The organism is Variovorax sp. 10N432, assembly GCF_056394465.1.
The window spans coordinates 276735-332266 of record NZ_JBFTHX010000003.1 but is presented as its reverse complement, the minus strand read 5'-3'; the positions used below and the strand labels follow the sequence as shown (position 1 = coordinate 332266).

At 68.9% G+C, this 55532-nt stretch carries 54 protein-coding genes and 1 pseudogene (2 of these 55 cut by a window edge); 30 read left to right on the top strand and 25 right to left on the bottom strand.

Annotated elements, in window-relative coordinates; genetic code table 11:
• Both AC1DF3_RS05915 and AC1DF3_RS05910 read right to left on the bottom strand, forming a co-directional pair.
• Window positions 1-739, bottom strand: the 5' portion of a protein-coding gene (locus AC1DF3_RS05915; RefSeq protein ID WP_478139125.1) for a hypothetical protein. 503 nt of this gene lie to the left of the window's left edge; the window shows 739 of its 1242 coding nt (coding positions 1-739); it begins with the start codon at window positions 737-739; the stop codon falls past the left edge of the window.
• A gap of 144 nt (window positions 740-883) precedes the next feature.
• Window positions 884-1366, bottom strand: a pseudogene (locus AC1DF3_RS05910) (hypothetical protein); the annotation flags it as partial.
• Between the two features lie 275 nt (window positions 1367-1641).
• On the opposite strand from AC1DF3_RS05910, the gene AC1DF3_RS05905 reads away from it, so the two are divergent.
• Window positions 1642-2688, top strand: a complete 1047-nt coding sequence (locus AC1DF3_RS05905; protein ID WP_478139123.1) for a Rieske 2Fe-2S domain-containing protein — start codon at window positions 1642-1644, stop codon at window positions 2686-2688.
• On the opposite strand, the gene AC1DF3_RS05900 is transcribed toward AC1DF3_RS05905, so the two are convergent.
• On the bottom strand, window positions 2651-3577 hold the full coding sequence (locus AC1DF3_RS05900) for a LysR family transcriptional regulator (RefSeq protein ID WP_478139101.1): 927 nt from the start codon (window positions 3575-3577) through the stop codon (window positions 2651-2653). The genes AC1DF3_RS05905 and AC1DF3_RS05900 overlap by 38 nt on opposite strands.
• A gap of 87 nt (window positions 3578-3664) precedes the next feature.
• On the opposite strand from AC1DF3_RS05900, the gene AC1DF3_RS05895 reads away from it, so the two are divergent.
• Genes AC1DF3_RS05895 through AC1DF3_RS05875 form a run of 5 tightly spaced genes read left to right on the top strand, consistent with a single transcriptional unit; the run spans window position 3665 to window position 9026 of the window.
• Window positions 3665-4693 carry an amidohydrolase family protein gene (locus tag AC1DF3_RS05895; RefSeq protein ID WP_478139100.1) on the top strand — a complete coding sequence of 343 codons (1029 nt, stop codon included), beginning with the start codon at window positions 3665-3667 and terminating at the stop codon, window positions 4691-4693.
• A complete protein-coding gene (locus tag AC1DF3_RS05890; RefSeq protein WP_478139099.1) occupies window positions 4690-5589 on the top strand; it encodes a VOC family protein in 900 nt (299 codons plus the stop codon). Before AC1DF3_RS05895 ends, AC1DF3_RS05890 begins: the two co-directional genes overlap by 4 nt.
• 20 nt (window positions 5590-5609) lie before the next feature.
• Window positions 5610-6473 carry a fumarylacetoacetate hydrolase family protein gene (locus AC1DF3_RS05885; RefSeq protein ID WP_478139098.1) on the top strand — a complete coding sequence of 288 codons (864 nt, stop codon included), beginning with the start codon at window positions 5610-5612 and terminating at the stop codon, window positions 6471-6473.
• Window positions 6470-8023: a bifunctional 3-(3-hydroxy-phenyl)propionate/3-hydroxycinnamic acid hydroxylase gene (locus AC1DF3_RS05880; protein WP_478139097.1), complete on the top strand. Its 1554-nt coding sequence runs from the start codon at window positions 6470-6472 to the stop codon at window positions 8021-8023. The genes AC1DF3_RS05885 and AC1DF3_RS05880 overlap by 4 nt, the downstream gene beginning before the upstream one ends.
• A 28-nt stretch (window positions 8024-8051) precedes the next feature.
• Window positions 8052-9026 (top strand): Bug family tripartite tricarboxylate transporter substrate binding protein, encoded by a 975-nt coding sequence (locus AC1DF3_RS05875; RefSeq protein ID WP_286530177.1) that lies wholly within the window; start codon window positions 8052-8054, stop codon window positions 9024-9026.
• Between the two features lie 12 nt (window positions 9027-9038).
• On the opposite strand, the gene AC1DF3_RS05870 is transcribed toward AC1DF3_RS05875, so the two are convergent.
• The 9 genes from AC1DF3_RS05870 to AC1DF3_RS05830 all read right to left on the bottom strand — a co-directional run bounded on the left by AC1DF3_RS05870 (window position 9039) and on the right by AC1DF3_RS05830 (window position 19315).
• The gene (locus AC1DF3_RS05870) at window positions 9039-9806 is read right to left on the bottom strand and encodes an ABC transporter permease (protein ID WP_286530179.1); all 768 of its coding nucleotides are present in this window, start codon (window positions 9804-9806) and stop codon (window positions 9039-9041) included.
• A complete protein-coding gene (locus tag AC1DF3_RS05865) occupies window positions 9806-10609 on the bottom strand; it encodes an ABC transporter ATP-binding protein (RefSeq protein WP_286530181.1) in 804 nt (267 codons plus the stop codon). The genes AC1DF3_RS05870 and AC1DF3_RS05865 overlap by 1 nt, the downstream gene beginning before the upstream one ends.
• Entirely contained in the window at window positions 10606-11571 is a 966-nt protein-coding gene (locus AC1DF3_RS05860) for an ABC transporter substrate-binding protein (protein WP_478139122.1), read from the bottom strand. Before AC1DF3_RS05860 ends, AC1DF3_RS05865 begins: the two co-directional genes overlap by 4 nt.
• A 171-nt stretch (window positions 11572-11742) precedes the next feature.
• The gene (locus AC1DF3_RS05855; RefSeq protein WP_478139096.1) at window positions 11743-12951 is read right to left on the bottom strand and encodes a xanthine dehydrogenase family Fe-S subunit; all 1209 of its coding nucleotides are present in this window, start codon (window positions 12949-12951) and stop codon (window positions 11743-11745) included.
• On the bottom strand, window positions 12948-13787 hold the full coding sequence (locus AC1DF3_RS05850) for an FAD binding domain-containing protein (RefSeq protein ID WP_478139095.1): 840 nt from the start codon (window positions 13785-13787) through the stop codon (window positions 12948-12950). Before AC1DF3_RS05850 ends, AC1DF3_RS05855 begins: the two co-directional genes overlap by 4 nt.
• A gap of 10 nt (window positions 13788-13797) precedes the next feature.
• Entirely contained in the window at window positions 13798-16182 is a 2385-nt protein-coding gene (locus AC1DF3_RS05845; protein WP_478139094.1) for a xanthine dehydrogenase family protein molybdopterin-binding subunit, read from the bottom strand.
• Window positions 16183-16184: 2 nt separating this feature from the next.
• Window positions 16185-17633 carry a TRAP transporter large permease gene (locus AC1DF3_RS05840; protein WP_478139093.1) on the bottom strand — a complete coding sequence of 483 codons (1449 nt, stop codon included), beginning with the start codon at window positions 17631-17633 and terminating at the stop codon, window positions 16185-16187.
• Between the two features lie 36 nt (window positions 17634-17669).
• Window positions 17670-18197 carry a TRAP transporter small permease subunit gene (locus AC1DF3_RS05835; RefSeq protein WP_286530189.1) on the bottom strand — a complete coding sequence of 176 codons (528 nt, stop codon included), beginning with the start codon at window positions 18195-18197 and terminating at the stop codon, window positions 17670-17672.
• 23 nt (window positions 18198-18220) lie between these two features.
• Window positions 18221-19315, bottom strand: coding sequence for a TRAP transporter substrate-binding protein (locus AC1DF3_RS05830; protein ID WP_286530191.1), 1095 nt, complete (start codon window positions 19313-19315; stop codon window positions 18221-18223).
• A 261-nt stretch (window positions 19316-19576) separates the two neighbouring features.
• Between AC1DF3_RS05830 and AC1DF3_RS05825 the strand changes: the two genes are divergently transcribed.
• Genes AC1DF3_RS05825 through AC1DF3_RS05810 form a run of 4 tightly spaced genes read left to right on the top strand, consistent with a single transcriptional unit; the run spans window position 19577 to window position 23018 of the window.
• On the top strand, window positions 19577-19894 hold the full coding sequence (locus AC1DF3_RS05825; protein WP_478139092.1) for a non-heme iron oxygenase ferredoxin subunit: 318 nt from the start codon (window positions 19577-19579) through the stop codon (window positions 19892-19894).
• 10 nt (window positions 19895-19904) lie between these two features.
• On the top strand, window positions 19905-21185 hold the full coding sequence (locus AC1DF3_RS05820) for an NAD(P)/FAD-dependent oxidoreductase (protein ID WP_286530195.1): 1281 nt from the start codon (window positions 19905-19907) through the stop codon (window positions 21183-21185).
• A 13-nt stretch (window positions 21186-21198) separates the two neighbouring features.
• Window positions 21199-22488, top strand: a complete 1290-nt coding sequence (locus tag AC1DF3_RS05815) for an SRPBCC family protein (protein ID WP_478139091.1) — start codon at window positions 21199-21201, stop codon at window positions 22486-22488.
• A 5-nt stretch (window positions 22489-22493) separates the two neighbouring features.
• Complete coding sequence (locus tag AC1DF3_RS05810; protein WP_478139090.1) at window positions 22494-23018, top strand: aromatic-ring-hydroxylating dioxygenase subunit beta; 525 nt, start codon at window positions 22494-22496, stop codon at window positions 23016-23018.
• A gap of 20 nt (window positions 23019-23038) precedes the next feature.
• Here the strand turns inward: AC1DF3_RS05810 and AC1DF3_RS05805 are convergent, their stop codons facing one another.
• Window positions 23039-23512 (bottom strand): MarR family winged helix-turn-helix transcriptional regulator, encoded by a 474-nt coding sequence (locus AC1DF3_RS05805; protein WP_286519512.1) that lies wholly within the window; start codon window positions 23510-23512, stop codon window positions 23039-23041.
• A 137-nt stretch (window positions 23513-23649) separates the two neighbouring features.
• Here AC1DF3_RS05805 and AC1DF3_RS05800 point away from each other — a divergent pair, with 137 nt between their 5' ends.
• From AC1DF3_RS05800 to AC1DF3_RS05775, 6 genes are read left to right on the top strand one after another with little or no spacing between them, the layout of a single operon-like run.
• Window positions 23650-24357 (top strand): pirin family protein, encoded by a 708-nt coding sequence (locus AC1DF3_RS05800; RefSeq protein WP_478139089.1) that lies wholly within the window; start codon window positions 23650-23652, stop codon window positions 24355-24357.
• Between the two features lie 41 nt (window positions 24358-24398).
• Window positions 24399-25370 carry an amidohydrolase family protein gene (locus tag AC1DF3_RS05795; protein ID WP_286530199.1) on the top strand — a complete coding sequence of 324 codons (972 nt, stop codon included), beginning with the start codon at window positions 24399-24401 and terminating at the stop codon, window positions 25368-25370.
• 31 nt (window positions 25371-25401) lie between these two features.
• Window positions 25402-26154 (top strand): maleate cis-trans isomerase family protein, encoded by a 753-nt coding sequence (locus AC1DF3_RS05790; RefSeq protein WP_478139088.1) that lies wholly within the window; start codon window positions 25402-25404, stop codon window positions 26152-26154.
• 14 nt (window positions 26155-26168) lie between these two features.
• Window positions 26169-26990: an alpha/beta fold hydrolase gene (locus tag AC1DF3_RS05785; RefSeq protein ID WP_286530201.1), complete on the top strand. Its 822-nt coding sequence runs from the start codon at window positions 26169-26171 to the stop codon at window positions 26988-26990.
• Window positions 26991-27015: 25 nt separating this feature from the next.
• Complete coding sequence (locus AC1DF3_RS05780; protein ID WP_478139087.1) at window positions 27016-28071, top strand: 2,5-dihydroxypyridine 5,6-dioxygenase NicX family protein; 1056 nt, start codon at window positions 27016-27018, stop codon at window positions 28069-28071.
• Entirely contained in the window at window positions 28061-28684 is a 624-nt protein-coding gene (locus AC1DF3_RS05775; protein WP_478139086.1) for an N-carbamoylsarcosine amidohydrolase, read from the top strand. Before AC1DF3_RS05780 ends, AC1DF3_RS05775 begins: the two co-directional genes overlap by 11 nt.
• Here AC1DF3_RS05775 and AC1DF3_RS05770 read toward each other — a convergent pair.
• The gene (locus tag AC1DF3_RS05770; RefSeq protein ID WP_286530205.1) at window positions 28681-29583 is read right to left on the bottom strand and encodes a LysR substrate-binding domain-containing protein; all 903 of its coding nucleotides are present in this window, start codon (window positions 29581-29583) and stop codon (window positions 28681-28683) included. The two genes, AC1DF3_RS05775 and AC1DF3_RS05770, sit on opposite strands and share 4 nt — an antisense overlap.
• 129 nt (window positions 29584-29712) lie before the next feature.
• Between AC1DF3_RS05770 and AC1DF3_RS05765 the strand changes: the two genes are divergently transcribed.
• From AC1DF3_RS05765 to AC1DF3_RS05745, 5 genes are read left to right on the top strand one after another with little or no spacing between them, the layout of a single operon-like run.
• Window positions 29713-30663: a tripartite tricarboxylate transporter substrate binding protein gene (locus AC1DF3_RS05765; RefSeq protein ID WP_478139121.1), complete on the top strand. Its 951-nt coding sequence runs from the start codon at window positions 29713-29715 to the stop codon at window positions 30661-30663.
• A gap of 8 nt (window positions 30664-30671) precedes the next feature.
• Window positions 30672-32798 carry an acetate--CoA ligase family protein gene (locus tag AC1DF3_RS05760; protein ID WP_478139085.1) on the top strand — a complete coding sequence of 709 codons (2127 nt, stop codon included), beginning with the start codon at window positions 30672-30674 and terminating at the stop codon, window positions 32796-32798.
• A complete protein-coding gene (locus AC1DF3_RS05755) occupies window positions 32785-33579 on the top strand; it encodes an enoyl-CoA hydratase/isomerase family protein (protein WP_301814175.1) in 795 nt (264 codons plus the stop codon). The genes AC1DF3_RS05760 and AC1DF3_RS05755 overlap by 14 nt, the downstream gene beginning before the upstream one ends.
• Window positions 33580-33585: 6 nt before the next feature.
• Entirely contained in the window at window positions 33586-35022 is a 1437-nt protein-coding gene (locus AC1DF3_RS05750; protein WP_478139084.1) for an aldehyde dehydrogenase family protein, read from the top strand.
• A 10-nt stretch (window positions 35023-35032) separates the two neighbouring features.
• Window positions 35033-35845, top strand: coding sequence for an enoyl-CoA hydratase (locus tag AC1DF3_RS05745; RefSeq protein WP_286530212.1), 813 nt, complete (start codon window positions 35033-35035; stop codon window positions 35843-35845).
• Window positions 35846-35863: 18 nt separating this feature from the next.
• On the opposite strand, the gene mnmH is transcribed toward AC1DF3_RS05745, so the two are convergent.
• The 5 genes from mnmH to AC1DF3_RS05720 are packed head-to-tail and all read right to left on the bottom strand — an operon-like array spanning window position 35864 to window position 40180.
• The gene (gene mnmH / locus AC1DF3_RS05740) at window positions 35864-36943 is read right to left on the bottom strand and encodes a tRNA 2-selenouridine(34) synthase MnmH (RefSeq protein WP_286530214.1); all 1080 of its coding nucleotides are present in this window, start codon (window positions 36941-36943) and stop codon (window positions 35864-35866) included.
• Window positions 36936-37736, bottom strand: a complete 801-nt coding sequence (gene phnE / locus AC1DF3_RS05735; RefSeq protein ID WP_301814172.1) for a phosphonate ABC transporter, permease protein PhnE — start codon at window positions 37734-37736, stop codon at window positions 36936-36938. Before phnE ends, mnmH begins: the two co-directional genes overlap by 8 nt.
• Entirely contained in the window at window positions 37733-38560 is an 828-nt protein-coding gene (locus tag AC1DF3_RS05730) for a PhnE/PtxC family ABC transporter permease (RefSeq protein ID WP_478139082.1), read from the bottom strand. The genes phnE and AC1DF3_RS05730 overlap by 4 nt, the downstream gene beginning before the upstream one ends.
• On the bottom strand, window positions 38557-39291 hold the full coding sequence (locus AC1DF3_RS05725; RefSeq protein WP_286530218.1) for a phosphonate ABC transporter ATP-binding protein: 735 nt from the start codon (window positions 39289-39291) through the stop codon (window positions 38557-38559). Before AC1DF3_RS05725 ends, AC1DF3_RS05730 begins: the two co-directional genes overlap by 4 nt.
• Window positions 39292-39322: 31 nt before the next feature.
• Window positions 39323-40180, bottom strand: coding sequence for a putative selenate ABC transporter substrate-binding protein (locus tag AC1DF3_RS05720; RefSeq protein WP_478139081.1), 858 nt, complete (start codon window positions 40178-40180; stop codon window positions 39323-39325).
• 83 nt (window positions 40181-40263) lie between these two features.
• Here AC1DF3_RS05720 and selD point away from each other — a divergent pair, with 83 nt between their 5' ends.
• Window positions 40264-41343 carry a selenide, water dikinase SelD gene (selD, locus tag AC1DF3_RS05715; protein ID WP_478139080.1) on the top strand — a complete coding sequence of 360 codons (1080 nt, stop codon included), beginning with the start codon at window positions 40264-40266 and terminating at the stop codon, window positions 41341-41343.
• A gap of 4 nt (window positions 41344-41347) precedes the next feature.
• Here selD and norR read toward each other — a convergent pair whose 3' ends face one another.
• Entirely contained in the window at window positions 41348-42931 is a 1584-nt protein-coding gene (gene norR / locus AC1DF3_RS05710; protein WP_478139120.1) for a nitric oxide reductase transcriptional regulator NorR, read from the bottom strand.
• Between the two features lie 148 nt (window positions 42932-43079).
• Between norR and hmpA the strand changes: the two genes are divergently transcribed.
• The 5 genes from hmpA (at window position 43080) to AC1DF3_RS05685 (ending at window position 47003) form a co-directional block, all read left to right on the top strand.
• The gene (gene hmpA, locus AC1DF3_RS05705; protein ID WP_478139079.1) at window positions 43080-44270 is read left to right on the top strand and encodes an NO-inducible flavohemoprotein; all 1191 of its coding nucleotides are present in this window, start codon (window positions 43080-43082) and stop codon (window positions 44268-44270) included.
• Window positions 44271-44330: 60 nt separating this feature from the next.
• Window positions 44331-44540, top strand: a complete 210-nt coding sequence (locus tag AC1DF3_RS05700; protein ID WP_286530228.1) for a type II toxin-antitoxin system VapB family antitoxin — start codon at window positions 44331-44333, stop codon at window positions 44538-44540.
• A complete protein-coding gene (locus tag AC1DF3_RS05695; RefSeq protein ID WP_286530230.1) occupies window positions 44527-44898 on the top strand; it encodes a type II toxin-antitoxin system VapC family toxin in 372 nt (123 codons plus the stop codon). Before AC1DF3_RS05700 ends, AC1DF3_RS05695 begins: the two co-directional genes overlap by 14 nt.
• 136 nt (window positions 44899-45034) lie before the next feature.
• Complete coding sequence (locus AC1DF3_RS05690) at window positions 45035-45658, top strand: TetR/AcrR family transcriptional regulator (RefSeq protein ID WP_478139078.1); 624 nt, start codon at window positions 45035-45037, stop codon at window positions 45656-45658.
• Window positions 45659-45749: 91 nt separating this feature from the next.
• Window positions 45750-47003 (top strand): MFS transporter, encoded by a 1254-nt coding sequence (locus AC1DF3_RS05685; protein WP_478139077.1) that lies wholly within the window; start codon window positions 45750-45752, stop codon window positions 47001-47003.
• Here AC1DF3_RS05685 and AC1DF3_RS05680 read toward each other — a convergent pair.
• A complete protein-coding gene (locus AC1DF3_RS05680) occupies window positions 46982-47917 on the bottom strand; it encodes a LysR family transcriptional regulator (protein ID WP_478139076.1) in 936 nt (311 codons plus the stop codon). The genes AC1DF3_RS05685 and AC1DF3_RS05680 overlap by 22 nt on opposite strands.
• A 115-nt stretch (window positions 47918-48032) precedes the next feature.
• Between AC1DF3_RS05680 and AC1DF3_RS05675 the strand changes: the two genes are divergently transcribed.
• Both AC1DF3_RS05675 and AC1DF3_RS05670 read left to right on the top strand, forming a co-directional pair.
• Window positions 48033-48938: a sterol desaturase family protein gene (locus AC1DF3_RS05675; protein WP_286530235.1), complete on the top strand. Its 906-nt coding sequence runs from the start codon at window positions 48033-48035 to the stop codon at window positions 48936-48938.
• Window positions 48935-50380: a coniferyl aldehyde dehydrogenase gene (locus tag AC1DF3_RS05670; protein WP_478139075.1), complete on the top strand. Its 1446-nt coding sequence runs from the start codon at window positions 48935-48937 to the stop codon at window positions 50378-50380. The genes AC1DF3_RS05675 and AC1DF3_RS05670 overlap by 4 nt, the downstream gene beginning before the upstream one ends.
• Window positions 50381-50420: 40 nt before the next feature.
• Here the strand turns inward: AC1DF3_RS05670 and AC1DF3_RS05665 are convergent, their stop codons facing one another.
• Window positions 50421-50873, bottom strand: a complete 453-nt coding sequence (locus AC1DF3_RS05665) for a hypothetical protein (protein WP_478139074.1) — start codon at window positions 50871-50873, stop codon at window positions 50421-50423.
• Between the two features lie 138 nt (window positions 50874-51011).
• Window positions 51012-52676 (bottom strand): alpha-amylase family protein, encoded by a 1665-nt coding sequence (locus AC1DF3_RS05660; protein ID WP_478139073.1) that lies wholly within the window; start codon window positions 52674-52676, stop codon window positions 51012-51014.
• A gap of 54 nt (window positions 52677-52730) precedes the next feature.
• On the opposite strand from AC1DF3_RS05660, the gene AC1DF3_RS05655 reads away from it, so the two are divergent.
• Complete coding sequence (locus AC1DF3_RS05655; protein ID WP_478139072.1) at window positions 52731-54344, top strand: alpha-amylase family glycosyl hydrolase; 1614 nt, start codon at window positions 52731-52733, stop codon at window positions 54342-54344.
• A 3-nt stretch (window positions 54345-54347) separates the two neighbouring features.
• Here AC1DF3_RS05655 and AC1DF3_RS05650 read toward each other — a convergent pair whose 3' ends face one another.
• Together AC1DF3_RS05650 and AC1DF3_RS05645 are read right to left on the bottom strand one after the other, a co-directional pair.
• Window positions 54348-54575, bottom strand: coding sequence for a hypothetical protein (locus AC1DF3_RS05650; RefSeq protein WP_478139071.1), 228 nt, complete (start codon window positions 54573-54575; stop codon window positions 54348-54350).
• Window positions 54576-54624: 49 nt separating this feature from the next.
• Window positions 54625-55532 carry the 3' portion of an ABC transporter substrate-binding protein gene (locus AC1DF3_RS05645; RefSeq protein WP_478139070.1) on the bottom strand. The gene runs 55 nt beyond the window's last position, so the window shows 908 of its 963 coding nt (coding positions 56-963); the start codon falls outside the window, past its right edge; it ends in the stop codon at window positions 54625-54627.

The following is a 55532-nucleotide window of genomic DNA, read 5'->3' as shown; positions in this document are numbered from 1 at the left end:
CGTTTTTGCAAAGCCAACCTACCAAAGTGCCAGCAATGACTCTACATTCTGCCCTCGTGATTGTTGGTTCATTTTCGATAATTTTCATCAGCGCCTCTCGTCGTATGGTTAGTGGGTCCGACTCGATAAATCCTGTGCGATCTCGCATTCCAAGTTTTGCCGCGCGCGCTCTGGCTATAAATATAGAAAGATCTTTTGGCAGCCCCTTAAAGAAGGTACATAACCGCGTGTACTTCACACCAAGTGACGCGCGAGAAACCGTCTGGAAGCTCTCCCCCTTAAGAAGTAAGGTGATGACTCCCGTCGGAATGTTGACGGCTAAGGCGACGCGGTAGAGTTCCTCTTGATCACCTTCTACAGCTTGGGGTTGCACACTCAACTCACAAAGAGAGTTGCCGAACGTGCATCGGACCGCATCAAAAATCAGGATGCGGAGACAGGGTCTACTTACGGTCATGAGGTCGATTTCCAATTCAAGTGCTTGCAGACCAAAGGAATAACCTCTGTTTTGGAAAATTTGATCAATTGACCCAACTTTCCAACGACTTCGAAGTGAATTATCAATAAGCTTTATAGCCGGATCTCGCCCACCGCTGGTCCGCACAAGACCTCTGATCAAATTATTCCAATTCACCGGACGGAAGATCTCCAGAGAAGATATGAGTAGCTCGTTGCTGATAATGCCGATTGAAATTTCAGGAGCCGGAATGTATTTTTGGGCCGCGTATGCCGGTAGCATCCCGCACGATCTACACGGTTGACCAGGAACCCGAAAATCCGCTCCCCGGTCGAATACTTCATTGCAGCCATTGCATCTCGAAATTAGAACCCTCTCGTGAAGATGGCAACACATCAAGAACGGCAATTGATGGAGTAACTTCCATTCCGGCAACCTGCCCTCAGAGATATCGGCAACGACACATTGAGGACAAAATCGAAGCTCATTCCAACATGTCAGTGGGCCGGCATACAGATAAAAATGGTTTGCTAGGCTAACTGGAGCCCCTCCCCCAAGGGCTAGTTCTTCGGCCCAGTTTTGCTCCTCAGCTTCGTTGAGAGTGCCACCGTAGACTCCAAAGAGCGTATGTCTCTTCAAGAGCTCGATGGGTTTGACGAGATCGCTGAAAAGCCTTCTGCTTATCTCGGCAGCGCCGATGCCAAAGAGGTTGAGCGGAGCACGAACGCGTGCGCCATAGATGTCTGCGACAGCTCTCTCTTTAGCGCATCCACTACTGACCTGGTAGGCGACTACCGCGGAGTACAGGCACGCGCCGGTGCCAAGGTAAGGCAGCCACGCAGCTTCGACTGGCGCGTCGGGTAGATCGACGGTATCTCGCCCTCGCCTCTGGGCAAACAACTTGTACATGGGACTTTACGCTGGCGCGAAGGGGGCGCAACGGTATCGCCGGAGCCACGACAACACAAGCCTACATTTCGACGGCGTTGTCTTTGCAATTTCTAATGGCCGCTTGGGCCTTTGCGCTAGGGGTCGTCGGTCCGTGTTTCCCAACTATCGGCAGGCATACGAAGGGATTACGGAAGCTCACTTCCCTATGAAAGGACCTTGCACCGCGTTCCGCTCTCTATTGGAGCTCACCAACACCCCCAAATTCATTCGAATCGCCTGGCCGAGCCTTTCTCATCAACGCGTGGTACGCGGCGGCATGGGCCGACGAACTCACCGACCAGATGCTTCCCCGCCGCCTGCTGGACATTCCCGTCGTGTTTTTCCGCACCTCGGACGGTCGGCCGAATGCACTGCACGACCGCTGTCCGCACCGGTTCGCGCCGCTGCACCTCGGCAAGCGGGTCGACGACCGGATCGAGTGCGCCTATCACGGCCTGCGCTTCGACTGCAGCGGCGCTTGCGTGCACAACCCGCATGGCAACGGCATGATCCCGAAGCGCGCCGTGGTGCGCAGCTTCCCGGTGGTGGAGCGCTACCACCTGATCTGGGTCTGGATGGGCGACGCCGAGCGGGCGGATCCGTCGGCCATCCCCGAATTCGAGTTCCTGACCGATCCCGACTTCCAGAACGTCAAGGGCTACACGCTGGCCGAAGGCCACTACGAACTGATGACCGACAACATCATGGACCTCGGCCACATCGAGTTCCTGCATCCGGGACTGCTCGGCAGCGAGGCGGTCCGGCGCGCGCAGTCGGGCGTGGTCCAGGAAGGCCACACCGTGCTCTCGAAGCGCCGCACCAGCCATGAGATTCTTCCGCCCTTCCTGCAGCGCTGGTACGAAGCCGGGGATCGCTTCGTCGAGCGCTGGCTCGACGTGCGCTGGGACCCGCCCGCCCTGATGAAGCTGAGCGTGGGCGTGCTGCCGGAGGGCGAGCCCGCGCAGAGCGCGAACGAAAGCCAGGGCTGCCATCTGATGACGCCGGCCTCGGCCACCGCGACCCACTATTTCTGGGCCCAGGGGCGCAACTGGGGGGCCCGCGATCCCGAGATGGACAGCGGGCGCCTGGCCTCCCTGCGCAAGGCCTTCGACACGCAGGACAAGCCGATGATCGAGGCGGTCCACCAGAACATGGGCGGCCTCGCGCTGGACGAATTGAACCCTGTCATGCTGTCCGTCGACGCCGGGCCGGTGCGCGCCCGACGCGTGCTGGCGCAACTGATCGCGGCGGAGCAGACGGCCCTCAGCCCGGCATCTGCGCCCCGGCCTCCCGGCGATTGACGTCATAGAACAGCCCCCGCAGCCAGCGGTTGGCGGGATCGTTCTGCATGCGCCGGTGCCAGTACTGCTGCAGTTGCAGCTGCGGCGGCCGGAACGGCAGCGCGATCTCCTTGATCGCGACATGCCGGCCGACCACGGTGGCGATGTCCTGCGGCACCGTGGCGATCAGGTCGCTGCCTGGCAGCAGCACCACCAGGCTCATGAAATGCGACAGCTCCAGCGTGACATGGCGCTGCCAGCCCTTGTCGTCGAGGAAGCGGTCCAGCAGATGTTCCCGGCCATCGGGCCGCACGACGATGTGGCGCGCCGACAGGTACTGCTTCAGCGTCATGCGCGACCCCGCTGCCGTGTGGCGGGAACAGGCGATGCAGGTGTAGGTGCTTATGAAGAGCGCCTGCTGGAAATAGCCGGCGCGCTGCAGGTCCGGAAAAAAGCCGACGGCGAGCTCGGCCTCGCCCTGCTCCAGCGCGTCCGCCGCCGCCGCGCGCGGCCTCGACACCGCATGCAGCCGCACATGCGGCGCCTCTTCGCGCAGCCGCCTGAGCACGCCCGGCAGGAAGGCGACCTCGCCGATGTCGGGCGTGAGGATCGTGAAGCTGCGCTCCGCGCGCGCCGGATCGAAGGCTGATTGCTGGAGGATCTCGGACTGGATCGTCTGCACCACCCGATGCACCACCGGCGCCAGTTCGAGCGCGCGCGGCGTCGGTTCCATCTGCGAGGCCGTGCGCACGAACAGCTGGTCGTCGAACACCGCGCGCAGCCGCGCCAGCGCCCCGCTGGTGGCCGACTGGCTCAGCGCCAGGGCCTCCGCCGCCTTGTTGACGCTGCGCAGGCGCGCCATCGTGTCGAACAGGACCAGCAGGTTGAGATCGACCGAACGAATATCCATGAAACCGATTTTATCTATCGGCCAAATCGTCTGTACATGGGCTGGTCGACTTCCTACGATCGCGGCCGGAGACACACATTGAGCACGTTGAAACACCCATCCGGCTGCGCCTGCGGCATCGACACGCACGCGCACGTGGTGCCGGAGAACTTCCCGGCCTACGTCGGCAGCCGCCTGCCGGCCGACTGGCCGTCGATGGCCGCGGCCCAGCCCTGCCACCGCAGCGTCATGATCTCGGGCAAGGTGTACCGCACCGTCTCCGACAAATGCTGGGACACGGGCAAGCGGCTGCAGGACCTGCCGGGCATGGGGCTGGCCCTGCAGGTGGTCTCGCCGATGCCGGAGCTGCTCTCCTACTGGATGGAGGCCGAGCCCGCGCAGCAGCTGCTGCGCTTCCTGAACGAGCAGATCGCCGGCATGGTGGCCGAAAGCGGCGGCGCACTCGCAGGCCTGGGCGCCGTGCCGCTGCAGGACATGGACCTTGCCATCCGGGAACTCGAGCATGTGATCCAGGTGCTCGGCTTCCCCGGCGTCGAGATCGGCAGCAACATCAATGGCGTGGCGATCGGCGCGCCGGCCTTCGACCCCTTCTTCGAGGCCTGCGAACGGCTCGGCGCCGCGGTGTTCGTGCATGCGATCCGGCCCGCGGGCATGGACCGGCTGGTGGGGCCGCCAGCGCTGCAGCAGGTGCTGGCCTACCCCGGCGACGTCGGCCTCGCCGCCGCTTCGGCCATCACCAGCAACCTGCTCGTGCGGCGGCCGAAGCTGCGGATCGCCTTCAGCCACGGCGGCGGCACGCTGGCCTCGCTGCTGCCGCGCCTGCAGCAGGGCGCGGGCGTGTTCCCCGCCCTGCAGGACACCCTGCTGCAATCGCCGGTGGAACAGGCGCGCCGCTTCTTCTACGACACGCTGGTGTTCGACACCCCGACCCTGCGCCACCTGGTCGGCAGCTTCGGCGGCAGCCAGCTGATGCTGGGCACCGACTACCCCTTCAACTTCCACGACCGCACGCCGGTGGAGCGGGTCGAGGCCGCGGGCTTCGATGCCGACACCGCGGCCGCGCTGGTCCACCGCAACGCCGAGCGCTTCCTCGGCCTTTCGAAAGGCATCGCATGAGTTCACCCTGGATCGAGGGGCTGCGCAGCGTGGCACTCGAAGTGCCCGACCTGGCGCAGGCCGAGAGCTTCTACACCGAGACCTGGCGGCTGGAGGTCGCTGCACGCGGCAACGGCGCGCTCTGTCTGCGGGGCAGCGGCAGCGATGCCTTCCTGCTCGCGCTGCACCAGGGCGGCGGCGTGCCGCGGATCCGCCATGTCACGCTGCGCGCGCGCAGCGCCGAGGCGCTGGCTGCCGTGGCCGCGCAGGTCGAGCCGAGCGGCGGACGGATCCTCAGCCCGGTCCAGCCGCTGGACGAAGAAGCGGGCGGCACCGGCTTCAGCTTCCGCGACCCGCACGGCCGCATCTTCCAGGTGGTGCACGGCGATGCCCGCCGCGAGCCGTCGGCGTCGACGCGCGACCGGCCGCTGCGGCTGACCCACGTCGTGCTCAACAGCCACGCCGTCGACGAGACGCAGGCTTTCCTGTCGAAGGTGCTCGGCTTCACCTTGGCCGACCGCACCGTGGCGATTGCCTTCATGAACTGCAACAGCGACCACCACACGCTGGCCGTCGGCGTCTCGGACAACGACGCGCTCAACCACATCGCCTTCCTGATGCCCGACGGCGATGCCGTGATGCGCGGCGGCGGCCGGATGAAGGATGCAGGCTTCCCGATCCAGTGGGGGCCGGGGCGCCATGGTCCCGGCAACAACCTCTTCAACTACTTCATCGATCCCTTCGGCGTCGTCATCGAATACACGGCCGAGGTCGAGCAGGTCGACGAGCGCTACCGGCCTCGCGGCCCCGAGGACTGGAAGTGGCCGCCCGGCCGCGTCGACCAGTGGGGCATCTCGCCACCGCCCGGCCCCACCCTCAAGGAGGCGCAGCGGCGCGTCCTGTTCGTTCCCTCCTGATTCCCCTGAAAGAGAAAGCCATGAACTTCACCACCTACCTGCGCAACGGCGCGCCTCGCCTGGCCGTGGTCGACAACGACCAGCTGATCGACCTGAACGATGCCCAGCCGCAGGTGCCCGACGATCTTCGCCGCGCACTCCAGGCCGGCGTCGACCTGAACGAGGCGGCACGGCAGGCGCTGGCCCATGGCGCCCGCCAGCCGCTCGCCGCCGCGGCCCTCGCACCGCTGGTGCCCGAGCCGGGCAAGATCGTCTGTCTCGGCCTCAACTACTACGACCATGCCAAGGAAGGCGGGCGCGAGAAGCCCGACTACCCCTGGTTCTTCTTCCGCGGCGCCTCCTCGCTGATCGCCCACGGCGAGGCCGGCGTCGTGCCCTCGGTGTCCTCGAAGTTCGACTACGAGGCCGAGCTGGCGGTGGTGATCGGCCGCCGCGTGCCGCGCCACACCCAGGAGGCCGACGCGCTGCAATACGTCTTCGGCTACAGCTGCTTCAACGACATGAGCGTGCGCGACTACCAGAAGCGCACACCGCAATGGACCATCGGCAAGAACTTCGACGGCACCGGCGGTTTCGGGCCGCTGCTGGTGAGCGCCGACGCGCTGCCGCCCGGCGCGGTCGGCCTCAAGATCCAGGGCCGCCTCAACGGCGAGGTGATGCAGGACGCGAACACCAGCGACATGATCTTCAGCGTCGCCGAGACCATTGCCCTGCTGGCCGACGTGCTGACCCTGGAGCCCGGCGACGTGATCGTCATGGGCACGCCGGCCGGCGTCGGCCAGGCGCGCACGCCGCCGGTGTGGATGAAGGCCGGCGACCGCTACGAGGTCGAGATCGAGCGCGTCGGCGTGCTGTCGAACCCGATCGTGAACGAAGCGCGATGAGCGAACTTGTCTACGACGTCGCGATCGTCGGCTACGGTCCGGCGGGCCAGGTCGCAGCCGGGCTGCTGGGGCAGAAGGGCCTGCGGGTCCATGTCTGCGAGCGGCTGCAGGACGTCTACCAGATCCCGCGCGCGATCGCCCTCGACCACGAGATCATGCGGGTGTTCCAGCAGCTCGGCGTGGCGGAAGCGGTGCAGCCCTATTGCGAGCCCTTCACCAACTCCGAATACTTCGGCGTCGACGGCCAGCTGATCCGCCGCATGACCATGGTCGCGCCGCCCTACCCGCAGGGCTACACGCCCTCGATGGTCTTCACGCAGCCGGCGGTCGAGCGCGTGCTGCGCGCTCGGGTCGCCGAGCTGCCCAACGTGACGGTGGAGCTCGGCGCGACGCTGCAAGGCATCGAGCAGGACGCGAACGGCGTGTCGCTCGCCATCGACACCGCGAACGGCGAACGCAAGGCGGTGCGCGCCCGGTATGCGATCGCCTGCGACGGCGGCTCAAGCACGGTGCGCACGCAACTCGACATGCCGCTGGAGGACCTCGACTTCGACGAGCCCTGGCTGGTGGTCGACGTGCTGGTCAACGACCAGGGCCTCGCCAAGCTGCCGCCGGTGAGCGTGCAGTACTGCGAGCCGGAGCGTCCGTGCACCCTGGTGATCGGGCCGAAGAACCATCGCCGCTGGGAGATCGCGCTGAAGCCGGGCGAAGATCCCGGCGCGGTCGCGACCGACGCCGAGACCTGGAAGCTGCTCTCGCGCTGGCTCACGCCCGCGGACGGAACGCTGTGGCGCCAGGCCAGCTATCGCTTCCACGCGCTGGTGGCCGCCCAGTGGCGCAAGGGCCGCGTGTTCCTGGCCGGCGATGCCGCGCACATGCAGCCGCCCTTCCTCGGGCAGGGCATGTGCCAGGGCATCCGCGACGCGGCCAACCTGAGCTGGAAGCTCGCGGCGGTGCTGCAGGGCGAGGTCGGCGGCACGGCCGCCGAAGCCCTGCTGGACAGCTACGGCACCGAGCGCAAGGCGCATGTGCGCGAGCTGACGAGCCGCATCAAGGGCGTCGGCGCGGTGATCTGCGAACGCGACCCGGACAAGGCCCGGGCGCGCGATGCGCAGCTGCTGGCGGATTGCGCCGGGGTGGTCAGGGACACGCCGCGCCAGGACATCCTGCCCCGGCTCGAACACGGCCTGCTGTCCGGGCGCGAGAGCGCGGCACGCGGCGGCCTGTTTCCTCAGCCCTGGCTGCAGCAGGGCGGGAAGAGAAGCCGCATGGACGAGGTCGCCGGCCACGGCTGGCGGCTGGTGCTCTCCGCCGACGCTGCAGCGGACGCGGAAGTCGGCGCATGGAGCGGGCTCGCGCGGGTCTCGCTGCAGGCCCTGGCGGAAACCGAAGGCGTCGCCGCCGACTGGTTCCAGCGCCATGCCTGCGTGGCGGCACTGGTGCGGCCCGACAACTACGTCTATGGCGTCGCAGCCACGGCGCAAGACACCACGGCGCTGCTCGAAGAGGCGGCCATCGCCCTCGGCGTCACGGCGGCCTGCGAGGCCTGAACCCAACAATCAACAGGAGACATCGACAATGAATCGCAGGACCTTCACCCTGACCACCGGCGCCGCGCTGCTCGCCACCTGGATGCCGACCAGCTGGGCCCAAGGATGGCCCGACAAGCCCATCAAGCTGATCCTGTCGCAGCCCGCCGGATCGGGCGCCGACTCGATGGCACGCATGATCGGCGACCAGCTCTCGCGCCGGCTCAACCAGCCGATCGTGGTGGAGAACCGTCCAGGCGGTCAGAACGCGATCGGCGCCCAGGCGGCGGCCCGTTCGGCCGCCGACGGCTACACCTTCTATTTCGCGACCGCCGCGGCGCTGGTCATGAACTCCTACCTGTTCAAGAACCTGCCCTACGACCCGCGGAAGGACTTCGTTCCGGTCGGCATGGTCGGCACTGTGCCCTTCACCATCTCGGTCAATGCGGGGTCGAAGTTCCAGTCGCTGGGCGACCTGGTCGCATACGCCAAGGCCAATCCCGGCAAGCTGGCCATCGCCAACGAAGGGCCGAAGACCTTCAGCGGCATGATCACCCGGCTGCTGGCCGCCCAACTGGGCATCGAGGTGAACTCGGTGCCCTATGCCTCCGTCAGTGCCGGCGTGACCGACACGGTCGGCGGCCAGATCGAAGTGCTGGTGAGCGACGTCCCGTCGGTCTCGCAGATGGTCACGGCCGGCAAGCTCCGCCCGCTGGCCGTCACCACCGCCAAGCGCATCGCCGGCTGGGACCAGGTGCCCCCTGTGGCCGACACGCTGCCCGGCTTCAACTATGCCGGCTGGATCGGAATCGTCGCCCCCGCCGGCACGCCGAGCGCCGTCGTCCAGCGCTTCAACCGCGAGCTCGACGTCGTGCTGAGCGACAAGGACATGGCGGCGCGCCTGCTGGCCATCGGCCCGATGACGGACGGCGCCGGCACGGTGACGCAGATGGGCGGCATGCTGGACGCGGAGCATTCACGCTGGGCCAAGCTCACGAAAGACCTGAGCATTGCGCCGGAGTGATGCCAGGCGACGCTAGCCCTCGACCCGGCGCCACGGCGTCGCCCGCCGCTCGGCCCAGGCCAGTGCGCCATAGAGCACGATGCCGAGCAGCGCCAGCATGAACACCGCCGCGAACACCCGCGCCGTGTCGAAGGTTCCCTGCGCGCTCAGGATCACGTAGCCGAGGCCGCGCTGCGAGGCGACGAACTCGCCCACGATGGCGCCCACCAGCGACAGCGAGATCGCCACCTTCATGCCGGTCAGGATCGACGGCAGCGCGCAGGGCAGCCGGACCTTGAAGAAGAAGTCGATGGTCGAGCCCTTCAGCACGGTGCCCAGATCGAGCACGTCCTGCGGCACCGAGCGCAGCCCGTGCACCGCGTCGACGATCACCGCGAAGACCGCGATCAGGAAGGCGATCGCGATCTTGGGTTCGGAGCCGGTGCCGAGCCAGATCACGAACAGCGGCGCGATCGCCACCTTGGGCACGCTGTTCAGCGCCACGATCAGCGGATAGACCGCGTGCTCGAACCAGCGCGACCCCACCAGCAGCATCGCCAGCGCGACGCCGACGACCACCGACAGCGCGAAGCCACCGAGCGTGGTGAGCAGGGTGTAGAGCGTGTGGTCGAGATACCAGTGCCATTCGCCGGCGAGCTCGCCCAGGATGGCCGTCGGTGGCGGCAGCGTCACCGGCCGCACGTGCAGCACCCGCACCAGCACTTCCCAGACCACGAGAAAGGCGACGATCGACATCGCGCCGAGCAGCCATTGCCTGGCCTTGGCGATCCATGGGTTCATCAGGCGGCCTCCTCGATGGCCTGGGCGGGCTCTTCGTTGATGAGCCCCATCTCGTGGAACAGGTCGCGGATGCGCCCGGTGTAGGCGCCGAACTGCGCCGTCTCGCGCACCGCCAGCCGGCGCGGACGCGGCAGGTCGACCTCGATGATGTCGGCGATGCGCCCGGGCCGCGGCGAGAAGACCACCACCCTGTCGGCCAGAAATACCGCTTCCGAGATCCCGTGCGTCACGAACATCACGGTGTTGCGGGTCTCGAGCCAGATCCGCTGCAGCTCGACGTTCATCTGGTCGCGCGTCAGGGCGTCGAGGGCACCGAAGGGCTCGTCCATCAGCAACAGGCCCGGCTGGTCGATCAGCGCACGGCAGATCGCCGCCCGCTGCCGCATGCCGCCCGAGAGTTCGCGCGGATAGCGGTCGCCGAAGTCGGACAGGCCGGTGAGCCTCAGCAACTGCGCCATCGCGGCGCGGTAGGCCTGGGTCGGCTTGCCGGCGAACTCGATCGGCAGCAGGATGTTGCGCTCGATGGTGCGCCATTCGAGCAGCGCGTCGCGCTGGAACACCATGCCCAGGTGATCGGGCGGCCCGGCCACCACGCGGCCGTCGACGCTGAGCGTCCCCTCGGTCACCGCTTCGAGCCCGGCGACGCAGCGCAGGAAGGTGCTCTTGCCGCAGCCGCTGGGGCCCAGGATGCTCACGAACTCGCCCGGCCGGATATCGAGCGAGATGCCGTCCAGCGCAGTCAGCGCCCGCTCGCCGGGATAGACCTTGCGCACCCGGTCGGCATGGATGGCCGCCGCGTTCATGGCGCGCCAGCCGTCTTCAGCACCACCGGCCGCACCAGCCCCGGCACGAAGAAGTCGTTGCCGTCCTTGATCGACTTGATCAGCCCGGCATCGGTCAGTGTCTTGACGGCGGTGGTCCAGTCGGCGGCCACCGGCACGCCGGTCGGCTGTCCGGCCGCGGCCGGCGACTGGAAGAAGGGCCGCAGGGCATCGATCTGCGCCCGCACCACCTTCTTGTCGAGCTTGGCCTGGGGCCGCTGGGCCACGATGGCATCGACCGCCTCGTCTTCGTGCCCGTTCAGCACGTAGGTCCAGGAGGCCGCCACCACGCTCGCGAACTTGCCGATGGCGGGGCCGCGCGACGCGAGCTTCTCTTCGGTCGCGAACAGCCCGAAGCTCGGCATGTTGAGGTTGTAGTCGGCAAAGCGGATGGCGTCAGACGGCCGGGTCAGCGACACCACGGGCAGGAAGAACGGGATGGTCGAGAAGGCGGCGTCGGTGCGGCCGGCGGCATAGGTGGCCGCCTTGCCCGCGGCATCGACACCGATCAGCTCGAGGTCGCTGCGCTTCAGGCCGCCGGCGGCCAGGAAGGCATCGATGAACGGCGCTTCGAGCGAGCCCGCGGTGTAGGCGACCTTCTTGCCCTTCAGGTCCTTGGGTCCGTGGATGCCACCGTCCTTGGGCACCAGCAGGCCGACGTCGCTGAGCCGCGCGAAGACCGCGACCGCCTTCACCGGCACGCCCTTGTCGCGCGCGATCATCATCGACGCCAGCGCCGCATGGCCGACATCGAACTGGTCGCCGCCGCCGACCAGCTGCACCGTGGTGACGGAGCCGTTGCCGTCCTCCAGGCTGACGTCGAGCCCGGCGGCGTTGAACCAGCCCTTCTGCTGCGCCAGGTGCAGCGCGGCGTGCACGCCCCAGGGCGTCCAGTCGAGGCGGACCTTGAGCTTCTCGAGCGCCTGGGCATGGGCGCCCGCCATGGCACCGAGGCCGATGCAGCACGCGAGCGCTGCGCGAAGAGTTCCAGCAAGCAAGCCATTCATCATCGTTTCTCCAGGAGCAAAGGGACCAATCGACAGACAAAGCTGCGCCATCGGCGCGAGTCCTGCGAGACGCGCCGCGGTGCGGGGAATGGGGAACCGAAGTGGCGGCTATCCGACCTGGTCGCCGCGGCCGAACCAGCGGCGGATGCGCGACCACAGCACGCCGACGCCCATGCTGAAGGCATTGAGGCGCGCCGGCGGCAGGGGCGCGCCGGCGGAGCGCGCGGGGTCCATGCGCAAGGCCACGTTCTTGCCGAACTCCTGGATCAGGCGGCCGACGAAGTCCTTGACCAGGCCGGAGCGCGAGAACTGCGCCAGCGGGCCTTGCAGCGAATAGAGCAGGTCGACGTCGACCCGGGTCAAGGCCGGCGAGACCTCCGTCAGCCGGTAGGCCACGTCGCCGTTGGCGCGCGACTGGCTCAGCGAATCCTGGCCGGCGCCCTTCAGCACCGCGCTGCGGGTGCTGTCGTCGCGGTCGAGCCGGGCAGCGCCGTTGAAGCTGGCCGACATCGGTCCGAACTTGATCGCCACCCGTCCCTTGACGCGATCGCCATTGTGCTCGGTCAGTTCGGCGCCTGGCAGGCAGGCGGCCACCGCCGGCAGGTCGGCCATGAAGCGCCAGACGTCGGCGGCCGGGAACGGCACCGTGAACTGGCCCTGGATGCGGGTGCCGTTGGCCGGCGCGGCGCCCTCTGTCGCAGGCGCCTCGCCGCGCGGCACGGCGGCCACCGCCGCCACGCCGGTGTCGGCCGCCTCGAAGGCCGTGAAGCCCGGCGTCGATGCGGGCGCCGATGCACTGCAGGCGTGGCCCGGCATCGCAGCGCGCAGGGCGTCGATCCCGGGGTGGGCGCCGGCGCGGCATTGGGCCAGCACGTCGCGGATCGCCGCCACGATGCCGACATAGCCGGTGCAGCGGCACAGGTTGCCGGAGAGTTCGAGCCGGACCCGGGCCTCGTCGGCATCCGGGAAGCGCAGCACGATGTCGCGCGACGTGGCCAGCATGCCGGGCGTGCAGAAGCCGCATTGCAGCGCATGGTGGCGCGAGAACGCGGGGCGCAGCAGCGCCATCACCGGGTCATGGTCGTAGCCTTCGACGGTCGTCACCTTCCGGCCGTCGCAGGCCACCGCGAAGGCGATGCACGAGCGCACCGGCCGGTCGTCGACGAGCACCGTGCAGGCGCCGCAGACGCCATGCTCGCAGCCGAGGTGGGTGCCGGTCTGGCGGCCTTCCTCGCGTACGAAATCGGCCAGGTGCATGCGCGCGGGCACGTCACGTCGGAGCGCGTGCCCGTTGAGTTCGAGGGCGATGGTGGTCATGTGGAAAGTTCCGGAACCAAGATCTGGTGCAGGCAGCGCTCGACCGCCGCGACCATCAGTTTGCGATCGACCGCGTCCTTGGCCGGCAGCGCCGCGGCGACCGCCGATCGAAGCGTGTCGCGCGACGGCATCGCGGCGTCGCGTGCCACCTGCGCGGCAAGTGCCGGCAAGGCCTGCGGTGCGCCATCGAGCGCCCCGAGCACGATGCGCGCGAGCTTGCGCGACGGATCGAACACCGCCGCACAGCTGGCCTCGGCGAATTCGCCGGTCTTGCGGCAGAACTTGAAATACCCCCAGCGGGCCGCGGGACCGAGCCTGGGAACGAGCACTGCCGCCAGCAGTTCGCCGTCGGCCAGGTCGGTGGTGTAGGCGCCTTGCATGAAGCGCTCCATCGGCACCCGGCGCATGCCGGTGGCGGAGGCGATCTCGATCTGTGCGCCCAGGGCGGCCATCGTCAGCACCCAGTCGGCCGCCGGGTCGGCATGCGCCAGGCTGCCCCCGAGCGTGCCGCGGTTGCGGATCGCCCGGTAGGCGATGCCGCCCGCCACCGACTGCAGCAGACCGTCGCGCAGCAAGGGGTGGACGCCGTCCTCGATCTCGGCATGCGTGACGGCGGCACCGATGCGCAGCTGGTCGCCCTCGGCCGCGACCTGTCGCAGCTCGGCCAGCGCCGAGACGTCGACCACCTGCTTGGGCCGGGTCAGGCGCAGGTTCAGCATCGGGCCGAGCGATTGGCCGCCGCCCATCACCTTGGCGGCGCCGCCGCCATCGGCCAGCGCCCGCAAGGCGTCCTTCAGGGTGGCGGGGCGTTGGTAGTCGAAGCTCGCGGCTTTCATCGGGGGCTCCTCATGCGGCTTTCCGGTTGTCGACCACCTGCGCCGCCTCGATGGCCTCGAGCAGGCGGCGCGGGGTCAGGGGCGTGCGCGAGACTTCGGCGCCCAGCGGCCGCAGGGCGTCGTTGACCGCATTGAAGATGGCGGCCGGCGGCGCGATCGCCCCGCCCTCGCCCATGCCCTTGGCGCCGAACTCGGTGTGCGGCGACGGGGTCTCGAAATGGTGGATGCGCATGGCCGGCACCTCGGTCGCGCCCGGCAGCATGTAGTCGGCCAGGGTGGAGGCGAGCGGCTGGCCGTTGCGGTCGTAGGGCGTCTCCTCGTAGAGCGCGGTGCCGATGCCCTGCGCCACGCCGCCGTAGGTCTGGCCCTCGACCACCATCGGATTGATCATGGTGCCGCAGTCCTCGACGATCACGTAGTCGAGGATGTCCACATGGCCGGTCTCGGGGTCGACCGCCACCGTGACCGCATGGGTCGCATAGGTGAAGGCGCCGGTGTCGACCTTGGGCTTGAAGCCGGTCGTGACCTCGAGCCCGGCCGCATCGACGTCGGCCGGCAGGCGGTCGGGCCGGAGGTACCAGGCCTGCGCCACTTCGGCCACCGGCACGCTGCGGTCGCCCACGACGATGCGTCCGCCGGCAAGCACGGCGGCGTCTGGCGTGGCGCCCAGGAGGTGGGCGCCGATGTGCAGGATGCGAGGCGCCAGCGCCTTGCAGGCCCACGCCACCGCACCGCCGGACATCACCAGCGAGCGCGACGCATAGGTGCCGGTGGAGAACGGCGTCTGCCCGGTGTCGCCGTGCACCAGCTTGATCAGGCCGATGTCGACGCCGAGGATCTCGTGCGCGATCTGCGCGAAGGTGGTCTCCATGCCCTGGCCATGCGAATGCACGCCGACGCGGATCTCGAGCCCGCCGTCGGGCGTCATCCGGACGGCGGCGGAATCGAAGCCCGGAATCACCGGCGTGCCCCAGGACGCGAACACCGACGTGCCATGCGCCGACTGCTCGGTGTAGGTGGCGAAGCCGACACCGACCAGCCGGCCGTCGGCCCGGGTCTCGCCCTGGCGGCGGCGCACCGCCTCGACACCGATCATGTCGCGTGCCTTGACCAGGCTGGCCGGATAGTCGCCGCTGTCGAAATGCTTGTTGGCGACGTTGACATAGGGCATGGCCGAGGCGGGGACCAGGTTCTCGAGCCGGACCTCCCAGGGCTCGCGGCCCACCGCGCGCGCGATGGCGTCGAGCGTGAGTTCCATCGCGAAGCAAACGCCGGTGCGCGCCACGCCGCGGTAGGGCACGAAGCCCGGCTTGTTGGTGGCCACGCATTCGGTCACGCAGCGGTAGCCGCGGAAGGCGTAGGGGCCGGGCAGGTTGCCGACGGCCTGGCCCGGTTCCAGCCCGATCGTGAACGGCCAGACCGAGTAGGCGCCGCCGTCGATCGTGATCCGGGCGTCGAGCGCCAGCAGCCGGCCGCGGGCGTCCGCGTAGGCGGTCATCTGGTAGCTGTGCTCGCGCGTGTTGGCGCCAGCGATGAGGTGCTCGCGCCGGTCCTCGATGTAGCGGAAGGGCTTGCGATGGGTCTTGGCCAGCCATGCCACGCAGAGCTCTTCCTGCTGCAGCACGCACTTGTAGCCGAAGGCGCCGCCGACGTCGGGCGAGATCACGCGCACGCGGCCCTGGTCGAGCCCGAGACACTGGGCCAGCACGGTGCGGATCATGTGCGGCACCTGGGTCGCACTGACCACCACCAGCTGGTCGGCCTGGTGGTCCCAGTAGGCGAGCACGGCCTTGCCTTCCATCGGCACCATGCACTGGCGCGCCAGCGAAACCTCGCGCCGCACCACCAGCGAAGCCTGGGCGGCGTGGGCCTCGAAGTCCTTGTCGGCGTGCAGCGTGACGAAGGTGTTGTCGCGCCATTGCGCGTGGATGCGCTCGCCGGTGGCGGCGCGCGAGGTCTCGGCGTCGGCGTACACGGGCAGCTCGTCGTATTCGAGCTCGACCTGCTCCGCCAGGTCTTCGGCCTCGGCGCGGGTGCGGGCGAAGACCATCGCCACCGGCTCGCCGACGAAGCGGACCTTGCCCGCCGCCAGCGGCGGCTGGGCCGAGGACTGGTAGGTCGGCAAGGTGGAGTCGGCCACGATGTCGAGCGCATCGGCCATGTCCTCGCGCAGCACGACGCGTTCGCTGCCGGTTGCGGGCCGCCGGGCCGAGACGATCCGGGCGTGCGCCAGCGGGCTGCGCAGGAAGGCGACCTCGCAGAGCTCGGGCAGGCTCATGTCGGCCACGAAATTGCCCTTGCCGTGCAGGTGGCGCGCGTCTTCCTTGCGCAGCACGCGGGCGCCGACGCCTTGCGCGTTCGGGTCGGCCGGAGGGTGGGAGTGCGGGGTCTGCATGCTCAGGGTTTCCTGCTGTCGAAGGGCGAAGGGGCATCGTCGCCCGGATAGGCCGAGCTGCTGCCATCGCCCGTGTGCGGCATCTCGATCTTGATCGTGTCGAGGTCGATTTTCGCCGCCTTGTGGACATTGCCGGTGACCATGCCCGGGAAGGCGATGACCAGGCCGACCATGGCCAGCTGGATCAGCACGAACGGGATCGCGCCGCGGTAGATGTCGCTGGTCGGCACCTCCTTGGGCGCCACCGAGCGCAGGTAGAACAGCGCGAAGCCGAACGGCGGATGCATGAAGGAGGTCTGCATGTTGACCGCCAGCAGCACGCCGAGCCAGATCAGGTCGATGCCCATCTTGTCGGCGACCGGCGCCAGCAGCGGCACGATGATGAAGGCCAGCTCGAAGAAGTCGAGGAAGAAGGCCAGCAGGAACACCATCAGGTTGACCACGATCAGGAAGCCGATCTGTCCGCCCGGCAGGTGCAGCAGCAGGTGCTCGACCCACAGGTCGCCGTCGACGCCGCGGAACACCAGGCCGAAGACGGTCGCGCCGACCAGGATGAAGATCGCGAAGCAGGTCAGCTTGGCGGTCTTGTCCATGGCCTGGCGCAGCAGCGGCAGCGAGAGCTTGCGCCGCGCGAGCGCCAGCAGCAGCGCCCCGGCGGCCCCCATGGCGCCGCCCTCGGTCGGCGTCGCGATGCCCAGGAAGATGGTGCCGAGCACCAGGAAGATCAGGACCAGCGGCGGCACCAGCGTCGTCAGGACCCGGAGCGCCAATGCGCCGCCGCGCAGCGTGCGCGCCTCGGGCGGCAAGGCGGGCGCCGCCTCCGGCTTGAAGATCGAATAGACGAAGACGTAGACCGCGTACAGGCCGGTGAGCACCAGCCCCGGCACCAGCGCGCCGGCATACATGTCGCCGACCGACTTGCCCATCTGGTCGGCGAGCACGATCAGCACCAGCGACGGCGGGATGATCTGCGCCAGGGTGCCCGAGGCCGCGATCACGCCGCTGGCCAGCCGCTTGTCGTAGCCGTAGCGCAGCATGATCGGCAGCGAGATCAGGCCCATCGAGATCACCGAGGCGGCCACCACGCCGGTGGTGGCCGCGAGCAGGCCGCCGACGAAGATCACCGCGTAGGCCAGGCCGCCGCGCACCGGCCCGAACAGCTGCCCGATCGTGTCGAGCAAGTCCTCGGCCATGCCGCTGCGCTCGAGGATCAGCCCCATGAGGGTGAAGAACGGGATCGCCAGCAGCGTCTCGTTGAACATGATGCCGAAGACGCGCTCGGGCAGGGCCTGGAACAGCGAGGGCTCGATCAGTCCGAGCGCGATGCCGACGAGGCCGAAGATCAGGCCGTTGGCGCCGACGGCGAAGGCCACCGGGTAGCCGATCAGCAGCAGCAGCACCAGGCACGCGAACATGATCGGCGCCATGTAGGTGGTCAGGAATTCAATCATCGTGGACTTCGGAGGGGTCGGGGGGGCGCGGCCGTCTCAGGCGGCCGTCGGGGCGCTGCGGTCGAGGCCGCGCAGCTCGGCCACGTCCTTGATCAGCTCGGAGGCGCCCTGCAGCAGCAGCAGCCCGAAACCGACCGGGATCAGCAGCTTCACGGGCCAGCGGATCAGGCCGCCGGCGTTGGAGGAGACCTCGCCGCTGGTGTAGGCGTCGACGAACGGCGCCCACGAGAGCACCAGGATCAGCAAGGTCACCGGCGCCAGGAAGAACAAGGTGCCGAAGATCTCGACCCACAGCTGCTGGCGCCGCGAGAGCCGCGAATGGATCAGGTCCACCCGCACGTGCTCCTTGTTCAGCAGCGTGTAGCCGGCGCAGAGCAGGAACACCGCCGCGAACAGGTACCACTGGATCTCCAGCAGCGAGTTGGAGCTCATGTTGAAAGCCTTGCGGACCACCGCGTTGCCGCTGCTGACCAGCACCGCGATCAGGATGAGCCAGTACGAGGCCTTGCCGACGGCCGTGTTGAGGGCGTCGATCAGGCGCGAAGCGCGCAGCAGCGAGTTCATGACGATGGTCCCCTCGGCCTCGCTCAGGCCTTGTTCTTCGCCAGCTCGGCGAAGGTGAAGTTGTCGAGCGCGTTCTCGGCCACGCGGAACCAGCTCGCCTGGTTCTGGCGGAACTGCTGCCACTTGGGATAGATCGCCTTGAACTCGGGGTTCTTCGCCGACAGCTCGCCCCACAGCTCATCCGAGGCCTTGAAGGCGGCGACCATGACGTCGCGCGGGAAGTACGACAGCTTGGCGCCTTGCCCGATCAGCTTCTTGAGCGCCTCGGGATTGCGGGCGTCGTAGTCGGCCAGCATCTTCAGGGTCTCTTCCGAGCAGGCGCACTCGAAGGCCGCCTTGTATGACGCAGGCAGCGCGGCCCAGGCCTTTTCGTTGACCATCGAGGTGATCGAGGCGCTGCCCTCCCACCAGCCCGGGGCGTAGTAGTGCTGCGCCACGCGCTGCAGGCCGAGCTTCTCGTCGTCGTAGGGGCCGATCCATTCGGCGGCATCGATGGTGCCCTTCTCGAGCGCCGAGTAGATGTCCGACGCCGGGATCTGCTGCGGCACCGTGCCCAGCTTCTCGAGCACCATGCCGCCGATGCCGCCGATGCGCATCTTGAGCCCCTGCAGGTCGGCCACCGACTTGATCTCCTTGCGGTAGAAGCCGCCCATCTGCACGCCGACGTTGCCGCTGACGTGGTTGACGATGCCGTACTTCTTGTACATCGCGCGGACCAGCGCCATGCCGCCGCCGAACTGCATCCAGGCGTTGTGCTGGCGGGCGTTGAGGCCGAAGGCCAGGCCGGTGTCGAAGGCGATCGCGGTGTCCTTGCCGATGAAGGCCGACGCGAGCACGTGGTTGCACTCGATGGTGCCGTTGCTCACCGCCTCCATGTTCTGCGCCGGCGGAACGATCTCGCCGCCCGCGAACGGGCGGATCTCGAAGCGGCCCTCGGTGAGTTCGGCGACCCGCTTGCACAAGCGGTCGGCCGAGCCATAGATGGTGTCCAGGCTCTTGGGCCAGCTGGTGGACATGCGCCACTTGACGGTCGGGGCGGTCTGGGCGAGGGCGGGGACTGCCAGCGTGGCGAGGCCCGCCAGGGCTCCGGTCTTCTCGAAAAAGCGACGTCTTTGCATGGATGACTCCTGGGGTGTGGGGCGAATAATTGTCAGTATGCTGACTTGATTATTTCGTGTCAACGACATTTTCTTCGTGTTTTCCCGTGCACCAGGATCTGGTCTTACGGGGCTGGTTTCGGTGCATTTTCATAGGCGATTGCACTGAATGAGTGCAAACCCTGGTCGCCCGACACGAAACTCAAAACCGCTTGCGTCCCTCTTATTTTGTTCAGTACACTGATGATATCAACTCAGTGTACGTTTCAAAGGACGCCCACCATGGCCTGGACCCGAATCGCTGCCGCGAACCAGTTGCAAGACGACGAAGTCATGCCGATCGCGCTTGGAGAGACCCAGCTCGCGCTGTTCCGCAGTGCCGGCGAATTCCACGTGACGGACAACGTCTGCACCCACCAGTACGCGCTGCTGTCGGATGGCTACGTCGAAGACGGCTGCGTCGAATGCCCGCTGCACCAGGCGCGCTTCGACCTGCGCACAGGCGAAGCCCTGTGCGCACCCGCGACCCGGGCGATCCGGGTCTATCCGGTGCGGGTCGAGGACGGCGATGTCCTGGTCGATGTCCTGGTCGATGCCTGAGCGCGCCGCCATGACCGCCGCCGCGCCCTTCCTGATCGTCGGTGCGGGCCAGGCCGGCGCGACCGCCGCCGCCGCCCTGCGGAGCCTGGGCCACGCCGGGCGCATCGTGCTCGCCGGCGACGAGGCATCGCTGCCCTACGAGCGGCCGCCGCTCACCAAGGCGGTCCTGGCCGATGCCGGCATGGACGGGCGCATCGGCATCCACCCCGCGGGCTTCCATGATGCGCAGGCGATCGAGCTTCGGCTCGGCGCCGGCGTCGTGGCGATCGATGCCGCCCGCCGACTGGCGCGCTTCGGCGACGGCAGCGAGCTGGCCTTCGGCCGCTGCCTGATCGCGACCGGCGGGCGGGCCCGCACCCTGCCCTCGCTGCCGCCCGGCACGCCGCATGTCCACCATGTGCGCACGCTGGCCGACGCCCAGGCGCTGCGCGCCGCGATGGCCGGCCTGCGGTCGCTGTGCGTGCTCGGCGGCGGCTTCCTCGGACTCGAAGTGGCGGCCACGGCGCGCGCGGCGGGGCTCGCGGTGAGCGTCATCGAGGCCGCGCCGCGGCTGTTGTCGCGCGCGGTGCCGCCCGAGTTCTCGGCCTGGCTCGCCGGGCGTGCGGCGGCCGCGGGCGTCGCGCTCCGGCTCGGGCGCAGCTGCACCTCGATCGAACCGAAGGCCGACGGCGTCGCGCTGGCGCTCGACGACGGCAGCACCCTCCATGCCCCGCTGCTGGTGGTGGCGATCGGCCAGACGCCCGAGGTCGCGCTGGCCCGCGACTGCGGCCTGGCCCTGCATCCGCACAACGGCGGCATCCGCATCGATGCGCAGTGCCGCACCAGTGCGCCGGACATCTACGCCGCCGGCGACTGCGCCAGCCAGGTCCAGCCGCTGGCCGGCGAGGAACTGCGGCTCGAATCCTGGCAGAGCGCCAACGAGCAGGCGCGCATCGCCGCCGCCGCGATGCTCGGCGTGCCGACCGAGGCCGCCGCCACGCCCTGGTTCTGGAGCGACCAGTTCGGCTGCAACATCCAGATGCTCGGGCTGCCCGGCGCGGCCACCACCTACCACCTGCGCGGCGAGGCCGCGATCGACGGCACACCGAGATTCATGCTGCTCGGCCTCGATGCCGATCACTGCCTCGGGTACGCGATCGCGGTCAACGCCGGCGGCGACCTGCGGCCCCTGCGCGCGCTGGTCGGGCAGCGCATCCCCTGCGACCCCGCGCAATTGCGCGACGTCTCGATCCCCCCGCGGCAACTGGTGCGCAACGCACTGTCCGCCGCGGCCAGCCCTTCACTTTCCTGACTGGACCCCCGCCATGCACAGCACCCACGCGGTCATCAACCGCACCCCGAAGGCCAAGGACGCCGAACTCGCCGCCTGCAAGTGGCCCGAGGACGCGGCGCATTTCATCCCCGACTGGGTCTACACCAGCGAAGCCGTGTACGACCAGGAGATGGACAAGATCTTCCGCGGCCGCTCCTGGAACTTCGTCGCCCTCGAGGCCGAGGTGCCGAACACCGGCGATTTCAAGCGCTCCTACGTGGGCGCGACGCCGGTCGTGGTGTCGCGCGCCGCCGACGGTTCGATCAACGTGTTCGAGAACCGCTGCGCCCACCGAGGCGCCGAGTTCTGCCGCCACAGCCAGGGCAACGCGACCGAGTTCGTGTGCCCGTACCACCAGTGGTCCTACGACCTCAAGGGCAACCTGCAGGGCGTGCCCTTCAAGCGCGGCGTGAACCGCGAAGGCGGCATGCCGAAGGACTTCCGCAACGAGGACCACGGACTGCGCAAGCTGCACGTCGCGACCCGCAACGGCGTCGTCTTCGCCTCGTATGCGGCGGACATGGAATCGCTCGAGGACTACATGACGCCGGAGATCCTGAAGGACTTCGACGTGGTCTTCAACGGCAAGCGCCTGAAGGTGCACGGCTACTACAAGAACGAGTTGCCCTGCAACTGGAAGATGTACCACGAGAACCTCAAGGACCCCTACCACGCGACCTTGCTGCATTCCTTCCTGGTCGACTTCGGGCTGCTGGTGGCGGGCAACGACGCCGCGATGATCGCCGACCCGGTGCACGGCCGCCACGGCACCATGGCCTCGGCCAAGAAAGAAGACAAGTACGCCGCGGTCAGCGACGAGAACAAGAAGGAGATGCGCTCCTACCACGAGGGCATGCGCCTGCAGGACGAGCGCTTCCTCGACTTCGTCAAGGAGTTCGACTCGCCCTGGTCGGTGACCATGCAGACCATCTGGCCCAACCTGATCGTGCAGCGCGAGATGAACACGCTGGGCGTGCGCCAGATCGTGCCCAACGGCCCCAACAGCATGCTGATGCTGTGGACCATGTTCGGCTACGAGGACGACACCGAGGAAATGACCCAGCACCGCCTGCGCCAGGGCAACCTGATGGGCCCGGCCGGCTTCCTCGGCCTCGAGGACAACGAGGCGATGAAGTTCGTGCAGGAAGGCGTGCGCCGCTCCAGCACCGACACCAACGTGCTCAAGCTCGATGCCGGCAACGTCGGCACCTCGAGCTCGCTGATCTCCGAAGCCGCGATCCGCGCCATGTACGGCTACTACCGCGAAGTGATGGGGTTCTGAACGCCATGAAAGCCACCATCCAAAGCCTCTTTCGCCCACGCGACATCGCCCCCGCACGCGCCACCGCGCTGCGCCACGAGATCGAAGACTTCAACGCCGACTACTGCGCCGTGCTCGACGCCGGCCAGGTCGAGGCCTGGCCCGGGTTCTTCGCCGCCGACGGCATCTACCGCGTGACCGCGCGCGAGAACGCCGAGCTCGGCATGCCGGTCGGACTGGTGTATGCCCAGGGCCGCGGCATGATGCACGACCGCGCGGTGGCGATCGCCAAGACGCAGATGTTCGCGCCGCGCTACAACCTGCACCTGGTGACCAACACCCGCGTCAGCCGCGAATCGGCCGACGGCGAGGTCGAGGCGCAGGCCAACTTCCTGCTGCTGCAGACCCTGGTCGAGGGCCCGAGCACGGTGCACATGGCCGGCACCTACTACGACCGCTTCGTGCGCATCGAAGGCCGCCTGCTGCTCAAGGAGCGCCAGGCCATCTACGACACCACGATCATCGCCAACGACCTGGTCTACCCGCTGTGAACGGCCCGGCTCGCATGCCCTCAGATCGCGCGAAGCACCGTGCGGCTGTACTGGTTGTTGGCCTCGACCAGGATCTTCATGAGGTCCATCAGCATCGTGCGCTCGGCCGGACGCAGGGGCGCCAGCAGGCGCTCCTGGGCGCGGGCCATGTCGCCGCGCAGCGCGTCCACCACCGTCTGCCCTTCGGCGGTCAGGCGCACGTGGCGCGTGCGCTTGTCGGAGGGATTCGGCCGCCGCTCGACGAGGCCGCGGTCCTCGAGCCGCTTGACGACGTCGGCGGTGGTCGTGCGGTCGAGCCCGACCTCCTGGCCGAGCGAGGTCTGGTCGAGGTCGGGCAGCACCGAGACCGCCGTGAGGATCGCGTACTGCACCGGCGTCACGTTCTGCGACTTGCACTCCTCGAAGAACATCGCGACGTGGATCTGGTGCAGCCGGCGCACCAGGAAGCCCGGCCGCGCAAAGAGCAGTTCCTTGGCGGGATCGACCGTGGTCATGGGGGTTTCGAGGTCTTCGAGCGCGGGCTCCTGACCGGACTGACGCTTCTTCGACGGCACCTGGGCTCCCCGTTTGTTAGCACACTGAGAATTGTATAGACGCCGTGCAACCGCCACCACGTCCGCAGACCCGAAGCTTGAGCGAGCGCAATGTCCGCCGTGCCCATCAGCGCGGCGCGATGGAGAACGACTGGCTGCAGGCGCGCTTCAGCTTCAGCTTCGGCGACTACCAGGATCCGAACCACACGCACTGGGGCTCGCTGCGAGCGCTCAACGAGGACCAGGTCGCCGCCGGCAAGGGCTTCGCATGGCACGGGCATCGCGACATCGAGTCGCTGACCTATCCGATCGAAGGCCGCATCCATCACACCGACAGCCTGGGCAACGACTATGTCTTCGGCCCGGGCGAACTGCACCGCATGACGGCCGGCAGCGGCATCGAACACGCCGAGATGAACGCCTCGGCCGTCGCGCCCGAGCGGCACCTGCAGATCTGGCTCTACCCGCAGACCCGCGGGCTCGCGCCCGGCTGCGAGCTGGTGCGCATCGACGCCGCGGGCGCACACGACGGCTGGCGGCTGATCGCGTCGCCCGACGGGCGCGACGGCTCGGCGACCGTGCGGCAGCGCGCGTTCCTGTTCGTCGGCCGGCCGGCGCTCGGCAGCGCATTGGGCTTCAGCCTCGAGGCGCACCGGCTCGGCTACCTGCACGTGGTCGCCGGCGCGGTCGCGGTCGCGCCGGGCCTGCAACTGCGCAGCGGCGACGGCCTGCGCTTCACCCACCACGAAACGCTGGCGCTGGTCGCCGAGGCCGAAGGCAGCGAGCTGCTGCTCTTCGACCTCTAGCCCCGCCCTCCCTTCCACACCCCTACCAGGAGAACCCCAGGATGACCCGAATTCGCAAGATCGCGCTCGAAGAGCATTTCATGGCGCCCGGCTTCGAACGCTACTCGAAGTCCTTCCTGCAGCACATCGACCGGGCGGTCTACGCCGAGCTCGCACGCCGGCTGGCCGACTTCGACGAGATCCGCCTCGGCGAGATGGACCGGGCCGGCATCGCGGTGACCGTGCTGTCGCAGACCGGCCCCGGCGTGCAGGGCGAGGCCAGCACCTCGCTCGCCATCGGCAGCGCGCAGGAGAACAACGACTTCCTCGCGCAGCAGGTCGCGCGCCACCCGACCCGCTATGCGGGCTTCGCCGCGCTGCCGATGCAGGATCCGAAGGCCGCCGCCACGGAGCTGACGCGCGCGGTGCGGCAGCTCGGGTTCAAGGGCGCGCTCGTCAACGGCCACACCCGGGGCCGCTACTACGACGACCGCGCCTACGACGAAGTGTGGGACCGCCTGCAGGCCCTCGACGTGCCGCTGTACCTGCACCCGATCGACTTCCCGTCAGCGCCGGTCTCGTTCGAAGGCCATGCCGAGCTGAACGGCGCCACCTGGGGCTGGGGCGTCGAGACCGCGACCCATGCGCTGCGCCTGCTCTTCGGCGGCGTCTTCGACCGCTTCCCGCGGCTCAAGCTGATCCTCGGCCACATGGGCGAGGGCCTGCCGTTCCAGCGCTGGCGCTTCGACAGCCGCTTCGCCGCCTATCCGCACGGCCTCACGCTGCAGCGCGCGCCGTCCGAGTACATCGGCCGCAACATCGTGATCACCACCTCCGGCGTCTGCTCGCCCGCCGCACTGGCGGGCGCCATCGCCGAGATGGGCGCCGAGGCCGTGATGTTCTCGGTCGACTATCCCTACGAGTCGACCGCGGTCGCCGCCGACTTCATCGAGGCGGCGCCGCTGGACGAGCGCACCCGCGCGCTGGTCTGCCACGGCAACGCCGAACGCCTGCTCAAGCTCGACCTGGCCTGAGCGCCTTTCCCTTCAATCACCGGAGAACCCCATGACCCGCAGCTACCGCATCGGCCAGATCGTGCCGAGCTCGAACACCACGATGGAGACCGAGATCCCGGCCATGCTCATGGCCCGCCAGGCGGCCCGCCCCGAGCGCTTCACCTTCCACTCCAGCCGCATGCGCATGAAGACGGTCAAGAAGGACGAGCTCGCCGCGATGGACGCCGAATCCGACCGCTGCGCGCTGGAGCTCAGCGATGCGCGCGTCGATGTCCTGGGCTATGCCTGCCTGGTCGCGATCATGTCGATGGGCCACGGCTACCACCGCAGCTCGCAGGCCCGCCTGCATGCCCGCACCGCCGACAACGGCGGCGCCGCGCCGGTGGTCACCAGCGCCGGCGCGCTGGTCGACGCGCTCAAGGTGATGGGCGCCAAACGAATCGCGCTGGTGGCACCCTACATGAAGCCGCTGACCGAACTGGTGGTCGACTACATCCGCCACGAGGACATCGAAGTCAGCGACTGGCGCGCGCTCGAGATCCCCGACAACCTCGAGGTCGGCCGCCACGACCCGGCCCTGCTGCCCGCGATCGTCGCCGGCATGGACACCCGCGGCGTCGATGCGATCGTGCTGTCGGCCTGCGTCCAGATGCCCTCGCTGCCCTCGGTCGCCAAGGTCGAGGCGATGACCGGCAAGCCGGTGGTCACGGCGGCGATCGCCACCACCTACGCGATGCTGAAGGCGCTGGACCTCGAACCGGTGGTGCCGGGTGCCGGTGCGCTGCTTTCGGGCGCCTGGTGAGCCGGAGCACGCCCATGCGCAGCACCTTCCTTCACGGCGCGAACCTGCGCGCCAACGGCATCCGCCAGCACTACCTCCGCTACGGCGGCCAGGGCCGCCCCGTGGTCATCGTGCCGGGCATCACCAGCCCGGCCATCACGTGGGGCTTCGTGGCCGAGCAGTTCGGCCGCCACTTCGACACCTATGTGCTCGACGTCCGCGGCCGCGGCCTCTCGGAGTCGTCCGCCGCGCTCGACTACGGCCTCGACGCCTGCGCCCGCGACGTCGGCGCCTTCGCCGAGGCGCTCGGCCTGCGCGACTATGCGCTGGTCGGCCATTCGATGGGCGCGCGCATCGGCATCCGGACCGCGCGCCTGTGCCCCGCGGGGCTCGAGCGGCTGGTGCTGATCGACCCGCCGGTTTCCGGTCCCGGCCGCCGCGCCTACCCGGCCAACCTGCCCTGGTACATCGACTCGATCCGCCTGATGCGCGACGGCGCCGGCTTCGAGGCGCTGCGCGCCTTCTCGCCGACCTGGACCGAGGCCCAGCTGCGGCTGCGCGCCGAATGGCTCCACACCTGCGACGAGCGTGCGATCGTCGCCGCCTACGAGGGCTTCCACCAGGACGACATCCACGCCGACCTGCCGCACATCGAAGTGCCGGCCCTGCTGATGGTCGCCGGCCGCGGCGACGTGATCCGGCCCGAGGACCAGGACGAGCTCCGGCGCCTGATGCCGGCGCTGCGGGTGGCCCAGGTGCCTGGCGCCGGCCACATGATCCCGTGGGACGACGAGCCCGGCTTCTACCGCGCCTTCGGCGACTTCCTCGGCCAGCCGCTGGCCGCGGCTTCGGACTGACCCCCAACCCGGAAAGGAGCATGCAATGCCCGTCAGCGACCACCAGATGATCGAGGCCTGGAAACAGGTGCTCACCCTCAGCAAGCTGCAGGCCGGCCAGAGCGTCACCGTGCTGACCAGCGCCGCCACGCACCCGCAGACCCTGCAGTGCGCGCTGATCGCCTCGCAGGCGATGGGCGCGATCGTCAATCGGCTGGACCTGCCGCCGGTCAACGCCGAGAAGGCCCTGAGCCGCGACAGCCTGGCCTATCTCGGCACCACGCCGCTGACCGGCAACCCGGCAGCCATCGCGGCCCTCAAGGCCAGCGACCTGGTGCTCGACCTGATGACGCTGCTGTTCTCGCCCGAGCAGCACGAGATCCTGGCGTCCGGCACCCGGATCCTGCTGGCGGTCGAGCCGCCCGAGGTGCTGGTGCGGATGGTGCCGACCCTGGCCGACCGCACCCGCGTCAAGGCCGCCGCGGCGCGCATCGGCGCCGCGCGCGAGATGCACGTGGTGTCGGCCGCCGGCACCGACCTGCGCTGCAAGCTGGGCCAGTACCCGGCGATCAGCGAGTACGGATTCGTCGACGAGCCCGGGCGCTGGGACCACTGGCCGAGCGGCTTCGCGCTGACCTGGCCCGACGAGGGCGGCGCCAGTGGCCGCATCGTGATCGACCGCGGCGACATCCTGCTGCCGCAGAAGGCCTATGCGTCGGACCGCATCGTGCTCACGGTGGACAACGGCTACGCGGTGAAGATCGAGGGCGGCGTCGATGCCGAACTGCTCGAGGACTACATGGCATCGTTCCGCGATCCCGAGGCCTATGCGATCTCCCACATCGGCTGGGGACTGCAGCCGCGCGCGCGCTGGTCGACCCTGGGCCTGTACGACCGCGAGGCGACAATCGGCATGGACGCCCGTGCCTACGAGGGCAACTTCCTGTTCTCGCTCGGCCCCAACAACGAGGCCGGCGGCAGCCGCGACACGGCCTGCCACATCGACATCCCCTTGCGCAAGTGCACAGTGCGCCTCGATGGCGTGGACATGGTCCGCGACGGCCAGGTCCTGGACGGCCGGGAGAACCACGATGCATGCTGAGATCGAGACCTACGAACGCCAGGGCTTCGGCAGCACGCTGCCGCTGCGCGCCCCGGTCGGCCTGCTGATCGTCGACTTCGTCAACGGCTTCGCCGACCCGGCGGTGTTCGGCGGCGGCAACATCCCCCAGGCCATCGCGCGCACGGTGCCGCTGCTGGCCGCTGCGCGCGCGCGCGGCTGGGCCATCGCCCACAGCCGGATCGTCTACGCCGACGATGGCGCCGACCACAACATCTTCTCGCTCAAGGTGCCGGGCATGCTCGGCCTCAAGGAGCGCGATGCGAACAGCGCGATCGTGCCCGAACTCGCGCCGCAGGCGGGCGAGCTGGTGGTGCGCAAGACCGTGCCCTCGGCCTTCTTCGGCACCTCGCTGGCCGCCTGGCTGAGCCAGCGCGGCGTGCAGACGCTGGCGGTCGCGGGTGCGGTGACCAGCGGCTGCGTGCGCGCCAGCGTGGTCGACGCGATGTCGCACGGCTTCCGGCCGCTGGTGGTCTCCGATTGCGTCGGCGACCGGGCGCTCGGGCCGCACGAGGCGAGTCTGTTCGACATGGGGCAGAAGTACGCCGCGGTGATGGCGCGCGACGCCGCGCTGGAGGCGCTGGACGGGATCTAGAGACCGGACAGCAGGCCCGAGGCCAGCAGCCGCACGCGCGAAGCGACGAGCCGGGCGCCTTCCGACAGCGGCCGCTGCCGCGTCAGGCTCAGCGCGATCGTCCGCCGGATGCCCGGGCTCGTCACGCGACAGGCCGACAGCAGGCCCAGTTCGATCTCCTGCGTCACCGCGGTGATGGGCAGCAGCGTGAACGCGTGTCCGCTCGCTGCGACGTCCTTCATTGCCGTGGCGGTGTCGACATCCATGACGATGTCGAGCGCGACGTTGTGGCGCCGCGAGAGCACGTCCAGCGTGGTTCTCAGTCCGTTCGGCGCCGCGGGCAACACCAGCGGGAGGCCGCCCAGGGCGCGAAACGGAACCGTCCTGGCTTGAAGTTCGGGCCGGCCCGTCTTGCCGATCAGGAAGGTCTCGACCTTGCCGAGCACGTCCTCGCCGCGCAGCGCCGACGAGCCATAGCGATTCACCACGATCATGTCGAGCCGGCCGGATGCGAGCTGCTCGTCGAGCGTGCCGCTGAAACCCTCCATCACGTGCAGGTGCAGCGCCGGCGCCCGTTCGCGCACGTCGGCCAGCAGCATCGGCAGCAACTGGCGCGACAAGGACGGCAACACGCCCACGTGCACCGTGCCGGTCAGCACGCCGGCCGCCTCGGTGGCCGCGGCGTCGAGTTGGCGCACCTGCTCGACAACGCGCTGCACCTCCGGATAGATGCGCCGGCCGAAGTCGGACAGCGCCATGCCGCGACCGGTGCGGTCGAACAGCCGCCGCCCCCACTCCGCTTCGAGCATGGCGATCTGCCGGCTCACCAGCGACTGGGCCATGTCCGAAGCGAGCGCCGCCCGCGACAGCGATTTCATGTCTGCAACCCGCAGGAAGGTGTCCAGTTGCTTGAGCTTCATGACTTCACTTTAATGGAAATCAGAAATCCATAACTTGCCCTTTCTGGAACTCACGGCGCGGCCTAACCTCGGGCTGCACTCACCCAAAAGGAGACAACCTTGAAGTTCAAGCACCCGATCGCGTTCGCGATGGCGGCCGCCTCGCTGCTGGCCGCGCCCCTGCTCCATGCCCAGGAGGCGGCCTATCCCAGGCAGGCCGTCACGCTGGTCGTTCCCTTCCCCGCCGGGGGTCCGACCGACGCCATGGCGCGCCTGCTGGCCCAGAAGCTCGGCGATCGGCTCGGCCAGCAGGTGATCATCGACAACCGCGGCGGCGCCGGCGGCGGCATCGCGGCCGAACTCGTGGCCCGGGCGCCCGCCGACGGCCACACGCTGTTCTTCGGCACCACCGGCACGCTGGCGATCAACCCGAGCCTCTACGCCCGGCTGCGCTACGACCCGGTGAAGGACTTCGCGCCCGTGAGCCTCATGGCCACGACGATGAACGTGCTCGTCGCGAGCCCCGGGATTCCGGCAAAGAACCTGGCCGACCTGATCGCGCTGGCCAAGACCAGGCCGGGTGAACTGACCTACGGCTCGGCCGGCAACGGGAGCTCCAATCACCTGTCGGGCGAACTGTTCCGCAGCACGGCCGGCATCCAGATCACGCACGTCCCCTACAAGGGTTCGGCGCCGGCCATGGTGGACCTGCTGGGCGGCCGCCTGTCGATGATGTTCGACACGATCGCGCAGCAGACCCAGAACATCGCCGCCGGCAAGGTGCGCGCGCTCGCCGTGACGGGTCCGAAGCGCTCGCCGCTGCTGCCGGCCGTGCCGACCGTCCAGGAAGCCGGCCTCAAGGGCTTCGACGTGACGATCTGGTATGGCGTGCTGGCGCCCAAAGCGACGCCCCCTGCGGTGGTCGAGCGCCTGAACCGCGAAATGGTCGCGGTCATGGCCACCGACGAGATGAAGAAGCGCATGGAGGCCGACGGCGCAGATGCCCACACGACCACGCCAGCCGAATTCGCCGCACTCATCAAGAGCGACACCGCCAAGTGGGCGCCGGTGGTGAAGGCCTCCGGCGCCAGCCTCGACTGAGCGACACCATGAACGACCTCCTCGATCCCCGGCTGCAACGCGCTTTCGCGCCGCGGCGCATCGCCATCGTCGGCGCGACAGAAGACCGCAACAAGGTCGGTGGGCGTCCACTGCACTACCTTCAGCGCTTCGGCTTCCAGGGTGCGGTCTACCCGATCAATCCCAAGCGCGCGACGGTCCAGGGCCTGGCGGCCTACCCTTCGCTCGCGGCGACGCCCGAGGCGCCCGACGTCGCGATCGTCGCGGTCGGCCAGGATGCGGTCGCCGGCGTGATCGACCAGTGTGCGGCGCGCGGCATCGGCAGCGCCATCGTGATGAGCTCGGGCTTCGGCGAAACCGGCACCGAGGGCGTCGCGCGCCAGCAAGAGCTGGTGGCGCAGGCACGGCGCCTCGGCATTCGCCTGATCGGGCCGAACGCGCAGGGCGTGGCCAACTTCCAGACCGGCGCGGTGATGAACTTCAGCACGATGTTCATGGAAGTCGAACCCGCGGACGGCCCGGTGGCCATCGTGAGCCAGAGCGGTGCGGCCAGCGTGATGCCGTACGCGATGCTGCGCGAGCGCGGCGTCGGCGTGCGCTACCTGGTCGCTTCGGGCAACGACGCCGATGCATCGGTGTGCGAGCTGGCGCTGGCGGCGGCGGCGGACCCCGACGTTCGCGTCGTCCTGATGTACATCGAGTCCCTGAGCGACCCGGCCATGCTCGCGGAAGTCGCTCGGCTCGCCTCGGCGCGCGGTGCCGCGGTGATCGCGCTCAAGTCGGGTCGCAGCGCGCACGGCGCCAAGGCCGCCGCTTCGCACACCGGCGCCATCGTCAACGACGACGTCGTCGTCGACGCCTTTTTCGAGCGCCATGGCATCTGGCGTGCCAACGACGTGCAGGGGCTGGTCAACGCCGTCGAGCTCTACCTCGCCTCGCCGCCCCGGGCGGCCGAGCACCTGGTCGTCATGAGCCACAGCGGCGCCGTCGGCGTGCTCTGCGCCGATGCGGCCGCAACGCTCGGATTGCCGCTGGCCGAACTCGGCCAACCCGTCATCGACGCCCTCGCCGGCATCATGCCGAGCTTCGCGACGGCACAGAATCCGGTCGACCTCACGGCCTCGCTCATGACCCGGGGCGGCATGTACGCCGACACGCTGGGCGCGCTGGCGGCCGACCCGCAGGCCGACATGTTCCTCATCGGCGTGCCGGTCGCCGGAGAAGGCTACGACGTGCCCGGCATGGCCCGCGACACCGCCCGCTTCGCCGCAGCGCGCAACAAGCCGTGCGTGGTGTCCGCGCCCCAGGCCTCGGTGCGACAGGCCTTCCGCGATGCCGGCGTTCCGGTGTTCTCCCATGAGACGGACGCCATCAATGCGCTGCACCAGTGGAGCCGGCACGGCATGCTGATGCAGCAGTCGGCCGCGCGCCACGCGCTGCGGGCACCTTCGCTGGATGCGCGGCCCCTGCCGGACGGCGATGACCCGCTCCTGAGCGAGGCAGACAGTCTCGCCCTGCTGGGCGCCGCCGGCATCCCCACGGTCGCGCACCGTCTGTGCCGAAACGCGGACGAAGTGATCGCCGCTTGGCGAGCCCTGGGACCGCAGGTCGTGGTCAAGGCTTGTTCGGCGCGCATTCCCCACAAGTCGGAGCACGGCCTGGTCTTCGTCGACGTCCAGACCGCGGACCAGGTTCGAGACGCCTGGACCGCATGCGCCGAACGCGTCGCCGCGATGGGGCTGCCGCTGGACGGCGTCATCGTCGCGCAAAGGGTGCGCGGGCGCCGCGAATTCGCACTCGGCGTGCGTCAGGACCCGCTGTTCGGAACCGTCGTGATGGTCAGCGATGGCGGCAAGTACGTCGAGGCCCTGCGCGATTTCGTGGTGCTGCTGCATCCCTTCTCCGAATCGGACGTGATCGCCAAACTCGCCCGCTTGCGCATCGCGCCGGTCCTCGCCGGCGTCCGCGGCGAAGCGCCCCTCGACCTGAACGTGGTTGCGCGCACTGCGGTGGCGCTCGGCGCGCTCGCGGCGGCGCACCCTCTCGCCATCGCATCGATCGACCTCAACCCGCTGATCGTCGGCGACGCAGGCCAGGGCGGCTGGGCCGTCGACGCCGTCATCGAACGCCAGGGAGCATCGCATGCAGCGCACTGACACCGTGCAGGTCGATATCCAGGACGGCACGGCTGTGGTTCGGCTGCACCGGCCTGCCGTGATGAATGCGGTCAACGCAGAGTTGCGCGCCGCCCTCGGCGAGCAACTGCGTGCCCTCGATGCCAATCGGGACGTCGGGGCGATCGTGCTGACCGGCAGCGGCGAGCGCGCCTTCTGCGGTGGCCAGGACCTGGACGAGTCGGCAACGATCGACACCGACACGCTGGCCGGCTGGCTCAACCGCCAGCATGCGATGTACCAGGCCGTGCGCGACGTGTCCAAGCCGATCGTCGCCGCGCTCAACGGCACCGCGGTCGGCGCCGGGTTCCAGATGGCGCTGATGTGCGACCTGCGCGTGGCACACCCGACGCTGCGAATGGGGCAGCCCGAAGTCAAGGCCGGGCTGGCCAGCATCGTCGGCTCCTACCTGATGTCGCTGCAGATCGGTCATTCGCTCAACCAGCAGCTGTCGCTCACCGGTGAACTGATCACCGGCGAACGCGCGCATGCGCTGGGCCTGGTCAACGACCTGGTCGCTCCCGAGCAGGTGCTGCCGCGGGCGCTCGAACGCGCGCGCGCCCTGGCCGCCCTCCCTGGCGCCGCGCTGCGCACCACCAAGCAACGCTTTCGCGAGCGCACCCAAGCAGGCTTCGACGACGCCTGCAGCGCAGGCATCCGCTACCAGCTCGAGTGCTATTCCACCGGCGAACCCCAGCGCGTCATGCGCGAGTTCCTGGCCAGACGCGACGCCCCGAAGACTTCGAACCCCTCCAAGGATTGACCCCAGATGACCCGTTTCAACCAGCTCTTCATCGAAGGCGCCATGGTGCCCGCCCATGGCGCGGACGACCTGCCGGTCACCGACAGCTTCACCGAGGAAGCATTCGCCTCCTGGCGCAGCGCCTCGCCCGCCGACGTCGATGCCGCGGTGATGGCCGCTCGCCGCGCCTTCGCAGGCTGGGCCGCCACGCCTCCCGCCGAGCGCATCGCGGCCGTGCGCCGCATCGCCGCCGCGTTGCGCGAACAAGCCGACGCGCTGACCACCGCCATTTCGCGGGAAGTCGGCATGCCGCGCAAGCTGGCCGCGCGCATCCAGGTCGGCGCGCCACTGGCCGCCTGGGACATGTACGCGGACCTCGCCGGCGATTTCGAATGGGAGACGCGCATCGGCCATTCGCTCGTGCAGCAAGTGCCTGCCGGCGTCGTGGCCTGCATCACCCCCTGGAACTATCCCCTGCACCAGATCACCGGAAAGATCGCGCCTGCACTGCTGGCCGGCTGCACGGTCGTGCTCAAGCCTTCGGAATTGGCGCCGACCAGCGCCTTCCTGCTCGCCGAGGCGGTACTTCGGGCCGGGCTGCCGGCCGGTGTGTTCAACCTCGTCCACGGCAGCGGAGCGGAGGTCGGTGAGGCCCTGGTACGGCATCCCGAAGTGGACATGGTGTCGTTCACCGGCTCCACCCGCGCGGGACGCCACATCGCGGCCATCGCCGGCGAAGCCATCAAGCGCGTGGCGCTCGAACTCGGCGGCAAGTCGGCGGCGCTGGTGCTGCCCGGCGCCGACCTGGCGCTTGCGGTCAAGACCACGCTGGCGGGCTGCATGCTCAATTCGGGCCAGACCTGTTCGGCGACGACAAGGCTGCTGGTGCCGCGGCCCTTGCTGGGCGCAGCCGAAGCGGCGGCCGTGGATCTCCTGGCCGCCTACCGCATGGGCGACCCGGCCGACGCCGCGACAAGACTCGGGCCCTTGGCCTCCAAGGCGCAGCAGCAAAAGGTCGAAGGCCTGATCGCCGGGGCGTTGGCCGCCGGCGCACGCCAGCTCGGGAGCCCGGCCGATCTGCCCCCGCACGGCTTTTTCGTGGCGCCCACCGTGCTGGCGGACGTGACGCCGGACATGGCGGTGGCACGCGACGAGGTCTTCGGTCCGGTGCTGGTACTGATCGGCTACGACGGGGTGGAGGACGGCATCGCCCTCGCCAACGGCACCGACTACGGCTTGGCAGCCGCCGTGTGGGGACCGGTCGAGGCGGCGACGCTGGCCGTCGCCCGCCGCCTGCGCGCCGGTCAGGTCGACATCAACGGCGCCCCTTTCAACCCCGCCGCGCCTTTCGGGGGCTTCAAGAAATCGGGCATCGGGCGCGAGAACGGGCGCTGTGGCCTCGAGGAGTTCGTCGAGCCCGTGTCCATCCAGTTGCCTGCCGCCTTCATCGAGACCCTCCACTGAACCTCTCACCATGAACTTCGAACAAATCATCTACACGGTCGACGGACACGTCGCGACGATCACGCTGAACCGGCCGGAGCGCATGAATGCGCTGACGCGGATCCTCGAGGCAGAACTGCGCACGGCCATCGAACAGGCCGGCAGCGACAAGGACGTGCGGGCCATCGTCCTGACCGGCGCGGGCCGGGCCTTCTGTGCGGGCATGGACATGGAAGAACTCGAAGTGCTGCCGCCGGAGGACATCCGCGCGGAGCAGTGGATGCGGCCGTTCGACATGAACCGAAGGGCCGACTACCAGACGCGCTATTCGTACTTCCCCGCCGCTCCCAAGCCGGTGATCTGCGCCGTCAACGGCGCCGCTGCCGGGCTCGGCCTGGTGATGGCGCTCTACAGCGATTTCCGGATCGCCTCCGACAAGGCGGTCTTCGCCACCGCCTTCGCCAAGCGCGGCCTGATCGCCGAGCACGGCATCTCGTGGATGCTGCCGCGCATCGTCGGCCATGCGCATGCCACCGACCTGTTGTTGACCTCTCGCAAGATCGACGCGCAGGAGGCACTCGGCATGGGGCTCGTGAACCGGGTCGTCCCGGCCGATCGATTGCTCGCCGAGGCACAGGCGCTGGCCAGGACACTCTCTGCCGACGTGTCGCCGCGCTCGGTGCGCGTCATGAAGCGGCAGCTCTGGGAGGCGCCTTACCAGTCGCTCGGCGAGGCCGTGACGCTCGCCAACGCCGAGATGGTCGAGAGCATCCGGAGCGAGGACTTCACCGAGGGTGTCGCGCATTTCGTCGAACGACGACCGGCGCGCTTCTCGGGACGCTGACGCACGCGCTGCGCGAATTCACGCGCGCCCGGTCGGCTCTTCGCAAGCCCGCACGCCCTCGGCCAACACCTCGATTCCGGCCTCCGTCAGATCCGCGGTCGCCACCGTCATCCGCTGCGCCCAGCGGCCGAAGTGCTTCGCCTGCGACCGCTCGTAGTGCGGGTCGTAGTGCAGCAGCATCAGCTCCGCGAACAGCGGCGCCAGTTCGCCGTCGCGCGCCCATTGCTGCCAGCGGTCCACCACGGCCTTGCCCTGCAGCTCCTTGAGCTTGCCCAGCTGGCCGGCCAGGGCCTCGCGGTCGTCACCGAGGTAGGCGTAGTCGCGCAGCAGGTAGGCCAGCCGCGCGGCCGGGTCGGCCTGCACCTCGATGCAGTCGGCCCCGCGCATGCGCGCCACCAGCGGGATCGGCAGCGACAGCCGGCCGATGCGGGCGCTCTCGCCTTCGACGTACACCGGCCGGGCCAGGTCCAGGGCCTCGAAGGCGGTCGCGATGCGGGTCTCGAACTGCTTCTGCGAAGGCTGCGGCACGCCGGGCAAGGCACCCAGCAGCGAGCCCTTGTGGCTGGCATGGTGCTCGAGGTCGAGCACCTGCTCGCCGCGCGCGGCCAGGGCCTGCAGCAGGCGGGTCTTGGCGCTGCCGGTGGCGCCGCAGATCACGCGCAGCTGCAGCTGCGGACAGGTGGCCTCGATCTGCGCCAGCACGTGGTGCCTGAAGCTCTTGTAGCCGCCGGCCAGCTGCTGGGCGTCCCAGCCGACCAGTCGCAGCCAGGTCACCATCGAGCCGCTGCGCAGGCCGCCACGCCAGCAATAGACCAGCGGCCGCCAGTTGGCGGGCCGGTCGGCGAACTGCTCGCGCAGGTGGCGCGCCAGGTTCGCCGCGACCATCGCGCCGCCGACCCGGCGGGCCTCGAAGGCCCCGGTCTGCTTGTAGAGCGTGCCGACGATGCGGCGCTCCTCGTCGTCGAGCACCGGACAGTTGATGGCACCCGGGATGTGGTCGAGCGCGAACTCGGCCGGCGAGCGGGCGTCGATCAGGGTGTCGAAGCCGGGGATGTCGGCCACCCGGGTCGGGCGGTAGCGCTTGTCGTCCTCATGCATGGGCCGGCCCCAGGTCGCGGCGCAGCCGGGCACTCGCCATGTCGACCAGCGCCACCAGGCCGAACATCGCGGCCAGCACGGTCATCGCCTGTGGCTGCTGGAAGATCGACAGGTGGAAGTAGAGCAGCTGGCCCAGGCCGCCGCCGCCGACGAAGCCCAGCACGGTGGCCATTCGAATGTTCATCTCCCAACGATACAGCGTGTAGGCCACCCATTGGGGCAGCACCAGCGGCAGGCTGCCGTAGGCGAAGGCCGCCACGGCGCCCGAGCCGCTCTGCGCCAGCGCCCGTTCGGGGGCGCGCGGCGCGTTCTCCAGGCTCTCGGCGAACAGGCGGCCGAGCACGCCGGTGGTGTGCAGCGCCAGCGCCAGCGCACCGGCGAAGGGGCCGATGCCCGCCGCCAGCACCATCAGCGCCGCCCAGACCAGCTCGGGGACGCTGCGCAGGAAGTTGAGCACGAAGCGGGTCGCGCCCTGCACCCAGGCCCCCGAGCGGCCCGAGGCCGGCAACGCGAGCAGCGCACCGCCGGCGGCCGCCAGCAAGGTCCCGAGCGCCGACACGGCAAGGGTCTGCAAGGCACCCCAGGCGGTCTTCTGCAGGAACGCGGCGGAGAGGTCGGGCGGGAAGAATTCGGCGATGAACCTGCCCATCAGCGACAGCGACTCGCCGGTGAACAGCGCGCCATAGTCGATCGCGAGCCAGGCGAAGCTGGCCGCCGCCGCGATCACGATGGCGAGCGCCGTGGCCCAGCAGCGAAGGCAGCGCGGCGGCGCGGCCGCGAACGAGGCGCTCATCGCAGCAATCTCCGAAGGGCATTGCTGAGTGCATCTGCCAGCAGCACCAGGCCCAGGAAGACCAGCAGGATGCTGCTGGCCTCGCCGCCGTTGAGCATCTTCATCGACTGGTCCATCAGCTGGCCCAGGCCGCCGGCGCCGACGAAGCCCATCACCACCGAGGCCCGCACCGCGCACTCCCAGCGGTAGACGGTGTAGGAGGTCAGCTCCTGGGCGCAGTTCGGCAGCAGGCCGTAGCACAGCGCCGCCAGCCGGCCGCTGCCGCTTTCGAGCAGGGCCCGTGCGGGGGCGGTGTCGGTCGATTCGAGCACCTCGGCGTAGACCTTGCCGAGCATGCCGCCATAGGTGATGGCGAGCGCCAGCACGCCGGCCGCCGGACCGAGCCCCAGCGCACGCACGAAGATCAGCGCCCAGACGATTTCGGGGATGGCGCGCAGCACCATCAGCAGCGAACGTGCGCACTGCCGCAGCGCCGCGGCGCGCACGCGACCCGGCCCTGGGCCGATGCGCGACCGCGACAGCGCACGGGTGGTCACGAAGGCCAGCGGCGCGCCGATCAGGAAGGCCAGGGCGGTGCCGGCGGTGGCCATGGCCAAAGTCTCGAGCGTGGCCTTGGCCAGCAGCGCGAGGAAGTCCGGCGCCGTGGCCGGCGGCACGAAGCCGGCCAGGAAGCCGCCGATCACCTGCAGGTTGCCGGCGCCGAACAGGGCCGCGGGCTGGAACCCGGCCAGCTGCAGCATCGGCCAGGCGATCGCCAGCGCGGCCAACCCGCCGACCAGCTGCCGGCGGGCCGCCGGGTCGCGCAGCGCGGTCGGATCCGTCATGCGTACAGCGCCTTCAGCATCGCCTCGTCGACCTGGCCCACCGGCCGGTCGAACACGACCTGCCCGCCGCGCATGCCGACGATGCGCGGAAACCAGCGCAGCGCCAGGTCGACCGCGTGCAGCGAGGCCACCAGGGTCGCGCCGGTCGCCTCGCTCTGCCGCACCAGTTGCTGCAGCGTCAGGTCGGCCAGCGTGGGGTCGAGCGCCGAAACCGGCTCGTCGGCCAGCAGCAGGGCCGGCCGCTGGTACAGCACGCGGGCGATGCCGACGCGCTGCAGCTGCCCGCCCGACAGGCGATCGCAGCGCTCGAACAGCCGGTCTTCGAGCGCCAGCCGCGACAGCGCCTCGTGCGCACCGGGCAGGTCGGACGGGCGCAGCAGCGAGCCCAGCGCCCGCAGCGCCGACCATTGGCCGAGCCGCCCCGCGAGCACCGCGGTCACGACCCGCAGCCTGGGCGCGATCGGCGGGCTCTGGTGCACGGTGCCGATGCACGAGCGCAGGCCGCGCAACGCCGGCGCGCTCAGCTGCCAGGGTGCCTGGTCGAGCAGCCGGACGCTGCCTTCGCCGGGCCGCAGCGCCGCGCCGAGCACGCGCAGCAGCGTGGTCTTGCCGGCGCCCGAAGGGCCGATGACCGCCAGCCGCTCTCCCCCGGCGGCGGCCAGCGACACGCCCTGCAGCGCACGATGGCCGTTCGGATGCACCAGGCCGACCGCATCGAGCGAGAAGCTCACGCGTCCGGTCCGGCAAGCGGCCTGCGCCGCATCACTTCACCAGGCCCGCGGACTTGGCCGCCGCCTCGATGCCGTCGTAATTGGACGACTGGGTCGGGATGAATTTGCTGGCCCGCTGCAGGTCCATGATTTCCTTGTGGGCGGGGTTCGCGGGATCGAGTTTCAGGAAGGCGTCGGTCAGCTTCTTCGCCAGCGCCGGGTCGAGGCCCGGGCGCACGGTCCAGTTGTAGTCGTAGTAGGTCGGCGTGGTCGCCAGCACGCGCACCTTGGCGGCGTTGGGGTTCTTGGCCTCGACCAGCTTGTCCCACACCGACGCGTTGAGCACGCCCGCCTCGGCCCGGTTGGCGGCCACGAAGGCCACGGTGGCATCGTGCGCGCCCGAGAAGGCCACGGTCTTGAAGTCCTTTTCGGGATCGATGCCGGCCTGCAGCAGGAAGTAGCGGGGCATCAGGCTGCCCGAGGTGGACGAAGGCGCGCCGAAGGCGAAGGTCTTGCCCTTCAGGTCGGCCAGGGTCTTGGCCGGGCTGTCGACCGGCACGATGAACTTGCTGGTGAACACCTTGTCTTCGGCCCGCTGCACGATCGGCACCGCACCGCCGTTGGTGCGGATGCGCGCCTGCACGAAGGTGAAGCCGCCGAGCCAGGCCAGGTCGAGCTTGTTGGTGGCCAGCCCCTCGACCACCGCCGCATAGTCGGTGACCGGGGTGAACTGCACCTCCATGCCGGTCTCCTTCTGCAGGTAGTCGCCCAGCGGCTTGAACTTGCGCTGCAGCTCGGTCGGCGCCTCGTCGGGAATGGCGGACACGCGCAGCACCTTGCCCTGGGCAAAGGCACCGACGGCGAAGGCGGAAAGGACCAGCGCGAAGGCGCGGCGGGAGATTGTTTTCATGAGGGAGCGGCCGGAGGGCCGGTAGGCGGACAACCCTCGATTGTAGAAAGACGCACCGGCACGCCGCTCGGATAATGGGCCCCATGAACGACACGCCCTCCTCCCGCCCCGTCAACCCGCTCGCGCCGCTGCGGCTCACCAGCTTCTCGCATGGCGGCGGCTGCGGCTGCAAGATCGCGCCCGGTGTGCTCTCGCAGATCCTGAAGAGCGGCGCCGGCGGCCTGATGCCGCCCGAGCTGATGGTCGGCATCGAAACGGCCGACGACGCCGCCGTCTACCGGCTCAACGACCGCCAGGCCCTGATCGCGACCACCGATTTCTTCATGCCGATCGTCGACGATCCATACGAGTTCGGGCGCATCGCGGCCACCAACGCGATCAGCGACGTCTACGCGATGGGCGGCAAGCCGATCATGGCGCTGGCGCTGGTCGCGATGCCGGTCGCCCAGCTGCCGATCGAGGCCATCGGCGAGATCGTGCGCGGTGGCCAGGACGTCTGCCGCGCCGCCGGGATCCCGATCGCGGGCGGCCACACCATCGACTCGGTCGAGCCGATCTATGGGCTGGTGGTGATGGGCCTGGTCGACCCGGCGCAGGTCAAGCGCAACGCCGACGCCCGGGCCGGCGACCTGCTGGTGCTCGGCAAGCCGCTGGGCGTCGGCGTGCTGTCGGCGGCGCTCAAGAAGGAGCAGTTGTCGGAGGCCGGTTACCGGCAGCTGATCGACAGCACGACCCGGCTCAACACGCCCGGCATCGCGCTGGCGGCGCTGCCCGGCGTGCATGCGCTGACCGACGTCACGGGCTTCGGACTGGCCGGCCACGCGCTCGAGCTCGCGCGCGGCGCCGGGCTGACCGCCGTGATCGAGTGGTCGAAGGTGCCGCGGCTCGAAGGCGTCGAGGCGCTGGCCGCCGAGGGCTTCGTGACCGGCGCCTCGGGCCGCAACTGGAGCGGCTATGGCGCCGATGTCGAGCTGGCCGCGGGCCTGCCGGCCACTGCCCAGGCGCTGCTGAGCGACCCCCAGACTTCGGGCGGACTGCTGGTGAGCTGCGCGCCCGAGGCGGTCGATGCGGTGCTGGCGATCTTCCGCGACGAAGGCTTCGGCGCCGCGGCCGTGATCGGCCGCACCGAAGCCGGCCGGGCCGGTTTGCGCGTGCTGCCCTGAGGCCTCATTTCACGGGTTCGAGCGCGACCCCCAGCCGCTTCGCCAGCCGGATCAGGTTGGCCCGGTCGAGGCCGAGCGACTGCGCCGCCGCCGCCCGGTTGAAGCCATGCGCCGCGAGCGCCGCCAGCAGGCGCTGCCTCTTCAGCGCATCGACGGCTTGCTGGAGCGACTCGCCGTGGCGCGGCGCGTCGGTGGCGATGTCCGCGCTGTCCGCCCCTTCGATCGCCGGGGCGACCTCGGCGCGGCGCCCTTCCAGATCCAGGTCTTCCGCCGTGAGGCTCAGGATCCGCGGCCGCTGCGGATGCCGCGCGCGCGCCTTCAGCGCGCTGCGCCCGAGCAGATGCTCCAACTCGCGCACGTTGCCCGGCCAGTCGTACGCCAGCAGCGCCGCCTGCGCGCTGGCATCGAGCCGGGCCGCGCCGATGCCGAGCCGGGAGCGGTTCTCTTCGAGGAAGAAGCCGCTCAGCAGCAGCACGTCGCGGCCCCGCTCGCGCAGGGGCGGCACCCGCAGCGGGTAGGCGCTCAGGCGGTGGTAGAAGTCGGCGCGCAGGCGGCCGGCCTTGACCTCGTCGGCCAGGTCCCGGTTGCTGGCAGCGATCAGGCGCACGTCCACATGGTGCTCGCGGTCGGAGCCCAGGCGCTGCAGCTGGCCGCTCTGCAGCACACGCAGCAGCTTGGCCTGCACCGGCATCGACAGCTCGCCGACCTCGTCCAGGAACAGCGTGCCGCCATCGGCCAGCTCGAACTTGCCCGGCCGGTCGCTGGTGGCGCCCGTGAACGCGCCCTTGACGTGGCCGAACAATTCGCTTTCGACCAGCGTCTCGGGCAGGGCCGCGCAGTTGAGGCTGATCATGGGCCGCGCCGCACGCGGGGACCCGGCATGGATCGCCTCCGCGACCAGTTCCTTGCCGACGCCGGTCTCGCCCTGGATCAGCACCGACAGCTCGCTGCCGGCCACGGTCTCGATGTCGGCGACGAGCCGGCGCATGGCCGTGCTGCGGCCGATCAGCTCGCGGGCGCGCGGCGCCGCGGCGAGCCGGTAGCCCTCGGCGCGCAGGCTCTCGAGCGCCACGCGGTTCTCCAACTGTTCGATTCGGCCGGCCACGGTGACGATGCCGGCCGCCAGGTTGGCGAACAGCTGCAGCGCCGCCAGGTCGCCGCGCGAAAAGCGATCGGGCTGCAGCGCGTCGAGCGTGAGCAAGCCCCAGATCCGTTGATGGAGCTGGATCGGGCAGCCCACGCAGTCGTGCACGGGGAGGTCGCCATGCAGGCCCTCGACCAGGCCGTCGTAGGGGTCTGGCAGCGCGCTGTCGGAAGGAAAGCGCAAGGGCCCGGCGGCCCCCAGCAGCGCCGCGAAGCGCGGGTGCTCGGCGATGCGGAAACGACGGCCCAGCGTGTCGCGGCTCAAGCCGTCGACCGCCAGCGGCAGCAGGCTGCCGTCCTCGAGCCGAAGCAGCGCCGCGGCATCGCAGGGCAGCAGCAGGCGCAGCGACTGCAGCAGGCGGCGATAGAGCTCCTCGGCCGGCAGGCCGGAGCCCAGGTCGGCGACCAGCGGCGCGACCGCTTCGAGCAGCTTGTCGGCAGTCATCTGGACACGGTGGTGGGTCATATCGACACGATTTTCGTCAGGTCATAAGGACACTGTCAACGACAAGTCGTTGATTTTGCTGCCCCCCGCGCCTGGAACGGAGATTGCGATGAACAAGGCATCCATCTGAACTCCAGGAGCCTTTTCCGTGCTGACCCCGCAACAGAAATCCATCGTCACCGCCACCGTGCCACTGCTCGAAACCGGCGGCGAGGCGCTGACCACGCACTTCTACCGGATCATGCTCGACGAGCATCCGGAAGTGCGGCCGCTGTTCAACCAGGCCCACCAGGCCAGCGGGGACCAGCCGCGCGCGCTGGCCAACGGCGTGCTGATGTACGCCAAGAACATCGACCGGCTCGAAGCGCTCGGCGATCTGGCCGCCCAGATCGTCAACAAGCACGTCGCGCTGCAGGTGCTGCCCGAGCACTACCCGATCGTCGGTGCCTGCCTGCTGCGTGCGATCCGCGAGGTGCTCGGTGCCGAGATCGCCACCGACGAGGTGATCGCCGCCTGGGCCGCCGCCTACGGGCAACTGGCCGACATCCTGATCGGTGCCGAGAAGCAGGCCTACGACGAGCGGGCCGATGCGCCCGGCGGCTGGCGCGGTGCCCGGCCCTTCGTCGTCGTGCGCAGGGAAGTCGAGAGCGAGGAGATCAATTCCTTCTACCTGGCGCCGGCCGATGGTGGCGCGATCCTCGACTTCAAGCCGGGCCAGTACATCGGCCTGCGGCTGGTCGTCGACGGCAACGAGATCCGCCGCAACTACTCGCTGTCGGCGGCGCCGAACGGCCAGACCTACCGCATCAGCGTCAAGCGCGAAACCGGCGGCCTGGCATCGAACCACCTGCACGACGAAGTCGGCGAAGGCAGCACGGTCGAGCTGTTCCCGCCGGCGGGCGCCTTCACGCTGGAGCCGGGCGAACGGCCGCTGGTGCTGATCAGCGGCGGGGTCGGCATCACGCCGACGCTGGCGATGCTCGAGGCCGCGCTCAAGACCTCGCGCGCGGTCCACTTCATCCACTGCGCGCGCACGCGAGGCGCGCATGCCTTCCGCCATGCCATCGATGCGCTGGCCCACAAGCATCCGCAGCTCGCGCGCTTCTATTGCTACGACGAAGTGAGCGAAGGTGCGCCCGCAGCGGACGCCCCGCATGCGGTCGGCCGCCTCGACGCGCAGAAGCTCGCGCAGTGGCTGCCGGCGACACGCGACGTTGACGCCTACTTTCTCGGACCGAAGCCCTTCATGCAGCAGGTGAAGAGCGCGCTGCGCACGCTCGGCGTGCCGGATCGGCAGGCGCGCTACGAGTTCTTCGGGCCGGCGTCGGCGCTGGAGTAGGATGCAGCGATCCGTCTCGCATCAAATGATGCTACATTTGATGCGTTTCGGGAGATCATCATGCGCACGACCGTCACCTTGGACGACGACTTGCTGGCCCAGGCACGGAGCTTCACCGGCATCCAGGAAAACTCCGCCTTGATCCAGCAAGCACTCAAGAGCCTGGTGCAACGAGAAGCGGCAAGGCGACTGTCGCTCCTCGCGGGCTCCGCGCCCGACCTCAAGCCAGTGCCGCGCCGCCAGTCGAAGCCTTCGAATGATCCTCGTTGACACTTCCGTCTGGATCGACCATCTCGCGCACGGTGACGCGAGGTTGCAGACGCTGCTGGAAGACGGCGAAGTGCTGACGCATCCCTACGTCATCGGGGAAATTGCCTTGGGAAGCTTGCCAAGGCGGCAAGAAACGCTGAGCGCGCTGCAGGCATTGCCCGCGATAGACATCGCCAGCGCGGACGAGGCGATGGCATTCCTTCACGGCGAGCAATTGTTCGGGATGGGCATCGGCTACGTCGATCTCCATTTGCTCGCGGCGACACGCCTGGAGCCGGCAGCACGCTTGTGGACGCGCGACAAGCGTCTGCTCCAGGCGGCAGTGAAGCTGAAGCTCGCGGCGTTCGACACGCACTAGACCCCGACCGCGAGCATGGGCTCTGCCTCCGCCAGGGCCGCCCCCTTGCGAACCTGCACATTGCTGCAGAAAAGTCCATCGCAGGCCAAGAAATCTCGTCTTGTTTTTGGAAATGAAGTGATCCAAACTAGTGCGCATGAGCACCACAAGCACGATGCCGCGCCACCTTTCTCGAGAAAGAGGACGCCCGCGGGAGTTCGAACTCGATACCGCCCTGGACCAGGCCATCCTGTATTTCAGGGAACACGGCTACAACGGCGTGTCCATTGCCGATCTCTCGCTGGCCCTGAAGTTGTCAGCCGGAAGCATTTACAAGGCCTTCCACAGCAAGCATGCATTGTTCACGGCTGCCCTTGATCGATACATGGCGCTGCGTGGCGCCAAGCTCGCAGAGATCACCAGCAGCAGCGCGTCGGGGCGCGAGAAGCTGCACCGTCTGCTCGGGTTCTATGCCGAATCCTCGCACGCCGCGGAAGGACGGTACGGTTGCCTGGTGATCGTCGGGGCTGTCGAACTGGCCAGTACCGACCGGGCCATCGCGCAGAAAGTGACCAACGCACTCAAGCTCAACGAACGCCGTCTCAGGGAGATCATCCAGCAGGGGCAACGAGATGGTTCGATTGCAAAAGGTGTCGATCCCACAACGACCGCGAAGCTGATGCTGGCTCTCGTCCAAGGCATGCGCGTACTCGGCAAGACCGGCCAGAAGCGCGATGCCATGATGGCCGTCGTTGATACAGCGATGAAGCTTCTCGACTGATTTCCCTGCTGTCAGCGTCACTCGGCCGATGAGACCGGAAGCTGCAACGCGATCGCTTGTTTTGTTCAAATAGGAAACGACTTAATCCAATATGAAGGCTTCAACAAGACTTCCTGAACCGTCAGGCGCCCACGCATGCGACATTTCGAGCTGGCTCACCATGCTGCTGGCCTTTGCATGCGGCCTGATCGCTGCCAATATCTACTATGCGCAGCCACTCATCGGGCCGATCAGCGCCGACCTGGGACTGTCGGAACAGGCTGGCGGTCTGATCGTGACGCTGACGCAGATCGGCTATGGCGTGGGCTTGCTGCTCGTGGTTCCTTTGGGCGACCTGTTCGAGAACCGAAGACTCGCCATCTCGATCCTTGGCATTGGCGCAACAGGCCTCGTGATTTCTGGTTTCGCGACATCGGCAGCGCTATTTCTTTCGGCTGCGGTCCTGGTGGGAATGGGTTCCGTGACAGTCCAGATTCTGGTGCCCTACGCAGCCCATTTGTCGCCCGAGGCCACTCGCGGCCGGGTGGTCGGCAACGTCATGAGCGGTTTGATGCTCGGCATCATGCTGGCCAGGCCGGTGGCGAGCCTGATCACTCACTATTCGGCATGGCGGGTGGTCTTTTTTGCCTCCTTCGTCGCCATGCTCGCACTGGCGCTGGTCCTGCGCGTTGCACTGCCGCCGCGGCCCGTCCAGGCCAGGATGCGGTATCACCAGATGCTGGCATCCATGGTGGAACTCGTCCGCACCACGCCAGAACTTCGTCGCCGGGCTCTCTACCACGCCTGCATGTTTGGCGCATTCAGCCTGTTCTGGACAACGACCCCCTTGCTCCTGGCGGGGCCTGAGTTTGGACTGACGCAGAAAGGAATCGCGTGGTTCGCGCTGGCCGGCGTTGCAGGTGCCATTGCGGCACCCATCGCGGGGCGCGTAGCCGATCGGGGCTGGATAAGGCAAGCCACCGCCATGGCGATGCTCATGTCGATCGGGGCGTTCGCGATGACGCACATCGGTGCCAGGGGAACGCCACTGGCGCTCGCGATGTTGGTCGTGGCGGGGATCACGCTGGATTTCGCGGTATCGGCCAATCTGGTCCTCGGACAGCGCATCATTTTCTCGTTGTCGCCCGCGTTTCGCGGTCGCCTCAACGGCTTGTACATGGCAACCTTCTTCTGCGGTGGCGCGATTGGCTCTGCACTTGGGGGCTGGATTTACGCGAGGCATGGATGGAATGGCGCATCCGCCGCAGGGCTGGCTTTTGGCATTGTCGCCCTCGGGTACTTCCTGACAGAACCGCGCCAGCCCTCACAGGGTGCCGAGCTTCATCACTCGAAAGTTGCAGGCTGATCCAGGCGTGGGCCGGATTCGAAGCTGCCCCCCGGCAGCCTGCCCATGATCAGCTTCGCCATCGGCGACGGCGTGCGCCCGTTCAGCGTCACGACCCCCATCTCGGACCCCAACGGCGGCAGGCCCTCGACGTCGAGCGCGCGCAGCCGGCCGGCCTCGACCTCCGGCGCGACCGCGACATGCGGGGCGGCCAGCACCGAGTCGCAGCCGAGCGCGATGTCCTTCAGCAGGTCGACGTGGTCGCATTCGAGCGCCAGCGAAAAATCGGCCACCGACGGCAGGCCGAGCAGCTGCGCGACGATGGCGCGCACGCCCTCCGGCAGCCGGACCGACAGCACCCCACAGGCCCACAGCTCCTGCAACGCGACGCGCTTGCGCCGCGCCAGCGGGTGCCCGGCGCGCACGTAGAAGCCACCGGGCTCGCGCCGCAAGGGGCGAAGCTCCAGACTGCTGTCGGTCGGCAGGTCGCGCGTGTCGGCGACGAAGAACTCGATGTCTTCCTCGCGCAGCCGCGCCAGCAGCAGCTGCCAGTTGCTGATCTCGACCCTCAGGTTGATGGCCGGGTACTCGCGCCGCATCGAGGCCAGCAGCGGCGCCAGAAAGGTCGCGGCCGGGAACGGACCCACGCCGAAGGCGGTATCGCCCAGCTCCAGGCTGCGGTACAGCGCGATGTCGCGCTCCAGGCAGCGGTTGTCGAAGACCAGCTGCCGCGCCCGCGCGACGATGAACTCGCCAGCCGGCGTCGGCACCACTTCCTGGGTGCCGCGGTCGAACAGCTGCAACCCGAGTTCGGCCTCGGCCGCCTGGATGCTGCGGGTCAATGCCGGCTGGCTCAGGTGCACCTGCTCCGCCGCGCGGATGAAGCTGCGCCGGTCGGCAACCGCGACGATGTGGGTCCAGCGCTTCAAGTCCATGACGCCACTCCTTGGTAGCCAATTGCAGCCACTGCATCAAGATTAGCTTCACTATGCATTGGACTCAAGAGGGGTTTGACGGAACACTCCGGGCACAAAGCAAGGAGACAAGACAGTGAACCTCGTCCAGAACATCGTCCTCGTGGCGATCATTCTCTTTTTCGCGCTGCTGGAAGTCGGCTCCCGCAAGCACAGGCAATTCCACGCCACCGCCGACGACACCAAGTTGGAACTGTTCATGTTCCTCTCGCTGCTGGCCTTCTCGCAGCCCTTCATCTTCGCCGTCACGGGCAAGCTGTGCGCGCTGCTGATGCCGGCGCAGCGCGATGCCTGGGCCCATCTGCCCTGGTGGGCGATGGGGGCGATCCTGCTGGTCGCCGACGACATGACACAGTACTGGTGGCATCGCGTGTCGCATTCGCCGCTGCTCTGGCCGCTGCACCGCGCGCACCACACGGCGCACTACATGAGCATCCGTGTCACCTACCGCAACAACTTCTTCTACTACCTGATGATGCCGGGCCTGTGGGCCTCGGGCGTGCTGATCTACCTCGGCTTCGGCAACGTCTACCTGGTCTACATCGTGGTCAAGCTGACGGTGATCCTCGGCGCCCACAGCGCGGTGCCGTGGGACGCGCCGCTCTACCGCATCAAGTGGCTGCATCCGCTGGCCTGGGTGCTGGAGCGCACCGTCTCGACGCCGGCCACGCACTGGGCCCACCACGCGCTCACCAACGACGACGGCATCGGCCACTACAAGGGCAATTTCGGCAACCTGCTGTTCGTCTGGGACCTGCTGTTCGGCACCGCCAAGATCACGCGCCGCTACCCGGCCAAGGTCGGCCTGCAGGACGACCTGGTGTTCGGCAAGGAGCGCTGGTTCATCGAGATGTTCTACCCGCTGTTCCATTCGCGGCGCGCGCACTCGGCGCTGGTGCCCGGCGGCCGCGCCTATGCCGAGGCCGAGGTCGACGGCGATGCAGCCACCCACGCGCCGCAGGCGCTGGGGGGCAAGCCATGAACGCGATCGTGCGCGAGCAGATGCTCGACCCCTCGCTGCTGCGCATGCGCGAGGCCTTCGACCGCCAGCGGGCCGCTTTCGGCGCCGACATGAACCCGTCGCACGCCGTGCGCATCGACCGGCTCGATCGCCTGCTCGCGATGACAGACAAGATCGCGCCGGAGATCGAGCGCGCAGTGTCGGCCGATTTCGGCCATCGATCGGTGCACGTGACGCGCCTGGCCGACGTGATGATGGTGCAGTCCGCGATCCGGCATGCGCGCCGGCATCTCAAGTCGTGGATGAAGGTGCGGCGTGCCCCGACCGGCCTCGCCTTCCGGCCCGGCTTCAGCCGCATCGTCCCGCAGCCGCTCGGCGTGGTCGGCGTGGTGAGCCCCTGGAACTATCCCTACCAGCTGGCGATGGGCCCGGCGATCGCGGCAATCGGCGCCGGCAACCGCGTGATGATCAAGCCCTCGGAGCTGACGCCGCGCCTGGCCGAGCTGATGCGGGCCGCGGTGGCGGAATGCTTCGCGCCCGAAGAACTCACGGTCGTCACGGGCGGCACCGAGGTCGGCACCGCCTTCGTCGGCCTGCCCTTCGACCACCTGCTGTTCACGGGCTCGACCGCGGTCGGCCGGCAGGTCGCGATGGCGGCGGCGGCCAACCTGACGCCGGTGACACTGGAGCTCGGCGGCAAGTCGCCGGCGATCATCGGTGCCGGCGCCGACCTGGAGCAGGTCGCGGCGCGGCTGGTGGTGGGCAAGCTCTTCAACGCCGGCCAGACCTGCATCGCGCCCGACTATGCGGCGGTGCCGCGCAACGCGGTCGGCCCCTTCGTCGAGGCGATGCGGCGCGCGGTGGCGCGGCAGTACCCGCGCCTCGCGGGCAATCCGGACTACACGGGCATCGTCAGCGAGCGGCACTTCACGCGCCTGCTGGGCCTGCTCGCGGACGCGCAGACGCGCGGCGCGCGCGTCGTGCCGCTGCACGCCGAGGGCATGGCCGGCGGCGCGGCGGGCCGGGTGCTGGCACCGGCACTGGTGCTCGACACGACCGAGGACATGAAGATCATGCAGGAGGAGATCTTCGGGCCGCTGCTGCCGGTGCTGGCCTACGACACGCTCGATGAGGTGATCGCGTACGTCAACGCGCACGAGCGGCCGCTGGCGCTGTACTGGTTCGGTGCCGCGGGCGCCGAGCAAGACCGGCTGCTGTCGGGCACGATCTCCGGCGGCGTCACGCTGAACGACTGCATGTGGCACTTCGGGCAAGAGGAGCTACCCTTCGGCGGTGTCGGCGCGAGCGGCATGGGGGCCTACCACGGCGCGTACGGCTTTCGCACCTTCAGCAAGGAGAAGCCGGTGTTCCATCAGTCGAGGCTGTCGGGCACCGCGCTGCTGCGGCCACCGTATGGACGGACCTTCGAACGGATGGGGCGGCTGCTCAAGCTGATCACCTGAGCGGCGCAGGGCGGCTGGCCAGGTCGATTCCGCTTCGCCTTCAAGACCAGGCGGCAGCCGGGCCGCCGCGCCGGAAGTGATGCCGCATGGCACGCAACTCATGGCGAAGCGCGCACGGCTTCATGGCGTCGGCCAGCGTGGCCAGGAAGTCTTGCCGGTCGAGCAGGAGCATCTGCGCAAGGCATTCGGCTTGGCTCGGACTCATCAGCCGCGCATGCGTCCAGTCGTGCAACATGTGCAGCGCTCGGGCACGGCTGCTCAGATGAAGTGTTGCCAGATCCAGTGCCAGGTAGGCCTGGCGTTCGGAAAAGGTCTCGGGAATGCGCGTCAGCCCTCCCCTCACGGTGCAGTCGAGGGGCGTCGGCCGGAGGCCGAACAGCGCGTGACGAACCCGCTTCAACGCCGCGCGGTGGTCTGCAGCATCCAGGATCAGCGCCTGCCGCGCCAGTCGCCGCGGAAAGCCTGTCAGCCATACACGTAGCGTCGTTCGCATGTCCCCGATTCCCTCCCAGAACCCAAGCAGGCCCCGTGTGCTTCCGATCGCGAGCCGACTTTGCGCCGAAAGGTCGCAAAGCGTCAAGTCGGTCGTGGAGAGGTGACAAAGGCCCGAGCCTGGCGCCGCCCGCCAGCCTCACACGTCGCTGCGCTTGAGCAGGTAGTCGAGTCCACCGACTCGGAACCACCGGTAGCCGTAGGGTTCGAGCAGGATGCAGTGGCGGCCTTCGGCGCTCGCCTCGCTGTGGTCCTCCGAGAGCAGGTTGGTGAGCTGCTCGCCGCCGGTGCCGATGGCGCCGGCGGCGATCTCGATCTCCAGCGGGTCGGCCACCAGGTTGTGCACGAAGAGCACGATGTTGTTGCGCCACGAGTAGCGCATCACCAGCACCGAGCGGCCCGGCTGCGGCAGCACCTCGAACTCGCCCCAGCCGACTTCGGGAATCTCCTGGCGCATGCGCAGCGCGCGCTCTGTCCAGTTCAGCAGCGAGTCCGGGTCGCGCCGCTGCGCCGCGACGTTGACATGCTCGAAACCGTAGGCGCCGCCGGAGATGACCGGCCGCACGGGCTTGTCGGCCGCGGTGAATCCGCCGTGCGGTTCGGTCGACCACTGCATCGGCGTGCGGGCGCAGTTGCGCTCGGGCAGCGACAGGTCGTCGCCCATGCCGATCTCGTCGCCGTAGCGCAGCACCGGCGTGCCGGGCAGGGTCAGCAGCAGGCTGTAGGCCAGTTCGAGCCGGCGGCGGTCGCTGCCGAGCATCGGCGCGAGGCGGCGGCGGATCCCGCGGCCGTAGAGCTGCATGTCCTTGTCGGGAGCGAACGCGGCGAAGACACGCGCGCGCTGCGTGGGTGTCAGCCGGCCGAGGTCGAGCTCGTCGTGGTTGCGCAGGAACAAGCCCCATTGCGAGGTGGCCGGCCGCGGCCGCGTCGCCTCCAGTGCCTGGGCCAGGGGACGGCTGTCGCCGCTGGCGAGCGCGTAGAACAGATGCTGGTTCACATGGAAGTTGAACATCATGTGGATGCGCTCGCCCTCCTCGCCGAAGTACTGCATGTTGGTGCGCGGCTGCACGTTGGCTTCGCCGAGGATGATCGCCTGGCCCTGGCGCCATTGAAGCAGCTCGCGGAATTCGCGCAGCATGTCGTACTGTGGCTGCGGCCTCGCGACGTCGGCGCCTTTGGTCGAGATGACGAAGGGCACGGCATCCATCCGGAAGCCCGACACGCCCAGCTGCGTCCAGAAGCCCATGATCTTCAGGATCTCCGCCTGCACCCGCGGATGGCTGGTGTTCAGGTCGGGCTGGAAATCGTAGAAGCGGTGGAAGTACCAGCGCCTGGCCACCTTGTCGAAGCTCCAGGTCGATTTCTGGACGCCCGGAAAGACCATGCCCTCCCCGGCATTCGCCGGCTTCTTGTCGGCCCAAACGTACCAGTCGCGAAAGGGAGAATCGCGGTCCTTGCGAGCCGCCTGGAACCACGGGTGCTGGTCCGAGGTGTGATTGACCACCAGGTCGATCAGCACCCGCATGCCGCGTTGCTGGGCGGCGTGCGTGAACTCGACGAAGTCGCCGAGCGTGCCGTAGCGCGCATCGACGTTGTAGTAGTCGGACACGTCGTAGCCGTCGTCGCGTCCGGGCGATGTCTGGAAGGGCATCAGCCAGACGGTGGTGACGCCGAGCCCGTGCAGGTAGTCGAGCCGGCGCGTCAGGCCTTCGAAGTCGCCGCAGCCATCGCCGTTGGCGTCCATGAAGGTCTCCACCGACAGGCAGTAGACCACCGCGTTCTTGTACCAGAGGTCATTGATCATGGGACTTCGCCTTCTGAGGAAGAATGGAACCCTGTTCACGGCTAAGGGAACGCGATGTCGGCCGACGACTGGTGGAAGCACGGAACCGTCTATCAGATCTATCCACGCTCGTTCCAGGACAGCGATGGCGATGGCATCGGGGATCTGGACGGCATCCGCGCGCGGCTCGACCATCTGGTCTCGCTGGGCATCGACGCCGCCTGGATCTCCCCCATTTATCCCTCGCCGATGGCGGACTTTGGGTACGACATTTCCGATTTTTGTGCCATCGATCCTCGCTTCGGCAGCCTGGGCGGATTCGACGCCCTGGTGCGCGAGTGCCATGCGCGGGGTTTGAAGCTGATCCTGGACTTCGTGCCCAACCACACGTCCGACCAGCATCCATGGTTCGTCCAGAGCCGCAGCGCCCGCGCCAGCCCGCGCCGCGACTGGTACCTGTGGCGCGATCCGGCACCGGACGGCGGCCCGCCCAACAACTGGCTGAGCAACTTCGGCGGACCGGCATGGACCCTGGACCCGGCCACCGGGCAGTACTACTGCCATTCGTTCCTGAAGGCGCAGCCCGACCTCAACTGGCGCAATCCCGAGGTGCGCGCCGCCATGTACGAGGTGCTGCGCTTCTGGCTGCGCCGCGGCGTCGACGGCTTTCGCGTCGACGTGCTCTATCACCTGATCAAGGACGACCAGTTCCGCGACAACCCGCCGAATCCCGACTACGCGGACGGCGACGATCCGGCCCATCGCTGGACGCCGCTCTACACCGCCGACCGGCCGGAGATGCAACAGTTGGTGGCCGACATGCGCCGGGTGGTCGACGCCTTCAGCGACGCGCGGTCGTCCCGGGTGCTGATCGGCGAGCTCTACCTGCCGCTGGCCCGGCTGGTCGCCTATTACGGCGCCAATGCCGAGGGCGTGCTCGAAGGTGTGCAGCTGCCCTTCAACTTCCAGCTGATCGGCACCGAGTGGCAGGCGCGCCGCATCGACCGCCTGGTGCGCGACTACGAGGCGGCCCTGCCGGCCGGGGCCGCGCCGAACTGGGTGCTGGGCAATCACGACAAGCCGCGAATCGCCAGCCGCGTCGGTGCCCCCATGGCGCGGCTCGCGGCCATGCTGCTGCTCACGCTGCGCGGCACGCCGACGCTCTACTACGGCGACGAGATCGGCATGACCGACGTCGAGATTCCACGCGCGGAAGTGCAGGACCCGTTCGAGAAGAACCAGCCAGGCAAGGGCCTGGGCCGCGATCCGCAGCGAACGCCGATGCAGTGGAGCGGCGCACCGCAGGCCGGCTTCACGACCGGCACGCCGTGGCTGCGACTGGCGCCCGACTGGCCGACGCGCAATGTCGCTGCGCAAACGCAGGACCCGGCTTCGATGCTGGCGCTGTACCGGCGGCTGATCGCGCTGCGGCGCGCGCATCCCGCACTGAACCAGGGCGCCTACGAAGCCCTCGACAGCCAGGCCGACCTGCTGGCCTACGCGCGCGTGGCGCAGGGGCGCAGGCTGGTGGTGGTGTTGAACTTCGGCATGGGCCCGGCGACGGTGCCGCCCGATCTGGTGGCGGGGTACCCGACCGTGCTGGCGTCCACCGCGCCCGCACGCGCTGCGCTCATCGACGGCGCGCTGGTGCTGGCCGGGTGCGAAGGCATCGTGCTCGGACCGGCGTAGGCATCACTTCTTGGTGTCGGGCGCAGGAGAGGCGGCAGGCGCTGCGGCTGCGGCGTCCGACGCGTGCGCCTGGGCCGCGCGCTGTTTGTCCTTCTTGTTGGCCTCGTGGCTCCCCACTGCGCAGCCGCCGGCAGCGCCAAGCACCGCATGCTTGCCGGCCACGTGGCCGACCACGCCCCCCACCGCCGCGCCTTCGAGGCAGCCCTTCGCGCTCGCCCCGCCGCTTGCCATGCCGAGCGCCAGCACCGCCACACAAATTGCTTGAGTCGCGGCGCCAATCCTAAGCCCGATCCTCGAGCGCGAAGCCGGTATCGAAGGTCGGCCGCACATCCAGCGGCCGCGGGATCAGCCCGACCTGGTGGTAGAAGTCGGCGGTGCGCTGCTGGTCGGCGATCACCTTGGCGTCGATCGGCACCCACTTCTGCTGGCGCCGCTCGAACTGCAGCCTGGCGGCCTCGGGCGGGATGCCGATGATCTTCGCCAGCGTGGCCGAGAACGCGTCGACGTTGCGGTACGACCAGTCCTGGGCCTTCACCACGCGGCGCAGGAAGTCCTGCAGCAGCGGCCGCTTGGCCGCGATCGCGGCATCGGTCGCCGCCAGGTAGCTCAGGCCGGGCAACAGCCCGCGCCCGCTCACCAGCACCCGTGCATGGCCACCGGTTTCCGCCATGGCGGTGTAGGGCTCCCAGGTGGCCCAGGCGTCGACCGCGCCCTGGGTCAGGGCCAGCTTGGCATCGGCCGGGGCGAGGAAGCGAAGGGTGACGTCCTCCGGCTTCAATCCGGCCGTCGTGATCGCCTTGAGGGTGACGTAGTGGCCGATCGAGCCACGGTTGGTCGCGATGCTCCTGCCCTTGAGATCAGCCGCGGATTTCAGCGGCGAATCGGGGCGCACGAGCACCGCGGTGCCGTAGGCGTCGGAACGGTTCGCGCCGATCGCCTTGACCCGCGTGCCGGCCGCCAGCGCGAAGACCAGCGGCGCGTCGCCGATCGGGCCCGAGTCGACGGCGCCCGCATTGAGCGCCTCGGCCAGCGGCGCGGCGGCCGGGAACTCCGACCACTGGATGTCGTAGCCCAGGCCCTCCAGTCCGCCCGCGGCCTCGAGCAGCGCGCGCAGCCCGCCCTTCTGGTCGCCGGCCTTGAGCACGGGGCGCGGCTGCGCACGCAGGGCGGCGGCCGGCAAGGCCAGCG

Coding starts and splice junctions, on each gene's coding strand:
- AC1DF3_RS05900 (WP_478139101.1), bottom strand. CDS start 3,577: ATGGATATTCGTTCGGTCGATCTCAACCTGCTGGTCCTGTTCGACACG.
- AC1DF3_RS05890 (WP_478139099.1), top strand. CDS start 4,690: ATGAGTTCACCCTGGATCGAGGGGCTGCGCAGCGTGGCACTCGAAGTG.
- AC1DF3_RS05885 (WP_478139098.1), top strand. CDS start 5,610: ATGAACTTCACCACCTACCTGCGCAACGGCGCGCCTCGCCTGGCCGTG.
- AC1DF3_RS05880 (WP_478139097.1), top strand. CDS start 6,470: ATGAGCGAACTTGTCTACGACGTCGCGATCGTCGGCTACGGTCCGGCG.
- AC1DF3_RS05875 (WP_286530177.1), top strand. CDS start 8,052: ATGAATCGCAGGACCTTCACCCTGACCACCGGCGCCGCGCTGCTCGCC.
- AC1DF3_RS05870 (WP_286530179.1), bottom strand. CDS start 9,806: ATGAACCCATGGATCGCCAAGGCCAGGCAATGGCTGCTCGGCGCGATG.
- AC1DF3_RS05865 (WP_286530181.1), bottom strand. CDS start 10,609: ATGAACGCGGCGGCCATCCATGCCGACCGGGTGCGCAAGGTCTATCCC.
- AC1DF3_RS05860 (WP_478139122.1), bottom strand. CDS start 11,571: ATGGCGGGCGCCCATGCCCAGGCGCTCGAGAAGCTCAAGGTCCGCCTC.
- AC1DF3_RS05855 (WP_478139096.1), bottom strand. CDS start 12,951: ATGACCACCATCGCCCTCGAACTCAACGGGCACGCGCTCCGACGTGAC.
- AC1DF3_RS05850 (WP_478139095.1), bottom strand. CDS start 13,787: ATGAAAGCCGCGAGCTTCGACTACCAACGCCCCGCCACCCTGAAGGAC.
- AC1DF3_RS05845 (WP_478139094.1), bottom strand. CDS start 16,182: ATGCAGACCCCGCACTCCCACCCTCCGGCCGACCCGAACGCGCAAGGC.
- AC1DF3_RS05840 (WP_478139093.1), bottom strand. CDS start 17,633: ATGATTGAATTCCTGACCACCTACATGGCGCCGATCATGTTCGCGTGC.
- AC1DF3_RS05835 (WP_286530189.1), bottom strand. CDS start 18,197: ATGAACTCGCTGCTGCGCGCTTCGCGCCTGATCGACGCCCTCAACACG.
- AC1DF3_RS05830 (WP_286530191.1), bottom strand. CDS start 19,315: ATGCAAAGACGTCGCTTTTTCGAGAAGACCGGAGCCCTGGCGGGCCTC.
- AC1DF3_RS05825 (WP_478139092.1), top strand. CDS start 19,577: ATGGCCTGGACCCGAATCGCTGCCGCGAACCAGTTGCAAGACGACGAA.
- AC1DF3_RS05820 (WP_286530195.1), top strand. CDS start 19,905: ATGACCGCCGCCGCGCCCTTCCTGATCGTCGGTGCGGGCCAGGCCGGC.
- AC1DF3_RS05815 (WP_478139091.1), top strand. CDS start 21,199: ATGCACAGCACCCACGCGGTCATCAACCGCACCCCGAAGGCCAAGGAC.
- AC1DF3_RS05810 (WP_478139090.1), top strand. CDS start 22,494: ATGAAAGCCACCATCCAAAGCCTCTTTCGCCCACGCGACATCGCCCCC.
- AC1DF3_RS05805 (WP_286519512.1), bottom strand. CDS start 23,512: ATGACCACGGTCGATCCCGCCAAGGAACTGCTCTTTGCGCGGCCGGGC.
- AC1DF3_RS05795 (WP_286530199.1), top strand. CDS start 24,399: ATGACCCGAATTCGCAAGATCGCGCTCGAAGAGCATTTCATGGCGCCC.
- AC1DF3_RS05790 (WP_478139088.1), top strand. CDS start 25,402: ATGACCCGCAGCTACCGCATCGGCCAGATCGTGCCGAGCTCGAACACC.
- AC1DF3_RS05785 (WP_286530201.1), top strand. CDS start 26,169: ATGCGCAGCACCTTCCTTCACGGCGCGAACCTGCGCGCCAACGGCATC.
- AC1DF3_RS05780 (WP_478139087.1), top strand. CDS start 27,016: ATGCCCGTCAGCGACCACCAGATGATCGAGGCCTGGAAACAGGTGCTC.
- AC1DF3_RS05775 (WP_478139086.1), top strand. CDS start 28,061: ATGCATGCTGAGATCGAGACCTACGAACGCCAGGGCTTCGGCAGCACG.
- AC1DF3_RS05770 (WP_286530205.1), bottom strand. CDS start 29,583: ATGAAGCTCAAGCAACTGGACACCTTCCTGCGGGTTGCAGACATGAAA.
- AC1DF3_RS05765 (WP_478139121.1), top strand. CDS start 29,713: ATGGCGGCCGCCTCGCTGCTGGCCGCGCCCCTGCTCCATGCCCAGGAG.
- AC1DF3_RS05760 (WP_478139085.1), top strand. CDS start 30,672: ATGAACGACCTCCTCGATCCCCGGCTGCAACGCGCTTTCGCGCCGCGG.
- AC1DF3_RS05755 (WP_301814175.1), top strand. CDS start 32,785: ATGCAGCGCACTGACACCGTGCAGGTCGATATCCAGGACGGCACGGCT.
- AC1DF3_RS05750 (WP_478139084.1), top strand. CDS start 33,586: ATGACCCGTTTCAACCAGCTCTTCATCGAAGGCGCCATGGTGCCCGCC.
- AC1DF3_RS05745 (WP_286530212.1), top strand. CDS start 35,033: ATGAACTTCGAACAAATCATCTACACGGTCGACGGACACGTCGCGACG.
- mnmH (WP_286530214.1), bottom strand. CDS start 36,943: ATGCATGAGGACGACAAGCGCTACCGCCCGACCCGGGTGGCCGACATC.
- phnE (WP_301814172.1), bottom strand. CDS start 37,736: ATGAGCGCCTCGTTCGCGGCCGCGCCGCCGCGCTGCCTTCGCTGCTGG.
- AC1DF3_RS05730 (WP_478139082.1), bottom strand. CDS start 38,560: ATGACGGATCCGACCGCGCTGCGCGACCCGGCGGCCCGCCGGCAGCTG.
- AC1DF3_RS05720 (WP_478139081.1), bottom strand. CDS start 40,180: ATGAAAACAATCTCCCGCCGCGCCTTCGCGCTGGTCCTTTCCGCCTTC.
- selD (WP_478139080.1), top strand. CDS start 40,264: ATGAACGACACGCCCTCCTCCCGCCCCGTCAACCCGCTCGCGCCGCTG.
- norR (WP_478139120.1), bottom strand. CDS start 42,931: ATGACTGCCGACAAGCTGCTCGAAGCGGTCGCGCCGCTGGTCGCCGAC.
- AC1DF3_RS05700 (WP_286530228.1), top strand. CDS start 44,331: ATGCGCACGACCGTCACCTTGGACGACGACTTGCTGGCCCAGGCACGG.
- AC1DF3_RS05695 (WP_286530230.1), top strand. CDS start 44,527: ATGATCCTCGTTGACACTTCCGTCTGGATCGACCATCTCGCGCACGGT.
- AC1DF3_RS05690 (WP_478139078.1), top strand. CDS start 45,035: ATGAGCACCACAAGCACGATGCCGCGCCACCTTTCTCGAGAAAGAGGA.
- AC1DF3_RS05685 (WP_478139077.1), top strand. CDS start 45,750: ATGAAGGCTTCAACAAGACTTCCTGAACCGTCAGGCGCCCACGCATGC.
- AC1DF3_RS05680 (WP_478139076.1), bottom strand. CDS start 47,917: ATGGACTTGAAGCGCTGGACCCACATCGTCGCGGTTGCCGACCGGCGC.
- AC1DF3_RS05670 (WP_478139075.1), top strand. CDS start 48,935: ATGAACGCGATCGTGCGCGAGCAGATGCTCGACCCCTCGCTGCTGCGC.
- AC1DF3_RS05665 (WP_478139074.1), bottom strand. CDS start 50,873: ATGCGAACGACGCTACGTGTATGGCTGACAGGCTTTCCGCGGCGACTG.
- AC1DF3_RS05660 (WP_478139073.1), bottom strand. CDS start 52,676: ATGATCAATGACCTCTGGTACAAGAACGCGGTGGTCTACTGCCTGTCG.
- AC1DF3_RS05655 (WP_478139072.1), top strand. CDS start 52,731: ATGTCGGCCGACGACTGGTGGAAGCACGGAACCGTCTATCAGATCTAT.
- AC1DF3_RS05650 (WP_478139071.1), bottom strand. CDS start 54,575: ATGGCAAGCGGCGGGGCGAGCGCGAAGGGCTGCCTCGAAGGCGCGGCG.